38 protein-coding genes and 2 pseudogenes are annotated in these 40,905 nt (G+C 69.2%); 21 read left to right on the top strand and 19 right to left on the bottom strand.

Annotation, left to right across the window (positions count from 1 at the left end; translation table 11 throughout):
• Nucleotides 1-194 precede the first annotated feature (194 nt).
• The 4 genes and pseudogenes from ACWD3C_RS40065 (at nucleotide 195) to ACWD3C_RS40050 (ending at nucleotide 1,982) form a co-directional block, all read left to right on the top strand.
• On the top strand, nucleotides 195-461 hold the full coding sequence (locus tag ACWD3C_RS40065) for a hypothetical protein (protein ID WP_451152188.1): 267 nt from the start codon (nucleotides 195-197) through the stop codon (nucleotides 459-461).
• The gene (locus ACWD3C_RS40060) at nucleotides 452-745 is read left to right on the top strand and encodes a hypothetical protein (protein WP_451152186.1); all 294 of its coding nucleotides are present in this window, start codon (nucleotides 452-454) and stop codon (nucleotides 743-745) included. The genes ACWD3C_RS40065 and ACWD3C_RS40060 overlap by 10 nt, the downstream gene beginning before the upstream one ends.
• A 165-nt stretch (nucleotides 746-910) precedes the next feature.
• Nucleotides 911-1,516, top strand: a pseudogene (locus tag ACWD3C_RS40055) (DUF4190 domain-containing protein); the annotation flags it as partial.
• A 178-nt stretch (nucleotides 1,517-1,694) separates the two neighbouring features.
• The gene (locus ACWD3C_RS40050) at nucleotides 1,695-1,982 is read left to right on the top strand and encodes a hypothetical protein (RefSeq protein ID WP_451152194.1); all 288 of its coding nucleotides are present in this window, start codon (nucleotides 1,695-1,697) and stop codon (nucleotides 1,980-1,982) included.
• A gap of 23 nt (nucleotides 1,983-2,005) precedes the next feature.
• Here the strand turns inward: ACWD3C_RS40050 and ACWD3C_RS40045 are convergent, their stop codons facing one another.
• The 3 genes from ACWD3C_RS40045 to ACWD3C_RS40035 form a co-directional block, all read right to left on the bottom strand.
• On the bottom strand, nucleotides 2,006-2,890 hold the full coding sequence (locus tag ACWD3C_RS40045) for a hypothetical protein (RefSeq protein WP_451152184.1): 885 nt from the start codon (nucleotides 2,888-2,890) through the stop codon (nucleotides 2,006-2,008).
• A gap of 120 nt (nucleotides 2,891-3,010) precedes the next feature.
• Nucleotides 3,011-3,298: a DUF397 domain-containing protein gene (locus tag ACWD3C_RS40040; RefSeq protein WP_451152182.1), complete on the bottom strand. Its 288-nt coding sequence runs from the start codon at nucleotides 3,296-3,298 to the stop codon at nucleotides 3,011-3,013.
• Nucleotides 3,280-4,122 carry a helix-turn-helix domain-containing protein gene (locus ACWD3C_RS40035; RefSeq protein ID WP_451152180.1) on the bottom strand — a complete coding sequence of 281 codons (843 nt, stop codon included), beginning with the start codon at nucleotides 4,120-4,122 and terminating at the stop codon, nucleotides 3,280-3,282. Before ACWD3C_RS40035 ends, ACWD3C_RS40040 begins: the two co-directional genes overlap by 19 nt.
• Before the next feature lie 429 nt (nucleotides 4,123-4,551).
• On the opposite strand from ACWD3C_RS40035, the gene ACWD3C_RS40030 reads away from it, so the two are divergent.
• Nucleotides 4,552-4,983: a hypothetical protein gene (locus tag ACWD3C_RS40030; RefSeq protein WP_451152178.1), complete on the top strand. Its 432-nt coding sequence runs from the start codon at nucleotides 4,552-4,554 to the stop codon at nucleotides 4,981-4,983.
• Nucleotides 4,984-5,103: 120 nt separating this feature from the next.
• Nucleotides 5,104-6,090, top strand: a complete 987-nt coding sequence (locus ACWD3C_RS40025; protein ID WP_451152176.1) for a L,D-transpeptidase family protein — start codon at nucleotides 5,104-5,106, stop codon at nucleotides 6,088-6,090.
• 397 nt (nucleotides 6,091-6,487) lie between these two features.
• Here the strand turns inward: ACWD3C_RS40025 and ACWD3C_RS40020 are convergent.
• Nucleotides 6,488-6,664 (bottom strand): annotated as a pseudogene (locus ACWD3C_RS40020) (L,D-transpeptidase family protein); the annotation flags it as partial.
• A 211-nt stretch (nucleotides 6,665-6,875) separates the two neighbouring features.
• Here ACWD3C_RS40020 and ACWD3C_RS40015 point away from each other — a divergent pair.
• From ACWD3C_RS40015 to ACWD3C_RS40005, 3 genes are all read left to right on the top strand, one after another.
• Nucleotides 6,876-7,739, top strand: a complete 864-nt coding sequence (locus tag ACWD3C_RS40015; protein WP_451152174.1) for a DUF6612 family protein — start codon at nucleotides 6,876-6,878, stop codon at nucleotides 7,737-7,739.
• 474 nt (nucleotides 7,740-8,213) lie between these two features.
• Nucleotides 8,214-8,678, top strand: a complete 465-nt coding sequence (locus tag ACWD3C_RS40010) for an RICIN domain-containing protein (protein WP_451152172.1) — start codon at nucleotides 8,214-8,216, stop codon at nucleotides 8,676-8,678.
• Between the two features lie 297 nt (nucleotides 8,679-8,975).
• Complete coding sequence (locus ACWD3C_RS40005) at nucleotides 8,976-9,413, top strand: RlpA-like double-psi beta-barrel domain-containing protein (protein ID WP_451152170.1); 438 nt, start codon at nucleotides 8,976-8,978, stop codon at nucleotides 9,411-9,413.
• Between the two features lie 63 nt (nucleotides 9,414-9,476).
• Here the strand turns inward: ACWD3C_RS40005 and ACWD3C_RS40000 are convergent, their stop codons facing one another.
• On the bottom strand, nucleotides 9,477-10,355 hold the full coding sequence (locus ACWD3C_RS40000; RefSeq protein ID WP_451152168.1) for a helix-turn-helix domain-containing protein: 879 nt from the start codon (nucleotides 10,353-10,355) through the stop codon (nucleotides 9,477-9,479).
• Nucleotides 10,356-10,550: 195 nt separating this feature from the next.
• Between ACWD3C_RS40000 and ACWD3C_RS39995 the strand changes: the two genes are divergently transcribed.
• Nucleotides 10,551-11,546, top strand: a complete 996-nt coding sequence (locus tag ACWD3C_RS39995; protein ID WP_451152166.1) for a helix-turn-helix domain-containing protein — start codon at nucleotides 10,551-10,553, stop codon at nucleotides 11,544-11,546.
• Between the two features lie 112 nt (nucleotides 11,547-11,658).
• On the opposite strand, the gene ACWD3C_RS39990 is transcribed toward ACWD3C_RS39995, so the two are convergent.
• The gene (locus ACWD3C_RS39990) at nucleotides 11,659-11,793 is read right to left on the bottom strand and encodes a hypothetical protein (RefSeq protein ID WP_451152164.1); all 135 of its coding nucleotides are present in this window, start codon (nucleotides 11,791-11,793) and stop codon (nucleotides 11,659-11,661) included.
• Between the two features lie 226 nt (nucleotides 11,794-12,019).
• Here ACWD3C_RS39990 and ACWD3C_RS39985 point away from each other — a divergent pair, with 226 nt between their 5' ends.
• From ACWD3C_RS39985 to arfA, 3 genes are all read left to right on the top strand, one after another.
• On the top strand, nucleotides 12,020-12,793 hold the full coding sequence (locus ACWD3C_RS39985; RefSeq protein WP_451152162.1) for an IclR family transcriptional regulator: 774 nt from the start codon (nucleotides 12,020-12,022) through the stop codon (nucleotides 12,791-12,793).
• Nucleotides 12,790-13,647, top strand: coding sequence for an SMP-30/gluconolactonase/LRE family protein (locus ACWD3C_RS39980; RefSeq protein ID WP_451152160.1), 858 nt, complete (start codon nucleotides 12,790-12,792; stop codon nucleotides 13,645-13,647). Before ACWD3C_RS39985 ends, ACWD3C_RS39980 begins: the two co-directional genes overlap by 4 nt.
• Before the next feature lie 162 nt (nucleotides 13,648-13,809).
• Nucleotides 13,810-15,327, top strand: a complete 1,518-nt coding sequence (gene arfA / locus ACWD3C_RS39975; RefSeq protein ID WP_451152158.1) for an arabinosylfuranosidase ArfA — start codon at nucleotides 13,810-13,812, stop codon at nucleotides 15,325-15,327.
• A gap of 24 nt (nucleotides 15,328-15,351) precedes the next feature.
• On the opposite strand, the gene ACWD3C_RS39970 is transcribed toward arfA, so the two are convergent.
• The 3 genes from ACWD3C_RS39970 to ACWD3C_RS39960 all read right to left on the bottom strand — a co-directional run bounded on the left by ACWD3C_RS39970 (nucleotide 15,352) and on the right by ACWD3C_RS39960 (nucleotide 17,779).
• Nucleotides 15,352-16,608 carry an MAB_1171c family putative transporter gene (locus ACWD3C_RS39970; RefSeq protein WP_451152156.1) on the bottom strand — a complete coding sequence of 419 codons (1,257 nt, stop codon included), beginning with the start codon at nucleotides 16,606-16,608 and terminating at the stop codon, nucleotides 15,352-15,354.
• 92 nt (nucleotides 16,609-16,700) lie between these two features.
• A complete protein-coding gene (locus ACWD3C_RS39965) occupies nucleotides 16,701-17,399 on the bottom strand; it encodes a toxin-antitoxin system, toxin component family protein (RefSeq protein ID WP_451152192.1) in 699 nt (232 codons plus the stop codon).
• A gap of 101 nt (nucleotides 17,400-17,500) precedes the next feature.
• Nucleotides 17,501-17,779: a hypothetical protein gene (locus ACWD3C_RS39960; protein WP_451152154.1), complete on the bottom strand. Its 279-nt coding sequence runs from the start codon at nucleotides 17,777-17,779 to the stop codon at nucleotides 17,501-17,503.
• A 289-nt stretch (nucleotides 17,780-18,068) separates the two neighbouring features.
• Here ACWD3C_RS39960 and ACWD3C_RS39955 point away from each other — a divergent pair, with 289 nt between their 5' ends.
• Both ACWD3C_RS39955 and ACWD3C_RS39950 read left to right on the top strand, forming a co-directional pair.
• Nucleotides 18,069-18,527 (top strand): RrF2 family transcriptional regulator, encoded by a 459-nt coding sequence (locus ACWD3C_RS39955; protein WP_451152152.1) that lies wholly within the window; start codon nucleotides 18,069-18,071, stop codon nucleotides 18,525-18,527.
• Nucleotides 18,528-19,633: 1,106 nt separating this feature from the next.
• Entirely contained in the window at nucleotides 19,634-20,284 is a 651-nt protein-coding gene (locus ACWD3C_RS39950) for a DUF4360 domain-containing protein (RefSeq protein ID WP_451152150.1), read from the top strand.
• 27 nt (nucleotides 20,285-20,311) lie between these two features.
• Here ACWD3C_RS39950 and ACWD3C_RS39945 read toward each other — a convergent pair whose 3' ends face one another.
• The 10 genes from ACWD3C_RS39945 to ACWD3C_RS39900 form a co-directional block, all read right to left on the bottom strand.
• Nucleotides 20,312-20,752, bottom strand: a complete 441-nt coding sequence (locus tag ACWD3C_RS39945; protein ID WP_451152148.1) for an ATP-binding protein — start codon at nucleotides 20,750-20,752, stop codon at nucleotides 20,312-20,314.
• Between the two features lie 179 nt (nucleotides 20,753-20,931).
• Entirely contained in the window at nucleotides 20,932-22,164 is a 1,233-nt protein-coding gene (locus ACWD3C_RS39940; RefSeq protein ID WP_451152146.1) for an extracellular solute-binding protein, read from the bottom strand.
• A 247-nt stretch (nucleotides 22,165-22,411) separates the two neighbouring features.
• Entirely contained in the window at nucleotides 22,412-24,067 is a 1,656-nt protein-coding gene (locus ACWD3C_RS39935; RefSeq protein ID WP_451152144.1) for a pyridoxal phosphate-dependent aminotransferase, read from the bottom strand.
• A gap of 147 nt (nucleotides 24,068-24,214) precedes the next feature.
• Nucleotides 24,215-25,318, bottom strand: a complete 1,104-nt coding sequence (locus ACWD3C_RS39930) for an aldose epimerase family protein (RefSeq protein WP_451152190.1) — start codon at nucleotides 25,316-25,318, stop codon at nucleotides 24,215-24,217.
• 114 nt (nucleotides 25,319-25,432) lie between these two features.
• Nucleotides 25,433-26,680 carry a multiple monosaccharide ABC transporter permease gene (mmsB, locus tag ACWD3C_RS39925; protein WP_451152142.1) on the bottom strand — a complete coding sequence of 416 codons (1,248 nt, stop codon included), beginning with the start codon at nucleotides 26,678-26,680 and terminating at the stop codon, nucleotides 25,433-25,435.
• On the bottom strand, nucleotides 26,677-28,227 hold the full coding sequence (gene mmsA / locus ACWD3C_RS39920) for a multiple monosaccharide ABC transporter ATP-binding protein (protein ID WP_451152140.1): 1,551 nt from the start codon (nucleotides 28,225-28,227) through the stop codon (nucleotides 26,677-26,679). The genes mmsB and mmsA overlap by 4 nt, the downstream gene beginning before the upstream one ends.
• Nucleotides 28,228-28,259: 32 nt before the next feature.
• A complete protein-coding gene (gene chvE / locus ACWD3C_RS39915) occupies nucleotides 28,260-29,366 on the bottom strand; it encodes a multiple monosaccharide ABC transporter substrate-binding protein (protein ID WP_451152138.1) in 1,107 nt (368 codons plus the stop codon).
• Nucleotides 29,367-29,508: 142 nt separating this feature from the next.
• Nucleotides 29,509-30,477, bottom strand: coding sequence for a hypothetical protein (locus tag ACWD3C_RS39910; protein ID WP_451152136.1), 969 nt, complete (start codon nucleotides 30,475-30,477; stop codon nucleotides 29,509-29,511).
• 122 nt (nucleotides 30,478-30,599) lie between these two features.
• Nucleotides 30,600-31,604, bottom strand: a complete 1,005-nt coding sequence (locus ACWD3C_RS39905) for a zinc-dependent alcohol dehydrogenase (RefSeq protein WP_451152134.1) — start codon at nucleotides 31,602-31,604, stop codon at nucleotides 30,600-30,602.
• Nucleotides 31,601-32,758, bottom strand: a complete 1,158-nt coding sequence (locus tag ACWD3C_RS39900; RefSeq protein WP_451152132.1) for a mandelate racemase/muconate lactonizing enzyme family protein — start codon at nucleotides 32,756-32,758, stop codon at nucleotides 31,601-31,603. The genes ACWD3C_RS39905 and ACWD3C_RS39900 overlap by 4 nt, the downstream gene beginning before the upstream one ends.
• Before the next feature lie 251 nt (nucleotides 32,759-33,009).
• On the opposite strand from ACWD3C_RS39900, the gene ACWD3C_RS39895 reads away from it, so the two are divergent.
• The 6 genes from ACWD3C_RS39895 to yjfF all read left to right on the top strand — a co-directional run bounded on the left by ACWD3C_RS39895 (nucleotide 33,010) and on the right by yjfF (nucleotide 40,775).
• Entirely contained in the window at nucleotides 33,010-33,777 is a 768-nt protein-coding gene (locus tag ACWD3C_RS39895) for an SCO2400 family protein (protein ID WP_451152130.1), read from the top strand.
• An 840-nt stretch (nucleotides 33,778-34,617) separates the two neighbouring features.
• Nucleotides 34,618-35,715, top strand: a complete 1,098-nt coding sequence (locus ACWD3C_RS39890; RefSeq protein ID WP_451152128.1) for a LacI family DNA-binding transcriptional regulator — start codon at nucleotides 34,618-34,620, stop codon at nucleotides 35,713-35,715.
• Between the two features lie 140 nt (nucleotides 35,716-35,855).
• Nucleotides 35,856-36,860, top strand: a complete 1,005-nt coding sequence (locus ACWD3C_RS39885; RefSeq protein WP_451152126.1) for a substrate-binding domain-containing protein — start codon at nucleotides 35,856-35,858, stop codon at nucleotides 36,858-36,860.
• Between the two features lie 245 nt (nucleotides 36,861-37,105).
• A complete protein-coding gene (locus tag ACWD3C_RS39880) occupies nucleotides 37,106-38,644 on the top strand; it encodes a sugar ABC transporter ATP-binding protein (RefSeq protein WP_451152124.1) in 1,539 nt (512 codons plus the stop codon).
• Nucleotides 38,641-39,750 carry an ABC transporter permease gene (locus tag ACWD3C_RS39875; RefSeq protein WP_451152122.1) on the top strand — a complete coding sequence of 370 codons (1,110 nt, stop codon included), beginning with the start codon at nucleotides 38,641-38,643 and terminating at the stop codon, nucleotides 39,748-39,750. The genes ACWD3C_RS39880 and ACWD3C_RS39875 overlap by 4 nt, the downstream gene beginning before the upstream one ends.
• Entirely contained in the window at nucleotides 39,750-40,775 is a 1,026-nt protein-coding gene (gene yjfF, locus ACWD3C_RS39870) for a galactofuranose ABC transporter, permease protein YjfF (protein ID WP_451152120.1), read from the top strand. Before ACWD3C_RS39875 ends, yjfF begins: the two co-directional genes overlap by 1 nt.
• The last annotated feature ends 130 nt before the right edge of the window (nucleotides 40,776-40,905 follow it).

Below are 40,905 nucleotides of genomic sequence, written 5' to 3'. Positions count from 1 at the left end.
GGCGGGAGCGGACGGGCCCCGTCCGCTCCCGCCACGGCTCCGACTTACCCTCCTATGAGCACAAATTCCTGATGGGCGGAAAACATGAGCGACCCCCTGGGCACCAAGGGCACGATGGCGTCTCGCGCCATCCGTACCGTGACCTGATGTGGGGTCCGGCCAACTTTGCCGGACGGCCACCGAGGCGTCTCGTGATGGAAGGGACCCTGCTCGGGCTGTTGGCAGCAGGCCTCATCGTGGGTGCCGCCGTCGCCGGGGTGCTCACGGGACATTCCGCCGTGGGCACCGGCATCGGAGCCGTGTCGGCGCTCGGGGTCGCGGCGTATCTCTTCTTCACCAATGCCGGCCGTGTGCTGCTGGTCGCGGTGGCGTTGCTGGCGGGACGCTGGCCTGGTGGGTGCCGGGTGTCGTGGCCGATGCCGTACTCGCCGAACGCGGCGAGAGCCGGACCGTGGTGGTGACGGAGGTCGACGTTCATCGCTACAAGGGCCGGGACTATGTCAAGAACTCGTGCTCGGTCGAATTGCCGGACGGCACGCCGGTCATGACCGAAGTCTGGCGGAGCTGCGGTCTCTCCACCGAGCCGGGCGACCGGCTCACCATGGTGTTCGATCCTCAAGGAACGATTGCCCCTACGGATCGCCTGCTGCCCGGCTCCGCAGCGGAGGCGGCCGTGCGGCCCGCGGCGGCCGCGCTGCTGCTGGCGGCGCTCTGTTGTATTGCCGTTGTCAGGTCTCAGCCATAGCCGATCTTCGTGGTACGGACCCTCCTCAATCAATCGGGATGCATTGCCCCGCGAAGGCATGGACCAGGAAGGCTGAGATCGCATGTCAGTTCCTCCGCCGCCTCCGTCGTATCCGTATCAGCCGCCCATGCCACCCCCTCCTGGGCCGGGCAGCCGTGGAGTCCGATGCCGCCGCCGGTTCCGTCGGCGCTGAACCCGTTCGCGGTTACCGCACTGGTGACGTCGTTGCTGTGCCTCGCTCCGCTGGGGCTGATATTCGGGATTGTCGCGCTGGTGCAGATTTCCAGGAAGGGGCAGCGGGGGCAGGGTCTTGCGATTGCCGGGGTCTCTGTTTCCGGTGCGGTTCTTCTTCTTGTGGGTATTGCTGTCGCGGTGGTCGACTTCAGGGTCTGGACGCCGCCTGCCCGGAGTGAGAGTGGCGAGGTCGCGGGGCGGGGCTGGACCACGGTCTCCTCGATCGAGGTTGGTGACTGTTTCACCCCGGGTGCGTGGCTGCCGGACGGGGACGCGCCGCCGCTGCTGGGTGATGCGAGCGTGGAAGTGGTCCCGTGCGAGGAGTCGCATCGCGGAGAGGCGTATGCCGTTTTCACCCTCTCCGGGCAGGGAGGATTCCCGGGCCGCGAGGAGGTCACGGCGATCGCGTGGTCGCGGTGCGCGAAGCTCTTCCTCGACTACTCGATGGATCCGGTGGCCTTTGGGCCTCTGCAGACCTACTACTTTCACCCCGGCCAGCAGGACTGGGATGCCGGGCGGCGTAGTGTGCTGTGCTGGGTGGCTCGTCCGGGCGAGGCCGAACTCGACACTTCCGTACGGCAGGACGCATCCAATCTGGACGCCACGCAACTGGCCTTTCTCTCAGCACTGAAGCCGCTGAACACGGCAGGTGTACTCCGCCCGGTGAAAAGCCCCCCAGCAGGACCTCGCCTCCGCCACGGCCTGGGCCGGCCGGATGGCCCAGGCGCAGGCCGAGACCGTCCGGCTGCTCAAGGACACCGAGCCGGCCGGGGCGGAGCGGCCGACCGGGCAGCTCGTGGCGGAGCTCGAAGCGGGACTGCCGTTCTGGCGGCAGGCGGCCGAGGCGTCCGACGCGGACACCTTCTTCGAGCACCTGCGCTCCGTGGACCAGCACAACGGGGACAAGCACGCCCGTGAGATCCGCGGTCTGCTGGGCCTTCCCCTGCCCCCCTCCGCAGCGGGTGGGACGCCCCAGGGCGCGGACGCTCCGGCAGACGTCTGACACGGCAGCCGCAGGTTGTGGATTCACCTGGCGCCCGATGGGAGCGCGATGGTGCCCGTGAACACACCTTGGGTGCGCTCTGTCACGTCCTGGCTGTAGCGCATGCTCTGCCCGCCGTAGGGGATGAGGAACGTGCAGCGGAAGCGGTGGGACTTGATGCGGTACGTGGTGGAGTCGAGGGTGAGTACCTCCTCGACGCGCTCGACGGTGATCTCGCTCTCGGGCGCCGTGACGCCGGCCGCGCGCAACTGCTCAAGCGTCGGGGTGAGTTCGTCCACCGCCTTCTCGACGACACCCCGGTCCTGTACGGCGGGCAGGGCGGCCGAGGCCGTCGTCACCCGCAGTTCGACCTGGCCGGCCGACTTGACGACCGAGACCCCGTCGCCCGGCTCCTCCCGGGCATAGCCCTCGAACGCGGCGAGCGCGGCGACCGGGTCCTCCAGCACGTTCGCGATCTCCGGGTCCGACACAGGGCCGCTCTCCCACCGCGCCCCGGCTCCGCCCTTCCTGACGTGGCCCGTTCCGTCGACGACGTAGACCTCTTCCGGCGTGGCGACGCCCTTGGCGTTGATGGTCCCCGTGGAGTGGAGAGCCATGGGCTCCTGTGTCCGCCGCACCGTGGCCGTGTAGGTGGCGGTGCTCCGGCTGCCCTGTGATGTCAGGCCTTCGCTCCCCTTCACGGCGAACGTCCAGCCCTTCTGCCCGGACATCGCCTCCCTCGCCCGGGCCAGGAACTCCTCGGGCGTCTGTGGTTCGGTGGGCGTCTGTGGCCCGGTGGACTTTCGTGGTTCGGCGGGTGCCGCCGACTCGCTCACGGTGCCGTTGTCCTCCGAACAACCCGCCAGTGAGAGGGAGAGGAGGGCAAAGGCGGGAACCGCCAGCCTGGCCATGGCGGAACGGGGTCTCACGGGCGTACTCCTTCAAGATCGGGAGGCGCCCGGTTGTACCGGAGACGAGACCTTCGATGCCAACGCACGGACAAGCGGGACAAAGGCCGTCGGTCACCGCCTGTCCGCGGCGGCTGGGGCTCAGGCGGGGAGTCCCCCGCCCTTCACCGTGGTGACGAACGACGACCACGCCCCGGCCTCGAAGACGAGCGCGGGGCCGTCGGGGGCCTTGCTGTCACGGACGGGGACGACGGCGGGGAGGTTGTCGGCGACCTCGACGCACTCGCCGCCGTCCGGATTGCTGTACGAACTCTTCCGCCAGGCGGCGCCGGTCAGGAAGTCGTCGGAGATCTCGACGCAGTTGCCGCCGTCCGGATTGCTGTAGCTGCTCTTGCACCACGTCACGTCGGTCAGGTCGATGGTTCGCACGGCACTTCCTCCAACATCCGCAGGATGAGTTTCCGCGACTCGGCCGGGTTCAGCGCCTGGTCGCGCATCGCATCGTACGTATGTTGCAGCCGCTCAACCGAGGCACTTTCTTCGATCAGTTCGCCGCGGTGCGCGTTCTCCGTGTACGCCACCGTAGTGCCGTCCAGCAGCCGCAGGAACATCACCGCAGTGCTCACCAACCCATACAGGCCGGAACTCTGCGGCAGTACCTGAAGTGTGATGTTCGGGCGCTCCGACACCTCCAGCAGGTGCTCCAGCTGTTCCCGCCATGCCCCCGCGTCACGCAGAGGGGTGCGCAGCACGGCCTCGGCCAGGAGGGCGCGGAACGGCGGCGCGTCCTCCCCCTCCAGCAGCTTTCGCCGCCCTGTGCGCGCCTCTACCTGCTGGTCCAGCTCCTTGCCCTTGGCGCCGCCGAGTGCGAGTACTTCGTACGCGTACGCATCCGTCTGGAGCAGGCCCGGCAGGATGCTCACCCCGAAGTGCCACAGGTTCACCGCCTCGCTCTCCAGCAGCATGTACCGCCGGTACTGCTCCTTGAACTGCGTAGGATCTGCCACCGCCAGCTCCCACAACGCCAGCAGCAACCCCGGCGTCCCGTAATGCTGGTCCAGCGCCTCGGCGACCTCGGGGCTGCCCAGCGTCGCCCCGCTCTCCAGCCTCCCGAGCAGCGACGGGTCCCAGCCCACCGCCTTGGCCAGGTCCCGCAGGCTCTCGCCCCTGGTCGTCCGCAGTAACCGAACCTCCTCCGCGTACCGTCGGCGGGGTTCCTGGCTGCGTCCCGTGATCACCCTTCGAGGCGGCATCGAGCTCCTCCGTCGTCCGTGGAAGAAGGCCGTGGCAGGTATGGAAGTAAGCCGTGGGGCAGCGAAGGAAGCTCCTCCCCGGCGTTCCGGCCCCGCTCCCCGGCCGTCTTTGTAGTGCCCGGAACACGCAGAGTAATCCAGGCAGTTCACCCCGCACAGGAAACAGGGGAAACAAGGGCAACGGCGGAAGGAGCGGAAGGAGCGGAGCCCATGACGACGGAGCGCCAGACGGCGGTCGACAGGGTCGGACACGTACCGCGGTCTGGTGCGTCGGCGCGCGCGAGGCGAAAAGGTTGTACATCCGCAGCGAGTTTCCGGTGAGTGAATCGTCACGTTCGGGACCTGTGATGTTCCTGAGAAGACATCCGCTGGGTCAGTGGGAGGGGCGGAAGGAGCCTTCCCGTTGGGCGAGCGAAGGGGTCGGGTCCCATGAGCAGCGCGGACGAACGTGAGCCGCGAGCGGGGGAGATGCGGTCGTGCGCGGCGGCCTTCGTCAGCCGTGTCACCGCCCGCAACCGGCTGCCGCTGGACTACTCCGTGGCCAGTTTGCGCGTGGTCGACTTCCTGATCGAGGGGCTGCGCAAGGGCGGGGTCGAGCGGGAGCGGGTGCGGGAGACGCTGTTCGGACTGGGTGCGTACGTCGGTGAGGTGCTCGTGCGCCGCGCGGGGGCGGTGTGGGCGGACCTCGATGCCGAGCAGCGTGAGTATTTCGGCCGGCCGGTCGGGGTGCGCATGCCGGACGGGCGGGTCTGGAGTCCGCTGGGCAAGGTCGACAACGGGTTCGGCATCGGCGGGCCCGGCGAGTCGCTGCAGACCTTCTGCCTGACGCTGCACGGGCGGGCTCGGCGGGTAGCGGTATGAGAGCCGTCAGCATCCCGTACGGCGGGCAGAACATCCGCTACTGCCGGTCAGCCAGTCAAGTCAGCCAGCCAGTCGTTTCGCAGTAAGCCAGCAAGCAGGCAAGCCAGTCAGGAGCACAGCGTGCACGTTTTCTCCCGCCAGGTTCTGGCCGCCACCGCCGTCGTCGGCGTTCTGGCGGTGACGTCCGCCTGCGGTGGGCAGGACGACGGTCAGGGCTCGGCCTCGGACTCGGTCGACGTGTCGCGGACGGCCGACGCGGAGCCCTCCGACGCCGGTGACTCCGCCTCCCCGAGCCCCTCCGCTTCCAAGTCCGCGAGCCCTTCCGCCTCCGCCTCCAAGTCGGCTTCCGCTTCCGCCTCGACTTCGGCTCCGGTCGCTGCGCAGAGCACGGGCGGGTCGGGCCGGTCGTCGGGCGGCTCGGAGACCGGCTCTGGTTCCGGGACCGGCGCCGGGGCTGGCTCCGGTTCCGGTTCTGGTTCCGGAGGCGAGAACGCCGCCCCGGCGCCCGCCGCCCCCGACTTCCCCGTACCGGTACAGGTCGGCGACGCCACCCAGCTGATCACCGTGGAGTCGAGCGGCTCGTACGCCACCGTGACCGCCTGGGCCAAGGGCTCCTCGGGCTGGAAGGCGCAGTTCAGCACGGGCGCGGGGCGGGTCGGCTCCAACGGGGTGGTGGACGGGGCGACGCGGCGGCAGAGCACGTACACCACGCCCGGTGGCACCTACACCATCACCGAGGGGTTCGGCCACGAGTCCGGCGGCACGTCGATGCCGTACCACGTGGTCACCGATGACGACTGGTGGGTGCAGGACCCCGAATCGAAGTTCTACAACCAGATGCACGGCGAGACGGGCGCGGACTTCCCGCTCACCGAGTCCGGTGACCGCGGCAGCGAGCACCTCATCAACTACCCCACCCAGTACGCCAAGGCGCTCGTCATCGACTTCAACCGCTGGCCCGCCGAACCCGGGCGCGGCGCGGGCATCTTCCTCCACGTCAACGGGAACGGGGCCACGGCGGGCTGCGTCTCCGTGCCCCGGGCGACCATGGACCGGATCATGGGCTGGATCCAGCCGTCCGCCCACCCGAGGATCGCCATCGACTGAGCCGGGCGGGGTGGCCTGATGCGGCCGACGGTATTCGGTCACCCCCGAAGAGGCGCGGGCACGCCTTCTTCGGGGGTGACCGATGATCTTCCGCAAGAGGGCGAGAAACAGGTCGCGGACCTCTTGACCGGACTCTGGGACGGGCTCCGGCGCGCGCCGGAAGTAGGCAGCGCACATGACCGCCGCGCGCGCGAGCCGCAGCTCATCGGCCGGTGCCAGGCTGGACGCGTTCAGGGCTTGGACGATTGCTTCCCGTAGTGGACGGGACGCGGCCGCGTCCACTATGCGGGAGGCGCAGTCATGCTCGGCGGGACTCGGGCGCCATCCGCCTCTGTCCAGCGCCGCAGCACCCCCAAGCCGTCCCAGATCTTCGACCGTGACGTGACCTCTGCCCGGCTCAGCCGATGGCGATCCTCGGGTGGGCGGACGGCTCGATCCAGCCCATGATCCAGCCCATGATCCGGTCCATGGTCGCCCGGGGCACGGAGACGCAGCCCGCCGTGGCCCCGTTCCCGTTGACGTGGAGGAAGATGCCCGCGCCGCGCCCGGGTTCGGCGGGCCAGCAGTTGAAGTCGGCTTCGGGGTACGCGAACCAGCCCCGCGGGGACCGAGCCGACAGACGTACATCAGAGGCACAACTGCCGCCACGAACTCGTCCACCCGGCGAACGGGCCCTCATTCATGAGAGGGAGGGGCACCCTTTGCTCCCACTTGTCCGCACGTTGGCGTCGAAGGTCTCACCTCCGGTACAACCAGGCGCCTCCCGATCTTGAAGGAGTACGCGCGTGAGACCTCGTACGGCCGTTGCCGTGCTGGCGGCCCTCCCCCTCTCACTGGCCGGATGCGCCGAGAACGACGGCGCCGGAAGCGAGCCGACGGCTACCGGAAAGCCGGCGGCATCGCCCTCCAAGGCCGCAGAGCCGCGGACGCCCGAGGAGTTCCTGGCCCGGGCGAGGGAGGCGATGTCCGGGCAGAAGGGCTGGACGTTCGCCGTGAAGGGGAGCGAGGGCCTGACGTCGCAGGGCCAGGAGAGCACCGCCACGTACACGGCCACGGTGGACCGAACGCAGGACCCCATGGCCCTGCACTCCACTGGGACCACCCACGCCAAGGGCGTCGCCACGCCGGAAGAGGTCTACGTCGTCGACGGAACCGGCTACGTCAGGAAGGGCGGAACGGAGGCGCAGTGGAAGAGCGGCCCTCTGACGGACCCGGACATCGCCAACGTCGTGGAGGACCCGGTCACCGCACTCGACACGTTCCAGAACTACGCCCAGGAGAAGCCGGCCGACGGGATCTCGGTACGGAAGTCGACCGGCGAGGTCGCCCTGAAGGTGAGCGTGTCCTCGGCGAAACTCCCCGCGGTACAGGCCGGGGGCGTCATCGAGAAGGCCCTGCGTGAACTGACCCCGACCCTCGACCAGTTGCGCGCGGCGGGAATCACGGCGCCGGAGAACGCTCTCACCGTGGAGCGGGCCGAGGAGGAACTGGTCCTCGACCCCACCACGTACCGCATCGTGTCCCACCGCTTCCGCTGCACCTTCCTCATCCCGTACGGCGGCGAGAGCATGCGCTACAGCCAGGAGGTGACGGAGCGGACTCAAGGAGTGTTCACGGAAGTCATCAAGCTTCCTTCAGGCGTCGGCTGAGCCGCCCGGCTATGGCACGGCAGGCACGGACTCTCCGGTGATCACTGAGCGTAGAGAACTCCATGATCACTCAGGCCCGTGCCTGTCTCGTGTCCAGCCCCACCATTCGCCGGTCGGTCTTACAGCTGCCGTGTCAGCGTGCCCGCTGAAGTCCGTGACCAACTCGCCGCCGTGGTTGGTGCGGGCGTACCTGGCGATCGGGCTGTTGCAGTGTCCCTGGAGGACGTAATCACGGGACACGATACGAATCAGGCCCAGCGTCATGAAGGCACGACAGCCCCCCCGGACACGCTCCCTGCCCCTCTGCCACCGTACTTCAGCCGGGCGACGGCCTGCCGGGGAACCGGACTTCCCCCACCGCAGAAGGCGGAAGCAACATCCCGATAACCGACCGCACTCTTACGGAAGAATGCCCGAGCCCGAATTGCGTAGTCTCGGAAAGCCCCAGTCGACCGAAACGAAAGAGGACATGCAATGAATCGGGGATTCAAGCAGGCGTTCCGGGCTGCCGTCGTGACGGGAATGGCATCGGCCGCCACCGTGGGACTGTTCGCGCCGACCGCGAGCGCCGCCTCCGAGAACACCTGGATCATGGACAGGAGTCGCAATAACCTGTGCATGACCGGCAAGTCCGGAGGCGCCGTGGCGAGGGAGAACTGCCGCTTCGGTGACAGGTCGCAACTGTGGGACCGGACGGGCTCCCGGATCAAGCGAGCCTACTCGAACCAGTGCCTCGACAGCAACGCCGCCGGCCACGTCTACTGGCTGGAATGCAACGGCGGCAACTACCAGAACTGGGACTATCAGAGGGCCGTCGACGGGTGGGTCTTCGTCCAGAACCGGCAGACCCGTAGGTACCTCGTCCTCAACGGGTCCGGGTACATGACCCTTCCCCAACAGCTCCCGAACTCACCCTTCAGGTTCCACGGCGGCGAGTAGTCGTCCCGCAGGGAGCCGGTAGACCCTGAGGGTCGTGGGTTCCGGACCGCTTCAAGCGGTCCGGAACCTTTTTCTTTGCCACTTCGGCGGGCTGCGTCTCCGCAATATCCCGACAGATGTCTGCACTATTTCGACGGAACTCCGTACTGAAACTTCGTATTGTCACTGCCGTACCACGGAAGGCCCGCAATCGGGCTGTTCGCAAACTCACCTTCTCTTCCAGGAGTCGAAGTGCATCGTCTTGCGAAAACTCTCAGTGGAATACGCGGAATACGTGGAACACGAGGAACGAAAGGCATGAAGCGCGGTACCCGTCGCTCTCTGACAGCCGGCGTCCTCTCCGTCGTCGCCTTCACCGCTGCCGTGCTGGGCGCCACACCCGCCGCCGCGTGGGCCCCGGGCACCCAGCACTGGGGCGACGCCACCTGGTACAACCCGAGCGCCGGGATCGGGGCGTGCGGTTGGCGCAACGGCGACAACGAGATGGTGGCGGCGGTCTCCCCGCAGGTGTACGGCAGCTACCCCAACCCGAACAACTCCCCCGTGTGCGGCAGGAAGATGGTGGTCTTCAGCGACGCCGGCGCGAGCTGGTCGAAGCCGGTCATCGTCGTGACGGTCGTGGACAAGTGCGCGGGCTGTGCGCCGAACGACGTGGACCTCAGCCCCGCCGCGTTCCAGAAGCTGCGCGGTCTGGACGTCGGCCGGTTCCGCACCACGTGGATCGAAGCTGAGTGACCCTTCTGATCGGTTCCCTCGACAGGCCCGGCCGGGTGCCCCCGGCCGGGCCTGTCCCGTCGTTCACCGCTGTCCGCGCCGCAGCCGCCGGTACTCCGTGGGCGTGTGGCCGACCTGCTTGCGGAACACCGCGGTGAAGTGACTGGCCGTACTGAACCCGCACAACAGGCCGATCCTGCCCACCGGCTCATCACCCGCTTCCAGTAACCGGCGCGCGGTCTCGATCCGCAGTCCGGTGAGGAACTGATGGGGCGTCTGCCCGGTCGTCGCGGAGAACAGGCGCAGGAAGTGGAACCGGCTCAGCGCGACCTCCCGCGCCAGGTCGGCCAGGCCGATGCGGTCGGCGAGGTGGGCACGCATGTACGCGGTGACCGTGTCCATCTGCCGGGGGCCGAGTGCGCCGGACCGGGCGGGTCTGCTGTGCAGGGGCGCGAGGAGGTGCGCCACCAGGTACTCCGCGGCGGACTCGGCGTAGAGCTGCCCGGCTCCGGCGTCCTGGGCCCGGATCAACGTGGCGGCCATGGAGGTGATCAGCGGGTCCGGTCCGGCCACCCTCTCCAGCGACCCGAGGCCGGCGCCCCGGCCGTCGGGCTCCTCGGCCATATGACGCCCGAAGACCTCCATCGGCAGGAGGATGTGCACCGCTTCCATGGGGCCCGGTCCGAGGAGTCGACCACGCACCACCGCCCGCAGCCCGGGAGGGATCTGGCAGGCATCGCCGGGGGCGCACAGAGCCGAACGCCACGGACCGTCACCGATGTGCGCGTCGAACCGCGCCGCACCCCGCAGATGCGCGACAATCCGGAACCGGTCCGAGGGCGGCTGATTCCGTTCGACCACCTCCGGCGTCACCATCCGGCGTTCGACGCTCAGCGCCCGCCACGGGGCCGGGCTCTCCAACGCCGGCGGGAGCGCCGGGGATTCGTAGCGGGCAGTCGTCATCGCGCGCACCTCCCGGGGATCGTTCAAGGGGCGACACGACGGTATGGGGCATTCCGGATGCCGAGTTGCCCGTCCGCGCCAGAGGACATGCCCCACAAGGACGCCTCATTCGGCTGTGAACCCGTTCGCCCGTGTGCCCGTCTAGCTGTGGCAGAGACCCACCCAAGACATGCACAGCAGGGGAGGAGAACCCTCATGAGCGTCATGCTGTACACCGCGTCGATGCCGGTGACGTCGATGCCGGTCGCGTCGGTGGGCCACAGCGGTATGGGCCCCGACACCATCGGCCACGGACTCATGGACTTCCCGGGTCCCGCCGGCACGCCGCTCAACGGCAGCGTCACGACCCACTGGCTCGGCCCTCTGCGTGTCACCACCACCGAGGCCGGACCCCACTGGGTCCACAGGTCCGCACGCGCGAGCGTCCACCCCACGGACACGGACACGGACGACAGCGTCACGGTGCTGGTGCAGGACAGCGGCTCCGTGACGATCGACCAGAACGGCCGGCAGACACTGCTCCGGCCAGGGAGTCTCGCCTTCACCGACACCACCCGGCCCTACACCCTCACCTCCCTGGACCGCTCCCGCACCCACACCTTCCGATTACCGCCGCGACGGCTGGGGCTGGGCGAAGCCGACCTGCGACGTATCACCGAGGCACCCGTCGAGCCTGATACCGAAGCTGCCGCCCTGGTCGTCCCGTTCCTCTCCCGGCTCGCCGACCAGGTCGGCACCTACGGGCCGCACCTGGGCCCCCTGCTCGCCCGCAACGCCATCGACCTGCTGGCCACGCTCGCCGCCGAGCGCCTGGAACGCGACAGCCCTCGGACCGACACCGCCGCCACCGTGCTGCGGCTGCGCATCAAGGGCTACATCGAGGACCACCTCACCGAACCGGACCTCACGCCCCGGACGATCGCCGCCGCGCACCACGTCTCCGTACGCCATGTACACCGGCTCTTCCAGTACGAGGGCACGACCGTCGGCCGCTGGGTTCAGCACCGCCGACTGGAAGCGTGCCGCCGCACACTCAGCGGCCCCGCGCGCAACGCCCCCGCGCTGACGGCCGTCGCCCACCGCTTCGGCTTCACCAGCTACTCCCACTTCAGCCGCGCCTTCCGCGCCGCGTACGGCATGTCGCCCCGGGAGTGGCGCGCCACGACTGACCGCCACGACACGGGTCACTGACGGCCGACGTAGGGGAGGAGGCCGGTCCAGGCGGCGGGGGGAGGGGACTGAGGGAGGGGCACAGGTCAGTGGTCGCTCGGCGGCTGTATCCCTGTCCCTGCTCTACGTCGCTCTACTTCGCGATTGCCAGCAGATCCCGCTGGTCCTCCGGCAGTTCGACCTTGTCGGCGTACAGCAGCGCGTGCGACGGGTCGAAGACCAGGGCCACCTCGCCCGACAGGCCTCCGTTGCCGCTGAGGACCTGCACGACCTGGTCGCCGAGGCGGAGCGCAGGTCCTGTACGTGTGTCCGTAACTGCTCGATGTCGGCTGCCATGCCCCGGACGGTAGGTGCTGCCCGCCCCCACTCCGCAACCCCACCGTCACCCGACCATTGCCCGGTCAAGCCCATGTGACTAGCCTGTGTTCGTCATGCCGATCGACTGTTGAAATTTCGAACACAGTCACCACAGATATCAAGGGAGGGGGCCGGTCGTGGGACGCCTTGTACCTGCCGTGACCCGGGCTCTCGACATACTGGAGCTCTTCCTGGACGGGGACGGCACGCTGTCGGCCCCCGACATCGTGCGCAAGCTGCAGCTGCCGCGCACGACCGTGCACGAGCTGGTCACCACGCTCGCGGCGCGGTCGTACATCGTCCAGGTGCCGGGACAGCCGGGACGCTACCGGCTCGGCGTACGGCCGTACCAGCTCGGCAGCCGGTACGCCGAGCAGCTGGACCTGGCCGCCGAGGGCCAGCAGGTCGCACGGTCCGTGGCCGAGACGTGCGACGAGACGGTGCACGTGGCGCTCCTGGAGGGCACCGACGTCATCTACATCGCCAAGGTGGACTCCACGCACGCCGTGCGCATGGTGTCGGCCGCCGGCCGCCGCCTCCCGGCCCACTGCACGTCCGTCGGCAAGATGCTCCTCGCCTCCCTCCCCGACGCCGAGCTCACCGCCCGTATCCCGGACAACGCGGCTCTGGTCGCCATGACGCCCAACAGCATCACCGACCCGGCCGCCCTGCGCGAGACCCTCGCCGGAATCCGGCAGCGCGGCATCGCCGTGGAGAACCGTGAGTCCAACCCGGACGTCTCGTGCGTGGCCGCCCCCGTACGCGACCGCACGGGGCAGGTCGTCGCCGCGCTCTCCATCTCCGTTCCGATGATCCGCTGGAGCGAGGAGCGCCGTGCCGAGCTGGAGCAGCTCGCGGCCAAGGGCGCGGCGGAGCTCTCCGAGCGGCTCGGCCACCGGAGTGTGGCATGACGGGCCGGACTCACGCGTACGAGATCGCCGTACGCGAGCACGCGACCCTCGGCGAGGGCCCCACCTGGGACGCCGACGCCCAGCGGCTGATCTGGATCGACATCCTCGGCTCCCGCGTCCACACCTACGACCCCGCCTCCGGCCGCCGCACGGTCATGACCACCGAGCAGCACGTCGGAGCCGTCAAGCCCCGCGCGGGCGGCGGGCTCGTCCTCAACCTGCGTGACGGTGTGGGGCTGCGTGACCCCGACGGCGGTTTCCGGTGGCTGCACCACGACCCCGTCCCCGGCCGCCGCGCCAACGACGCCGCCGTCGCCCCCGACGGTTCCCTCTGGGCGGGCACCATGCGCTACGACGAGGCCCCGGGCGGCGGCACGCTCTCCCGCGTCACCGGCGACGGCACCGTCCGTACGGTCCTCGACGACGTGGCCGTCAGCAACGGCACCGGGTGGAGCCCCGACGGACGGCTCATGTATTACATCGACTCGCCGACCCGCCGTATCGACGTCTTCGACCGCGACGGCGAACAGGTCTCCGGCCGACGGCAGTTCGCCGTGATCGAGGACGGCGCCGGCTTCCCCGACGGCCTCACCGTGGACGCCGACGGCTGTGTCTGGGTCGCCCTCTGGGACGGCGGCGCCGTCCGCCGCTACACCCCGAACGGCACCCTGGACCGGGTGATCCCCCTCCCCGTCCCCCGCCCCACCGCCTGCGCCTTCGGCGGCCCCGACCTGACCGACCTCTACATCACCACCGCCCGCACGGGCCTCGACGCCCCGCCCCCGCTCTCCGGGTCACTCCTCGTCGTACCGGGTGCAGGGAAGGGGCTGCCCCAGCCCGCGTTCGCGGGGTAACTCGCGGGACAAGCGCCCGACAGAGGGTGTGGGCCCAGCTCGTGGCGGGTGTGGCCCACACGGGCATCGCCGGACACTGACTGCCGAAAGGCCGAACACTGACTGCGGAAAGGCCGGACGCTGACTGCGGATAGGCCGGACACTGACTGCGGAAAGGAAAACATGCGCACCGCCCGCTTCACCCTCGACCCCGCCTTCACCGTCGGCCAGGTCGACCCCCGGCTCTTCGGCTCCTTCGTCGAGCACCTCGGCCGCTGCGTCTACACCGGCGTCTTCGAGCCCGGCCACCCCTCGGCCGACGAGGCGGGCCTGCGCACCGATGTGCTGGACCTCGTCAGGGAGCTGGGCGTCACCGCCGTCCGCTATCCCGGCGGCAACTTCGTCTCCGGCTACAAGTGGGAGGACTCGGTCGGCCCGGCCGAGGACCGCCCCCGCCGCCTCGACCTCGCCTGGCGCTCGACGGAGACGAACCGCTTCGGGCTCAGCGAGTACATCGCCTTCCTCCGCAAGATCGGCCCGCAGGCCGAGCCCATGATGGCGATCAACCTCGGCACGCGGGGAGTCGCCGAGGCCCTGGAACTCCAGGAGTACGCCAACCACCCCTCGGGGACCGCGCTGTCCGAGCAGCGCATCGCCCACGGCGACAAGGACCCCTTCGGCATCAGGCTCTGGTGCCTCGGCAACGAGCTGGACGGCCCCTGGCAGACCGGTCACAAGACGGCCGAGGAGTACGGGCGCCTCGCCGCCGAGACCGCCCGCGCGATGCGCCAGATCGACCCGTCCGTGGAACTGGTCGCCTGCGGCTCGTCGAGCCAGTCGATGCCCACCTTCGCCGAATGGGAGGCGACGGTGCTGGCGGAGACGTACGACCTGGTCGACTACATCTCCCTGCACGCCTACTACGAGCCGCACGACGGCGACGTCGACTCCTTCCTCGCCTCCGCCGTCGACATGGAGTCCTTCATCGAGAACGTCGTCGCCACCTGCGACCACGTGGGCGCGCGGCTCAAGTCGAAGAAGAAGATCAACCTCTCCTTCGACGAGTGGAACGTCTGGTACCTGTCCCGGTGGGAGGAGCACGCCAGGAACGCCGACCCGATGGAATGGCCCGAGGCGCCACGCCTGCTGGAGGACAACTACAGCGTGCTCGACGCGGTCGTCTTCGGCTCGCTCCTGATCGCGCTGCTGCGCCACGCCGACCGCGTGACCGTCGCGTGTCTCGCCCAGCTCGTCAACGTCATCGCGCCGATCATGACCGAGCCCGGCGGCCCGGCCTGGCGGCAGACGACGTTCTTCCCCTTCGCACAGGCGTCCCGGTACGGGCGAGGGCAGGTCCTCGACGTACGGGTCGACTCACCGACGTACGCGACGCGGAAGTACGGCGAGGCCGACCTGCTGCACGCCACGGCCGTCCGTGCGGACGACGGCTCTGTCACGGTGTTCGCGGTCAACCGCAGCCGCGCGGAGTCGCTGCCGCTCGAAGTCGCCCTGAACGGCCTGAACTTGACGTCCGTCGTCGACCACAGCGCCCTCTCCGACCCCGACCCGGACGCCCGCAACACCCTCACCGACGCCGACCGGGTCGCCCCGCACGCGGTCGAGGGCACCACCCTCCAGGACGGCACCCTCAGCGCCGTCCTGGAACCCCTCTCCTGGAACATGATCCGCCTCACGATCTGAAGTGGAAGGCTCTCGGCTCTCGCCTCACTCGTGGGCGGCCACGCTCTGCGATGCCACGCTCTGCGATGCCGCGGTCGCGTGTACGCGTACCGCCTCGATGTCGGCGGGGCGGCGCAGGGTGAGGGAGAGGGGCTCGATGTTCTGGAGGAGGTCGGCGGGGTGGGAGGCGGGGTGGGAGGAAGGGGCGCGGTCGGAGGCGGGGGACCGCCGCCGGGAGGCGATGGCGGCCTGGACGGTCACGGCTGTGGCCAGCGCGTGGGCCCGGTCGGGCTGGTGGCCGAGGGCGAGGGCGGCGTCGTACGAGCGTCGCCGCAGGTCCTCGTCGAAGTGGCGGGACAACTGGAGCAGGACGTCGCGGATGAAGGTCTCGCGGCGCGTGAGGCGGAGCTCCGGCGTGGCCCGCAGCGCGAAGGGGATGGCGGCGGTGTCGGTGACCGTACGGAGCAGCGCGTACAGCGGCCGCAGGCGCCAGTGCACGAGCCGGACGCGCCAGCCGCCGCGCAGATACTGACCGGCGTGCGGAAGGACGAAGCCCACCGCGATCAGGATCGCGGAGACGGCGGCGACCGGCGGCGCGAGGTCCGTGCTCAGCCAGTCGAGGTCGCGGCCCGTCCACCGCGCCACGACCGCCGTGGCCTTCGCGGCGTCGTACACCAGGTTCAACGCGTAGCCCGCCCCCAGGGACTTCAGCCCCCAGCGCAGCAACGGGTCGAGCCCGCCGGCGCGGACCCAGTTCCGGATCAGCCAGTACGTGATCAGACACGCCCCGGTGTGGGCGAGGAGGTAGAGGACGATCGCCTCGCGCATGAAGGGGGTGGTGGCGTAGTACGTGTCCAGGTCCCGGGGCCGTTCGACCGGAGTGTCCGCCAGCGCGAACAGCACCCACAGGGCGACGATCACGCAGCTGTAGACGGACACCACACATCTCACGGCACGACGGGTCGACTCCGAACGGTCCGATGGGCCGTTGCGCCAGGCGGCGATCAGCAGCAGACAGGACGCGCAGAACGCGGTGATCAGCGAGTACACCAGCGGCGCCGCGACATTCGGTGCGCCGGTGACCCGGTTCAGCCACGCGATCGCCGTCGGGGTCGCCGAGGCGAACACGGCCCAGGCGAGCAGCAGCAGTCCGCCGACCGCCCGCAGCAGGGGCTCCCGCCAGAGCTTGACGATGCTGGGCAGCTTGATGACCAGGGCCGCGGTCAGGACGGCCGTCGGGATCCAGAACGAGATGTAGAGGTCGTCGAGGACGTCGGCGGGGTTCAGTGTCGCCAAGTTCATCCGCTGGCTCACCCCGTGGCTCACTCCCTGGCTCACCCCGTGGCTCACTCCCTGGCTCGCCCCCTGGCTCACTCCCTGGTGCGCTGCTCGGCTCATCTCCGGGGGCCGCTCCTGGGACCGCTCTGAGGGCCGCTTTGAGTGCCGCATTGAGGGGCGGCGCTGTGGGGGCCGCGCTGGGGATGCCGGTAGCCGAGGGAGACCTGGATGGCCCGGCCGACCGGGTCCGTGGAGGCCCGCGTGTCCGAACCGTCCAGCCACGTACGGAAGTTGGCGGCGAGTCGGTGCCCGAAGTCCTCGGCCTGACGCTCCTCGGCCTCGTGGGAGCCGTTACGGGCGGCCACGGTCAGCGCGAGCTCCCGCCAGCCGGGCTGGTCGGCCAGCGCACGGGCGGCCGCGGCGGCGCCGGTCATGTGGCGGTGGCAGTGCCCGGCGTGCAGATGCCACAACTCATGGCCCAGTATGACGAGTTGCTGCACCGCCTCGGCGCGCTCCTCGACGATCACCAGGTCGAAGTCCTGGAACTCCAGCCAGAGTCCTGTCACTTCGATCTCGTCCGGAAACCGCTCGAAGCGCAGGTCGATACGGCGTCCACCGCGCCGCGCGCTCATCTCCTCGCACAGCATCCGGCACAACTCTCGTGCGTCGACCGGTTCGTCGCCGTCGCCGTCGCCCACCCGCGCTCGCAGGGCGGCGGTGAGAGCCGCTGCCAGATCGCGTAGCTCGGAGCCGCTTCGGGAGCGGGCGGCGCGGGAACGGGAGATGGACAGGTGGGGGATGGACAGGTGAGGGATGGGCAGGCGGGAGGCGGACAGGGCGGCGACGAATGTGGCCACCGCCCGTCGAACGCTGTTCGATACGCCGGTCGGGCCAGACTTGCGCCGGTGCGTGATCCTCACCGTTCCGCCGCCTCCTCGTCGCTCCCTTCGGCGCCCTGGAGGACAGGGTGGAGTTCCCGGTTCAGGGCGGTGGGAGCGGGATCGGTGAAGCAGAGGATTCCCTCCTCGATGCCGAAGAACTCCGTGAGCCCGGTGAGATCCGCCACGTTGGGCACGTTCCGGCCGAGAGCCGTTCTTCTCGACGGGGCCTGTACGTCGAGGAGTTCACACCGGACGAGCCCGGCTTCGGTGATACGCGCGTCCCGGCGCGCGACTGTCTCGGGGAGAGCAAGCACGGGCCCGACAGTACGTCTTCGGGGCTGCCCGTACCACGAGTGTCCAACGCTCGTTCGCCGTTCACCGAACGATCGTTGGCTGGATCTCATCGGGAGGGGGCGGTCGGGCTCGGCCGGCCTCGCCTGACCAGAGCACGACACGCCGACCCGTCGACGGGCGTCGAACGCGCCGGAGGTACGTCGGAGGTGCGTCGGAGGTGCATCGGTTCAACGCCAACGGGGGCTCCCCGGGGTGGTCTCTGGTGCGGGTGCGGTCATTGCGCGCGGCGGGACGGCCGACAATGGTCATATGAGGATCTCGGCGCGGGCGGATTACGCGGTACGGGCGGCACTGGAGCTCGCCGTACGACAGGAGGAGGGATCGGTGAAGGCCGAGGTCATCGCCATGACGCAGGACATCCCGCACAAGTTTCTGGAGGGCATCCTGGGTGACCTCCGGCGCGGCGGGCTCGTCACCAGCCGACGCGGCGGCAGCGGCGGCTACCGGCTCGCCCGGCCCGCGGACACGATCACCGTCGCCGACATCATCCGTACGGTAGACGGCCCCATCGTCTCCGTCCGCGGCGAACGCCCCACCGGCCTGACCTACACCGGCTCCGCCGAACCCCTCCTCCCCCTGTGGATCGCCCTGCGCGCCAACGTCCGCAAGATCCTGGAGGGCGTCACCCTCGCCGACATCGCCGCGGACGCCCTGCCCGTACCCGTACGGGAGCTGGCGGCGGAGCCCACGGCCTGGGAGAACCCGTGAGCCGCCGCCCCTGTTTTCGGCGGGGTTGACCGTGACGTGACCGTTGGATCCGCCCGCTTCTTGGCCAGTGTCGTGCTTCCGCGAGCCGAGTAAAGGGCGCTCCACTCCGCTCCACTCCGCTGCGCTGCGTTCCGCGTCGGCTGCGCCGATCGGCCTCCGGCCGACCCTTGACTCGGCTCGCTCCAGCACGGGTTGGAAGCGAGCGGGCGGCCGGGGGAGGGGTGGGCGGCTCGGGTCGGTTTGCGGTGGGGGGTGGGGTGCGTGGTGGGCCGGGGGTGGCGGGCGCAGTTGCCTCTCGCCTGCACGCCGGGATGGTTTGGCGGCTTGCGGGTGGTGGGGTGGTGGGGGTGGCGCGGTTGCGTCTCGCCTGCACGCCGGGATGGTTTGGCGGCTTGCGGGTGGTGGGGTGGTGGGGGTGGCGCGGTTGCGTCTCGCCTGCACGCCGGGTCGGTTCAGCGGCTACCGGCCGGTGGGGGCGAGGAGCGCGGGGCTAGGGGCTAGGGGCGAGGGGCGCGGCAGCCGGGCCGGGCACGTCGGGACGGCTCGGCGCCGCAGGGACGAGCCTCACCCGTCACACCAGCCTCACTGATCGCCCCTCGGGGGGTAATTGGCAGGTTTGAGTTACGCCCTTGACTCCTGGCCTGTGTTTTTCTGGCGCAGGGTGAGCCGAACCTTCCAATTGCTGCCGCGCGGCCCTTGCCTGCGGGGTTCATGGCTCCGCAGGTCGGTCAGGTCGGCCCGGGTGCTGAGCGGAGCCGTGTGGTGCGCATGGCTGTGCCACCCGGCGGGACGCCATCGCTGGGGCGGCTCGGTGGCTGTGAGGGGAGTGGGTGGTGGGGCGTGCCGCCTCTGTTCGGGCTCGGGTGGGGAGGTATTGGCTGGGGATTGCCCTGGCCGGTTGGGGCGAGGGCGCCTACGATGCGAGCGCACCCGGCCTTCACAGGTGTTTCACAGTTCCACCATGGGCTGGTGCATGTGTACGCATGGGCTTGGCATGAGCATGGCAGGATGCTTGTGGCGTGTTCATGGTGATCACCCCCCACTGTCACGGCGGTACGCATCCGCATCCGTACCGTCGCGGCACCGATGCGATGGAAGGGAGAACCATGGCTGGTGGGCTGCTTCTGGGCAGCGCGATCGCCGCGCTGTTCGCCACCGCGGTACCCGCGCAGGGCCCGGGCTCGGGGTTCGACGACCCGCCCCCGGACAAGATCGTCATCAGAGTCGCCACAGTGAACGGCTCGGGCTGCCCGCAGGGCACGGCGGCGGTGGCCGTCTCGCCGGACAACACCGCCTTCACGGTCACCTACAGCGACTACCTCGCCCAGGCCGGCGGCAACGCCGACCCCACGGCGTTCCGCAAGAACTGTCAGCTCAACCTGGTCGTCCACGTCCCGCAGGGCTTCACGTACGCCATCGCCAGCGCCGACTACCGGGGCTACGCCATGCTCCAGCCCGGCGCGAGCGCCATCCAGAGAGCCTCGTACTACTTCCAGGGCTCTTCGAGCACGGAGTTCAGAACCCACCCCTTCAACGGCCCGTACAACGACAACTGGCAGGCCACCGACAGCACCGAATGGGCCCAACTGGTGTGGGCGCCCTGTGGAGTTCAGCGCAACTTCAACATCAACACGGAGCTGCGGGTGAACGCGGGCACATCGGCGCCCGGGAGCACCAGCTTCATGACGATGGACTCGACCGACGGTGACATCAGCACGATCTATCACATGGCGTGGAAGGAGTGCCCGGCCTCCTGACCCGTGATCCCGTCGGCCCCGGCCCGCTCAGTGCACCCGCATCGCCAGAGTGACCGCCGACCCCGTCGTGTTCGCCGCGATGGCGAGGCGGTCGGTGACCAGGCGGGCCAGCCAGAGACCGCGGCCGGGGCGGGCGGTGTCGAGGCCGGGGAGGACGGGGATGGCGGGGGTGAAGCCGGGGCCGTTGTCGGTGATCCGGCACTCCAGTTCGTCGGCGAGGCGGCGCAGCTCCAAGTGGCCCTGGCCACCGGCGTGTTCGACCGCGTTGGCGGCGACCTCGCTGACGGCGAGGATGAACTCGCCCAGCCGCACTCCGGTCAGCCCTTCCGCCGCCGCCGTGTCCTCGACCAGGGGCCGGAGCCGGACGAGGCTCGCGCCGGTGAAGTGCCGCTTCAGCAGCACCCTTCGGGGGGTACCCGGTTCATGGGAGGCGTCGGCGAAGAAGCCGCCGCCGGGAACCTTCAGCATCCTTCAGCTCACCTCGATGAGGCCACGCAGCCGCATGCGCTCACGCTAACCAGGTTCGGCGTATCCACACTCGGGCGACCGGATGGGCGTACTTCCTGACCTGACTTGTACGCAGACGATCGTGGAGTGACTCATTCCGGGCGACAATCATCGATTGATCGCCGATGGTGATCCGGCGCTCACTTCGCCGCCTCCGCGATCGAGGCGAGCACCGCCTCGGGATCTCCCTTCGGGGTGACCGCCTCGCCGATCCGCGCGCGGACGGCCGCCGCGACCTTGGACCAGTTGGTCTCGGAGAGCGGGTACAGCTGGAGGTTCCGCAGGGTGTCCAGGCCGTCCCACAGGGCACGCTGCTTCTTGTCGGCGCGCATCGCGTCGGCGGCCGACACGGTCACCGGCAGCAGCTGGTACAGGGACGCCTGCTCGGTCACGTACTTGTCGTCGTACAGGAAGTCGAGGAACTCCCCGATCTCCTCGCGGTGGCCGCCCTGTTTGAAGGCGATGACCCAGTCGGCGGTGCCCATGGCCGGTACCTTCCTGCCGGTGCGGCTGGGCAGCGGCACGGTGCCGTACGGCACGGCGAGGGACGAATCGCCGATCTGCCGGATCAGGGAGAGCGGGGCGTTGACCATGCCCGCCTCGCCCTCGACGAAGGCCTGGAGCGCGGCACTCCGGTTCAGCTTGCCCGGCGCGACCGGACCGGTGAGGCCCTCGCCGACGAGGTTCGACTTCAGCCATTTCAGGGTCGCGGTGTTGGCGTTGGACTCGATGTCGTAGTTGTTCGATATGCCGGTGTAGCCGCCCTCTCCGGACAGCAGCCACATCAGCGTCTCGGCCTCGGCCTCCTCGGGGCCGAGCGGCACGGCGATCGGGTACGTCACGCCCTGCGCCTTCAACACCCTTGCCGCGGCGACGAGTTCGTTCAAGGTGGTCGGGGGTTCCAGTTCCGCCTGAGTGAAGAGGTCCTTGTTGTAGAACAGCAGCCGGGTGCTCGCGGTGAACGGCAGCCCGTACTGGTCCGCCCCCACCCGCCCCGCCTGGGCGAGGCTCGGCACGAACGAGGCCTGGACCGGGATCGACAGCAGTTCGTCCGCGCTGTAGAGCAGGTCGTCCGCCGCGTATTCGGCGAAGCTGTCGGTCTGCACGATGTCCGGCGCCCTGCCCTGCTTCACCAGCTCGGCGACCTTCTGCTGGACAGTGCCCGCCGAGTACACCTCGACGTTCACGTCGATGTCCGGGTACTCGGTGCGGAAGGCGAGGGAGACGCGGTCCCAGTAGCCCTGGGAGTTCTTGTGCTTGCTGTCGCCGTAGTTGGTCGCGACGACGGTGAGGGCGGTCCTCCCCGCCCCCGTCCCCTCACCGCAGCCGGACAGGCCGACCGTGAGTCCCAGCGCGGCCGCGGCCGCCACCATGATCCGGGTCCCGTGCCGCAGGGTCCTCACCCACTTTCAGCCGGCCATGACACGCGTAGACGAAGCGTCGCCTTGATCGTAGGCATCGTAGGCGTGGGGCGGGTGGGGCCACAGCGCCTCGTGGGTTGCCATTGCGTTCCAGATGTGTGACGGGAGTGTCCTGAAGTGACGTGGAGGTGACAGGAGTTGGGGGGCGGGACGTTGGGAGTTCTCCGGCTGCACCGTCCGTGTGGGCCGGGGGCTGGGGTTACACCGCCCCCGCCGTCGGCCAGCCCACCGGCTCCGGCTGGTCCACCGGCTGCGTGCGGCCCCGGACCTGGGCTGCGGTCAGGCCCTGGGCGGCGCCCATCGCGCGGCGGTTCGCGGCGGCCGCGAGGCCGGGCATGCCGGTCTGGGCCGCGGGCTGCAGTCCGGCCGCAGCCGGGGAGGCTCCGGGCATGGGCGCGGGCGAGGGCATGGGGGTGGGGGCGGGGACAGGGGCGGGCGCCGGCGGCATGGGAGCCGGGGCCGGCATGGCGGCAGCGGGCGCCGGCATGGGGGTGGGTGCCGGGAACGGGGCCGGGGTCGGGAACGGGGCCGGGGTCGGTACCGCCGCCGGGAACGGGGCGGGGGTCGGTGTGGGCGCGGGTGCCGGGGCCAGGCCCGGCATCCCCCGCCCCTGTGACTGCATGGCCTGGGCGGCCAGGCCATGCATACCCGCTCCGTTGGTCTCGCTCACCAGCCGGTCCACGGCCGCCGTACCCGAGCTGTAGCTGGTCCCTGTGCCCAGCTCCGGTACGGCGGCTCCCCTCCTGGACCCGTAGAGCACCGACTCCAGGCCTGACACCAGGCGACGCACGTCGACCTCGGGCCGGACCACGAGTCGCAGGAAGCGACTGGACGAGCCGATCTTGTTGCCGCACTCGCGGACGAGGATGCGGTGCTCGGTGAGCAGCCGGTCCCGGACCACGGTTCCCTCGGCGCCCACGGGGAGGCGCACGAAGAGGAAGTTGCCCTGCGACGGATAGACCGTCAGGCCGGGCAGGTTGGAGAGCTGGCGGGCCATGTCCAGCCGGTCGCGGCGGACCAGGTGCAGGCTCTCCATGTACTCGGCGCCGTGCTCCTTGAGCATGAACACCACGTGCTCCGCGAAGGAGTTGAGGTTCCACTTCGGGAGCATGGACCTGACCTTGCCTGCGAGCGCCGGGTTGGCCACCAGGTAGCCGAAGCGGATGCCGTGCAGGCCGAAGTTCTTGCCGAGGCTGCGCAGCACGATGACGTTGGGCCGCATCACCGCGTCCTCGACGACGCTCGGCTCGGACTCGGCGTCGGCGAACTCCAGGAACGACTCGTCGATGACGACCAGGTCCAGGTCGGCCATCGCGTCCATGAACTGCACGAGCGCGTGCCGGTGCAGAAAGCCGCCGTCGGGGTTGTTCGGGTTGCAGATGACGGCGACCCTGGTGCCCCGGGCACGGATGAACTCGGCGTACTGCGCGAGGTCCAGGGCGAAGCCGCTCGACTCCTGGAGCGGGAACATGTCGACCCGCTTGCCGGTCTCCATCGGCTGGTCGGTCCAGCGGCCGAAGGTGGGGACGGGGACGGCGAGGGACTCACGGACCAGCAAGTGGTCGATCCAGGTGATGAGTTCGGTCGAGCCATTGCCCATCGCCACGCACTGCGGCGGCAGTTGGAGCAGATTGCACAGCTCGGACGTGATCGTGTCGGCGCTGCTCGGGTAGTACGTGATGATGTCGCGCAACCGGCCGGCCATCTGCTCGAACATGGCCGGCGTGGGGAAGTACGGGTTGCACGGGATACAGAAGTCGACCGGCCCCACACCATCGCTCTCACGTGTCAGCGCAGCCATCGAGGGGCTGTGCGCCGCCGTGCTGCGGAACAGCGAGGTGACGTTGTCGGCCATGGAACCTCCGTATGGGGCGGGCCCCGTTGGGGAAGATGGGCCCAGTCTTTGGGTGGCCCGCGCGGGGGAGCGCGGGCCGCCCTTACATACGGAGGCGGGGGGAACCCCGTTCAGTAGATGTGACAGAAGTATGAATTCATGTCATGGTCACGCGCTGAACGAGTGCACCGTCGTCGACCGGTACGTCTGCCCTGGTCGCAGCACCGTCGACGGGAGCGACGGCTGGTTCGGCGAGTCCGGGAAGCGCTGTGTCTCCAGACACAGTGCGTCGCCCTGCCGGTAGACCCTTCCGCTCGGGCCGACGAGGGTGCCGTCCAGGAAGTTGCCGGAGTAGAACTGCAGGCCCGGCTCGGTGGTGGCCATCCTCAGCGTACGGCCGGAGGAGGGGTCCTTGAGCGTCGCGATCCACTCGGGTCCGGCGCTGATCCCTTTGTCGAGCACCCAGTTGTGGTCGAAGCCCTTGGCGTACAGCAGCTGCTGGTCGGTCTCGCGGATGCCCTCGCCGACAGTCTTCGTCCGGCGGAAGTCGAAGGGCGTGCCCGCGACCTCGGTCGGCCCGCCGGTGGGGATCAGGCCCGGGTCGACGGGGGTGTAGCGGGAGGCGGCGATCTTCAGCTCGTGGTTCTCGATCGTGCCGCTGCCCTCGCCGGCCAGGTTCCAGTAGACGTGGCTGGTGAGGTTGACGACCGTGGCCCTGTCGGTGGTGGCCTCGTAGTCGATGCGCCAGTCGCCGTGCTCGGTGAGCGTGTACGTGACCTTCGTCTTCAGCGTGCCGGGGTAGCCCATCTCGCCGTCGACGCTCGTGTTGTACAGGTACAGGCCGACGTCGGAGCCCTTGGTGAACGGCTCGATGTCCCACACGGCCTTGTCGAAGCCCTTGGTCCCGCCGTGCAGGCTGTTCTCGCCGTCGTTGACGGACAGTTGGTACGTCGTGCCGTCGAGCGTGAAGCGGCCGTTGCCGATGCGGTTGCCGTACCGGCCGATCAGGGCGCCGAAGTACGGGCTGGAGGAGACGTAGTCCTCGATGTTGTCGAAGCCCAGGGAGACGTTCGTGTGCCGGCCCCTGCGGTCCGGGACCTCCAGCGACTGCACGATCCCGCCGTACGACAGCACCTTCATCCGCGTGCCGCCGTTCACCAGCGACCAGCTGTGAATCTCGGTGCCGTCGGCAAGCTTGCCAAAGAGCGACTTCACCGGCCTCCCCTTTTTTTTGTGGCTCGGTTCGCCTCCGGGGCGCCGCCGTATCGATATGCGCCTACCGGCGCGTGGCGGTGTCGAGCGCCCGACCGTGCTCGACACCGGCGCGCCCCTTCGGCTCACTCGCCATTGGAGCGGGCCCCACCGGGGGCGGGGCCCGAAACTGACTTACGACCCCGACTTGCGCTTGTTCCACACGTCGAAGCCGACCGCCGCCAGCAGGGCCATGCCCTTGATGACCTGCTGCCAGTCGGAGCCGACGCTGAGGAGGTTCATGCCGTTGTTCAGCACGCCGAGGACGAGACCGCCGATGATCGCGCCGAGGACGGTGCCGACACCGCCGCTCATGGACGCGCCGCCGATGAACGCCGAGGCGATGGCCTCCAGTTCGTAGTTCAGGCCCGCCTTCGGAGAGGCCGCGTTGAGGCGGGCGGCGATCGCCAGACCCGCCAGGGCCGCGAGCGCGCCCATGTTCACGAAGACCAGGAAGGTGACCTTCTTGTCCTTCACACCCGACAGCTTGGCCGCCGGCAGGTTGCCACCGATCGCGTAGATGTGGCGGCCGAAGACGGCGTTGCGCATGAGGTAGCCGTAGCCGACCACCAGCACGCCCAGGATCAGCAGGACGATCGGCGCGCCCTTGTAACTGGCGAGCATCAGCGTGACGACGAGGATCGCGGAGACGATGGCGACGAGCTTGAGCAGGAAGATGTTCCTCGGCAGCACGTCGAGGGAGAACTCCTGCTGGCGCTTGCGGTCGCGGACCTCCTGGATGACCACGAAGGCGATCAGGACGAAGCCCAGTAGCAGGGTGAGGTTGTGGTAGTTGGTCTCCGGGCCGGTCTCCGGCAGGAAGCCGTTGCCGATCTTCTGCAGCCCGCCCGGGAACGGACCGAGGGTCTGGCCCTCCAGCAGGATCTCCGTCAGACCGCGGAAGATCAGCATTCCGGCGAGGGTGACGATGAACGAGGGTATGCCGCCGTACGCGATGAAGAACCCTTGTACCGATCCCGCCACCGCGCCCACCAGCAGACACAGCACCACGGCGACCGGCCATGGCAGATCGTTCCGCACGGTCAGCACGGCGGCGAACGCGCCCACGAACGCCGTCAGTGAGCCGACCGACAGGTCGATATGGCCCGCGATGATCACCAGCATCATGCCGATCGCGAGGATCAGGATGTAGCTGTTCTGCAGCACCAGGTTGGAGACGTTGCGCGGCAGCAGCAGGTCGCCGTCGGTCCACACGGCGAACAGCGCCACGATCAGACCGAGGGCGATCAGCATGCCGTACTGCCGCATATTGCGGCGCATACCGTCCAGCATCAGCTGGAGCAGGCCGCTGCCCGTGCCCGAACCTCCGCTCTTCCCGGGCGGAGCCGCGGCCGGGCTCGTGTCGGTCACATTGGTGCTCATCGCGTTACCTCTTTGTCCTTCGTCATCTGACGCATCAGCACTTCCTGCGTGGCCTCGGCCCGCGGGACCTCTCCCGTGAGCCGCCCGGCGGCCATGGTGTAGATGCGGTCGCACATGCCGAGCAGCTCCGGCAGCTCGGAGGAGATGAAGACGACCGCCTTGCCCTCGGCGGCCAACTTGTCGATGACCGTGTAGATCTCGTACTTGGCGCCCACGTCGATGCCGCGCGTGGGCTCGTCCAGGATCAGCACATCGGGACCCGCGAAGATCCACTTGCTGAGGACGACCTTCTGCTGGTTGCCGCCGGACAGCTTGCCCACCGGTTCGAAGACGGTCGGCGCCTTGATGTTCATCGACTTGCGGTAGCCCTCGGAGACCTGCCGCTCCTCGTGCTCGTCGACGATCCCGCGCTTCGCGACCTTGCCGAGGGCGCTGAGTGAGATGTTGCGGTTGATGGTGTCGATGAGGTTGAGGCCGTAGTGCTTGCGGTCCTCGGTGACGTACGCGATCCCGTGCCCGACCGCCTCGGCGACGGTCTTCGTCCGGATCTCCTTGCCGTCCTTGAGGACCGTGCCCTCGGCGTGCCGGCCGTACGTCCGCCCGAAGACGCTCATCGCGAGCTCGGTGCGGCCGGCGCCCATCAGGCCCGCGATGCCGACGATCTCGCCGCGCCGCACATGGATCGACACGTTGTCGACCACCTTGCGCTGCTGGTCGATCGGGTGGTGCACGGTCCAGTCGCGGATCTCCAGGGCCGGTGCCGCGCCCTCCTCCGCCTCGTGCGGGGTGCGCTCGGGGAAGCGGTGGTCGAGGTCGCGGCCGACCATCCCGCTGATGATCCGGTCCTCGGTGGTCTCGGCGGCCTTCACGTCGAGGGTCTCGATGGACTGCCCGTCGCGCAGGATCGTCACCGAGTCGGCGACCTTGCGGATCTCGTTGAGCTTGTGGGAGATGATGATCGAGGTGATGCCCTGCTTCTTCAACTCCAGGATGAGATCGAGGAGTTTGCCGCTGTCCTCGTCGTTGAGCGCCGCGGTCGGCTCGTCGAGGATGAGCAGTTTCACCTTCTTCGACAGCGCCTTGGCGATCTCCACGAGCTGCTGCTTGCCCACGCCGATGTCGGCGACACGGGTCTCCGGGTGGTCGTCGAGACCGACCCGGCGCAGCAGTTCGGTGGCGTGCTTGAGCGTGTCGTTCCAGTTGATGAGCCCGCGCGTGGCGTGCTCGTTGCCGAGGAAGATGTTCTCCGCGAGGGAGAGGAACGGCACCAGCGCCAGCTCCTGGTGGATGATGACGATGCCGTGCTGCTCGCTCGCCCGGATGTCCTTGAACCGGCAGAGCTCGCCCTCGAAGAGGATCTCTCCCTCGTAACTTCCGTGCGGATGGACGCCGGAGAGCACCTTCATCAAGGTGGACTTCCCGGCGCCGTTCTCGCCGCAGATGGCATGAACCTCGCCCTGACGGACCGTCAGAGTGACGTCCGAAAGCGCCTTGACGCCGGGAAAGGTCTTGACGATCGAGCGCATTTCCAGGACGGGTCCCGCCATGGTCGTGCCTTCCAATCAGAGTGAGCGGGCGGTTACTTGAGGTCGCTCTCGTTGATGTAGCCGGAGTCGACCACGACCTCCTGGTAGTTGGACTTGTCGACGTTGACCGGCTCCAGCAGGTAGGCCGGCACGACCTTCACGCCGTTGTCGTACGTCTTGGTGTCGTTGACCTCGGGCTCCTTGTCGTTGAGGAGCGCGTCGACCATGTTCACCGCGACCTTGGCGAGTTCGCGGGTGTCCTTGTAGACGGTCTGCGTCTGCTCGTCCGCGATGATCGACTTCACCGAGGCGACCTCGGCGTCCTGCCCGGTGATGACCGGCAGCGGCTTGTCCTTGGAGCCGTAGCCGTCGGACTTCAGCGCCGAGAGGATGCCGATGGAGATGCCGTCGTACGGCGAGAGCACCGCGTCGACGGCGTCGCTCTTGTACGACCTCGTGAGGATGTCGTCCATGCGGTCCTGCGCGGTGGCACCGTCCCAGCGCAGGGTGGTGACCTGGGTCAGCTCGGTCTGGCCGGACTTGACGACGAGCTTGCCCTCGTCGATGTACGGCTGCAGGACGCTCATCGCACCCTGGAAGAAGTACCGCGTGTTGTTGTCGTCGTTCGAGCCCGCGAACAGCTCCAGGTTGAACGGCCCTTCCTCGCCGTCCTCCAGCCCGAGCTTCTCGACGATGTAGCCGCCCTGGAGCTGGCCGACCTTCTCGTTGTCGAACGACGCGTAGTAGTCCACGTTCTCGGTGCCGAGGATGAGGCGGTCGTACGAGATGACGGGGATGTTCTCGTCCTTGGCCTGCTGCAGGACGTTGTTCAGCGACTTGTTGTCGATCGCGGCGACGATCAGGGCGTCCACACCCTGCGTGATCATGTTCTCGATCTGAGCGACCTGCTGGTCGGGCTCGTCCTCACCGAAGACCAGCTTGGTCTTGAAGCCCTTGGACTCCAGGTTCTGGACGACATTGTCGCCGTCGGCTATCCAGCGCTCGGAGGACTTGGTGGGCATCGAGATACCGACGGTGGGGTCCTCGGCGCTGCCCGTGTCCTCGCTGCCGCCCTCACTGCTCTGCCCGCAGGCGGAAAGGGTCAGGGCGAGGGAGGCGGCTGCGGCGATGGAGGTGAGGGCTGCTCTGCGGTTACGCATGATCATCATCCTTGATGTGGGTGCGAGGTTCGGTCTGGGGGTGCGAAGACGCTCCGGAACGCGGCGCGGGAAGAGACCGAGGTCAGGCTGTCGGATTGTGTGTGGCCGCGTCGCCTTTTGTGAAGAGGGTTTTTCCGGAACGTTATGCGGGGGTGTCAAACCGCTTCAGCCGGCCCGGAAGCCGCGAACCGAGCGGCGCCATGTCGCCGTCCGCTCCGTGCCGCGCGAGCAGGTCCAGGGCGAGTCGGCCGCGCCGCACCCGCTCCCGGGCGGTGGACAGGGTCAGGTCCCGCATATGGGTGCCGTACGGGTAGATCCCGGGGGCCTTGGACAGACCGAACTTCAGGTAGAGCGGTGCGCCGCGCCGGATCAGCTCGGCGACCTCGTACATCCGGACGTACCCGCCGAGGTCGTCGGGGGCCTCGATGTACATGTCCATGGGGGCGGCGGAGACCCGCCGGATCTCGGTGAGATGAGCGAGCGGCAGATCGCTCGGCACATTGATCGAGTCGCCGCCGAGCATCTCGTACACGGCGTACGCGGCCGGGTTGACCGGGCCGATCAGCGCGGACACCTTCAGGGTCGTGTCGGCCGGGAGGATCCCGGCGGCGCGCGCCCGGTGCAGGGTCCACAGCACGCCCTCGTCGGCGACGAGCAGGCACTTGACGCCCAGTTCGGTGGCGCGGACGGCGTCCTCGACACACCCGGCGACCGCGTCGTGGCCGCGTGCCCTGAGGCCGCCGCCGCGCGAGTCGGTCCGCACCGAGCCGCCGATGTCCCAGGTGCCGCGCGGGCCGGTGAACAGGCAGAGCTCGATGTCGCGTTCGGCGGTGGCCTCGACCATCTCGGTGATCTCGGCGTCGGTCAGCATCCATACACCGCTGCCCTGGCTGATCCGGTGGATCGGCACATCGAGCCGCGAGGACTCCTTGAGAACCACGCCCAGCGCCTCGGGCCCCTCGCACGAGGGGATCTCGGTGCGCCAGCGGCCGCCTCCGGGGAAGGTGTGCGCCGAGGCGTCGGCGGGGGACAGGTCGGGCGCGCCCAGGCCGAGCGCGGCGAGCGCCTGCTCACCGGGTCGACGGGCTGCCGGAGCGGAAGCGTCGGTCACAAGCTGTCCTTCTTCGCGTTCGGTATTTCGGACGTAGTTCGTCGGTGGGTGTACGCCGGTACGGAGTGTCAGGGTCTCCGTACCGGCGTACGTCTCGGGGGCGGCGCGGGCGCCCGGTGGTGCTACGGCCGGATCAGCACCTTGCCGACCTTCGGGTCGCCGGAGCCGACCAGCTCGATGGCGTGCGCGAACTCCTCAAGCCGCAGCTCGTGGGTGACCAGGGGCAGCGGATCCAGCAGACCGGCGCCGAACACGCGCACCGTGTGCGCCCAGGCCTCCGGCGGCGCCCCGAACACGGTGTGCACCTCCAGCTGCCGTACGACGAGATCGGTCGGGTCGAGTCCCTCGGCGCCCGGAGCCGGAATCCCGGTCAGGACCAGGCGCCCGCCGCGCCGGAGCAGTGAGGCGGCGGTGCCCGCGGCGGACGCGGACCCGGCGGTCTCGATGACGACGTCGAAGTCGTCGGGGAGCTCCTGGTCGCGGGTGCGGAAGTCGGTGGCGCCGAAATCCTTCGAAAGCTTTTCGCGGTCGGGGCGCGTGCCCACGACGAGCAGCTCCGACGGCGAGCCCGCCTTCAGGAACTGAACGGCGAACATCCCGAGCGTCCCGGTGCCCACGACGGCCACCCGCTCGCCGGGCCGGGCGTTCGCCTTGAGCGCGGCGGCCGCGATGCAGGCGGCTGGCTCCAGCAGGGCGGCGGCGGTCAGATCGGCGCCGTCCGGGAGTACGTGCAGGAGGCGGGCCGGCAGGGTGAGCGTCGCGGCCATCGCGCCGGGCTGGGTGAACCCGGTCTCCTCGTACCCGTCCGTGCACAGCGTGGTCTCGCCCGCGTGGCAGCGGTCGCACACCTGGCAGTTCCGGAAGCCCTCACCGACGACCTTGCGGCCTACAAGAGTCGAAGGCGCTCCTGTCCCCACCGCGGCCACGGTCCCGGACCACTCGTGGCCGGGTGTGAGCGGATAACGGACGTATCCCTCGGGCCGGTTGCCCTGGTAGACCTCGCGGTCGCTGCCGCAGATCCCGGAGGCGTGCACCCGCACCAGCGCCTCGCCCGCCTCCGGCTGCCGGGGCTCGTGCCGGACCAGCCGGTGCTCGCCCGGCGCCTCGATGACGACCGCGGTGCTCACTGCGCTCCCTTCGGCTTGCGCTGCTCCCAGCCGTCCGCCCACAGGTCGAAGCGGGCCTGCTGCTGCGGGAACTCCGCCGCCGCGTCCGTGTCCAGCTCGACGCCGAGGCCGGGCGCGTCGGAGAGGTGGAAGTACCCGTCCACCACCTGGGGCGCGCCCTTGACCACCTTCTTGATCTCCGCGTCCGCGAAGTCGTTGAAGTGCTCAAGGATCTTGAAGTTCGGCGAGGTGAAACCGACCTGGAGCGAGGCGGCGGTGAGGACCGGTCCGCCGACGTTGTGCGGCGCGACGAGCATGTAGTGCGTCTCGGCGGTCGCGGCCAGCTTCCTGGTCTCCCAGATCCCCCCGATGTGACCGACGTCGGGCTGGATGATGTCCACCGCCTGGCTCTCGAACAGCTCGCGGAACTCGATGCGGTCGTGGATGCGCTCACCGGTCGCGACCGGCATGTCGACCTTCGCGGCCACCTTCTCCAGGGCCTTGAGGTTCTCTGGCGGGACCGGCTCCTCCAGCCACGCGGGCTTGAAGGGGGCCAGCTCATGGGCGAGGCGGACGGCCGTCGAGGGCGAGAACCGGCCGTGCATCTCCAGCATCAGCTCGGCGTCGGGCCCGATGGCGTCCCGTACGGCCTCGATCAGGGAGACGGAGTAGAGCGTCTCGTCGTGGTCGAGCTCGAAGTGACCGGTGCCGAAGGGGTCGATCTTGAGGGCCTTGTAGCCGCGCGCGACGACCTCCTGCGCGGCTTTGTGGTAGGCCTCGGGGGTGCGCTCCGTGGTGTACCAGCCGTTGGCGTACGCCTTGACCTTGTCGGTGACCTTGCCGCCGAGCAGCTGCCAGACGGGGACGCCGAGGGCCTTGCCCTTGATGTCCCAGCAGGCCATCTCGATCACGGCGATGCCGGACATCACGATCTCGCCGGCCCGCCCGTAGTCGCCGTACTTCATGCGGCGGACCAGGTCCTCGACAGCGAACGGGTCCGACCCGAGAATGTGGTTGGCCTCGGCCTCGTGCAGATAGCCGAGCAGTGCGTCGGTGTGTCCCAGCATGCGGGTCTCGCCGACGCCGGTGAGCCCCTCGTCGGTGTGCACCTGGACGTAGGTCAGGTTGCGCCACGGCGTCCCTACCACGTGCGTGCTGATTCCCGTGATGCGCACGGTAGCTACTCCCTGTGCTCTGTGGCGTGTTCGAAATATCGTCACACGTTCGAAATGCTGGCGTGACAGTAAGGACGACGCGGTCGGAGTGTCAATGGGTTGAACCCACAACGGTTTCGACTCGATGGCCGGGATGGCGGTGAATAGTCCTGGGCTGTCCGCGCTCCGAAACCTCGGAACGCGGGATTCTACGCAACTTTCACAGCCACGCCCGGGAACGTCCTCCGTGCGGAACTTACCCTTCCGGCGTCATGGACTACTGCCACGCGTGCCAACGGCACCTCAATGGCGCCCTCGCCTGCCCGGGGTGCGGCACCCCGGCCGAAGCGTGCCGGGCGTATGCGGACTGGCTCTCCGACCGGGGCGCTACGGCCGTGGAAGAACGCGATGAACGCGACGCAGGGTGTGAGGGCGAGGAGCCCGAGGCCGGTGAGCGTCGAGTGCGGTCCTGGGGCGGTGGACGTGGCGTGCGGGCGAGCCGACCGGACCGGCGGGATCGGCGGGACCGACAGGCGGCGCTGCACCGGCGTCGTCGCCGGCGGGCCCTGGTGATCGGGACGGGGTTGCTGTTCGCCGCGGGCGGACTGACACTCGCGGGGCTCGGCGCGGAGTCTCCGTCGGCGGAGCCGAACGCGGCGTCCGCGGACGACCCCTCCGAGGGCTTACCGACGGCGTCTGCGGAGGGTGTCTCGGAGCCCGGCGGCGGGCCGGTGGGACCGGCCGACGCGGAGGGGAACTCGACGGGCGAGTCGGCGTCTCCCTCGGCCTCGGAGTCGACGAAGCCCGAGGTGAAGGACCGGAACGGGCCCAAGGAGCCCTCGGACTCGAACACGACGGCGAGCCCCACGTCCTCGGCCCCCGGCCCGGCGCCCCTGCCCCCGCCCTCCAGCGCCCCGACCCCCGGAACGACCCCGGACTCCCCGACTCCGGACCCGACCCCCGACCCCACCCCGGGCTCCCCGACCCCGGACCCGAGCCCTTCGGAGACGTGCACGCGCTTCTTGTGGTGGTGCACGTAAGAGCCTGTGTCCTATCCCCGGTCGGATCAGCGCACGTCGTCATGGGGTTTCCCGCGCGAGCGCAGCCGAGAGTGGGGGAGCGTGCGATCGCAAGGCGCCGGAAGGTCCTCGATGGGGGTGCCCCCGCGCGAGCCGAGCGAAGCCGGTTCGAGCGTGGTGGAGGAGCTACCAGGGCCTTTCGGCAACGCGGCTGGGGGTCCCCCCACGCCCTTAAGGCAATGGGGGAGTGCGTGCCGGGCGGCGGGCGCCCGGCCGGGGACATGACACAGGCTCTCAGGGTTCCGGCCGCGCGGACCGGTCTTCGTACGAGCCGGTGACCGTCCGTCGCGTGAGCGGTTGCGCGGGCGGCGGGCGGCGGGCGGCGGGCGGCGGGCGGCGGGCGGCGGGCGGCGGGCGGCCCGGCTGCCGGTCCTGTCCAGGACGGCGAACACGGCGCCGTACCGGGCGGGTCGGCGCTTCCTCCGCATCGATCCACGGCTACGAGAAACCGCACGTCAGCACCCTTGGCCCGGGGCCTGTTCCGCGGGCCGGACGTGCCGCCGTGACGGGCCGCCGCCTCAGCCCCCGCCGCCGGCCACGTTATTCAACCGTGACGACCTTCCCATTGCAGCCCTCTTGACCGCCATGAATTGTTAGCGCTCACAATGACCACCGCGTTCATCAGTCGGCGTCCAACGGCATCCAAGGAGGTATGAGCGTCGTGCCAGCGGTGTCCCAACTCGCCTGCCCGGCCGGTGCCGGGGGGCTTTCCGGAAGCCCGGCGTGAAGCCGGAGGCGCGGAATCATCCGCTCACACCACAGGTCTTATCGGCAGACGACCGCCAAGAAGGAGGTGCGGCCGTGGCACACTCACAGCTTCGGCCGCCCACCATGGCCGACGTGGCACGCCTGGCGGGCGTGTCGCACCAGACCGTGTCCCGCGTGCTGGGGGAGCACCCCAATGTGCGGGACGAGACACGGGCCAGGGTGCTGCGCGCGATCGAGGAGATGGGCTACCGCCGCAACTCCTCGGCACGGGCTCTGGTCACCCGCCGCACCCGGACTCTGGGTGTGGTCGCCTCCGACACCACCCTCTACGGACCGGCCAGCACGCTGTTCGCCCTTGAGGAGGCGGCACGCGCCGAGGGGTACCTCGTCTCGACGGTCAGTCTGCGCAAACTGACCGTGGAGAAGCTGTCCGAGGCCCTGGACCATCTCAGCGAGGGCGGGGTGGAGGGAGTGGTCGCCATCGCCCCGCAGCGGTCGGCGGTCGAGGCCCTCGCCGAACTCCGCCACCCGTTCCCGGTGGTGACCGTGGGCAGCGGGCCCGGAGTGGGGATCCCCAGCGTCAACGTGGATCAGCACCTGGGCGCGCGGCTGGCCACCGGTCATCTGCTGGCCGCCGGCCACCGCAAGGTCTGGCATCTCGCCGGACCCGAGGACTGGCAGGAGGCGGTGGACCGGGCCGACGGCTGGCGGGCGACCCTCGAAGAGGCAGGCGTCGAGCAGCCCATGCTGCTGCGCGGCGACTGGAGTCCGCTGTCGGGCTACCGTGCGGGCCAGGAACTGGCCGGCTGGGTGGGCCGGGGGCTGACCGCGGTCTTCGTCGCCAACGACCAGATGGCACTGGGGGTGTTGCGGGCCCTGCGGGAAGCGGGGGTGAGAACTCCCCAGGACGTCGCGGTGGTCGGCTTCGACGACATCCCGGAGTCGGAGTTCTTCGCCCCGCCGCTCACCACCATCCGGCAGGACTTCTCGACGGTGGGCCGACGGAGCATCGCCCTGCTGCTGGATCTCATCGAGGGCCGGGCCCCCTCCGGGACGCCCCGGATCGCCATCGAACCTCAACTCGTCGTCCGCGCCAGCACTTTTCCGTACGCTCCTCAAAACGCACCTCAAAACGTCCCTCAACACGCCACCCAACACGCCGCTCAACCAGGGGGCGACGCTCCCGGCTGACGCGGCACCGACCGGTCGCCGTCCATCCACCCGCGCGACCGATATCTCGAACGATGATCGACAGGCTGGACGTAGTACCGCCGGTCCCCACGAGTACCAGCGGGTCCATCCCCGGACCGGCTCTTCAAAGGAGAAGAAGCATGCTCAACAGAAGAAACTTCCTCACCGCGGCAGTCGGCGTGGTCGCCGCGAGCGGCCTGGCGGCCTGCGCCAAGGAGGACGACAGCTCCTCCTCCAACTCCTCCGGCGGCGGCGGGAAGATCACCCTCGGCTTCTCCCAGGTCGGCTCGGAGAGCGGCTGGCGCAGCGCCAACACCGACTCGGTGAAGGCGTCGGCCAAGGAGGCGGGCTACAACCTCAAGTTCTCCGACGCCCAGCAGAAGCAGGAGAACCAGATCTCCGCGATCCGCAGCTACATCGCGCAGAAGGTGGACGTCATAGCCTTCTCGCCGGTGGTCGTCACCGGCTGGGACGCGGTGCTCAAGGAGGCCAAGGCCGCGGACATCCCGGTCGTCCTCACCGACCGCTCGGTGGAGACCTCCGACGAGTCCCTGTACGTCACCCTGGTCGGCTCCGACTTCACGGACGAGGGCCGCCGTGCCGCCCGGATCCTGGAGAGGGTCCTGGAGGAGGCCGGTCACAAGGGCGCGGTGAAGATCGCGCAGCTGGAGGGCACCACCGGTGCCGCCCCGGCCATCGAGCGCGCCAAGGGCTTCAAGGAGGTCATGGACGCGGAGCACAAGGACGACTGGGAGATCGTCGTCAGCCAGACCGGTGACTTCACCCGCGCCGGCGGCAAGCAGGTCATGGCGGCCTTCCTGCAGTCCAACCCGGACATCAACGTGCTCTACGCGCACAACGACGACATGGGCATCGGCGCCATCCAGGCCATCGAGGCGGCCGGCAAGAAGCCCGGCAAGGACATCCTGATCGTCACGGTCGACGGGGTGAAGGACGGCTTCGTCGCCATGTCCGAGGGCAAGATCAACGCCATCGTCGAGTGCAACCCGCTGCTCGGCCCCCAGCTGATGGAGGTCGTGCAGAAGGTCCACGACGGCGAAGAGGTCGAGCGGTGGATCAAGACCGAGGAGAGCGACTTCATGCAGTCCGAGGCCGCGGCCGCGCTCCCGGACCGCAAGTACTGACCGACCGCACCCACCGGCAGGGAGCCTTCGGCCGACCGGACCATCGGTCGGCCGGGCTCCCTGCGGGCCCGCAGCGATTCCACGAGGAGCGCTGCCGTGACTCCGCCCCACATGAGGGGGCTTCCAACCCAAAGGTTGCGGTCCAGCCCGAACCGACCCCTTTTGGGGCGGAGAAAACCTACCACAGGCCAGGAAAGTGAATTCCCCCACCGGCTGCAGCCGGTGGTTCCCTCGCTAGGAGACTTATGGCAGAGCCGCGGCCCGTCCTGGAGATGACGGGCATAGTCAAAGAGTTTCCGGGGGTACGGGCTCTGTCGGGTGTCGACTTCCGGCTCTTCCCCGGCGAGATCCACGCCCTGCTCGGCGAGAACGGCGCAGGGAAGTCCACCCTCATCAAGGTGCTGACCGGCGTTCACCCGCTGGACGGCGGCAGCATCACCCTGGACGGACAGTCCGTGCGGTTCGACAGCCCGCTGCAGGCGCAGCACGCGGGCATCAGCACGGTCTACCAGGAGGTCAACCTCTGCCCCAACCTGTCGGTGGCGGAGAACATCTTCATCGGACGCGAACCGACCCGCATGGGCCGCATCCAGTGGAAGCGGCTGCGCCGGGAGGCGGCGGAGCTGGTCGACCGGCTCGGCCTCGACATCGACGTCACCGCGCCCCTGTCCTCGTACCCGCTGGCCGTGCAGCAACTGGTGGCGATCGTACGGTCCGTGGGCACCGGTGACAGCGACGGCGAGGGATCGGGCACCAAGGTGCTGATCCTGGACGAGCCGACATCCAGCCTCGACCGCGACGAGGTCCTCGAACTGTTCGCCCTGATGCGGCGGTTGAAGGACCAGGGCGTCGCGATCCTGTTCGTCTCGCACTTCCTCGACCAGATCTACGAGGTCTGCGACCGGATGACCGTACTGCGCAACGGCACGCTCGTCGGCGAGCACATGGTCCGCGACCTCGACCAGGTCGGACTGGTGGAGCTCATGATCGGCAAGGCCCTGGACCAGTTGGAGGAACTCCACGACCACCAGCTGCACTCCGATGTCGGCGAGACGCTGCTGAAGGCGGACGGCCTCGGCAGGACCGGCGGTATCGCCCCCTTCGACCTGGAGATCAAGAAGGGCGAGGTGATCGGACTCGCCGGACTGCTCGGCTCGGGCCGTACCGAACTCGCCCGGCTGCTCTTCGGCGCCGACCAGCCCGACAGCGGCAAGGTCTCCATCGGCGGCAAGCAGGTCTCGATGAGCGCACCCAACGACGCGATCGGCGCCGGTGTCGCGTTCTGCTCGGAGAACCGCAAGACCGAGGGCCTGGTACCCGATCTGACGGTGCGGGAGAACATCATCCTCGCCCTCCAGGCGGCACGCGGCTGGACCCGGCCCATCCCCGCCGCCCAGCGCGACGAACTCGTCGCCAAGTACATCAAGGCCCTCGACATCCGGCCCGCCAACCCGGAGGCCCGCGTCGGCCAGCTCAGCGGCGGCAACCAGCAGAAGGTGCTGCTGGCCCGCTGGCTGATCACCCAGCCCAAGCTGCTGATCCTGGACGAGCCGACGCGCGGCATCGACATCGGCGCGAAGGCGGAGATCCAGAAGCTGGTGGTCTCGCTCTCCGAGGAAGGCATGTCCGTGCTGTACATCGCGGCCGAGCTGGAGGAGGTCCTCCGGCTCAGCCACACCATCGGAGTGCTGCGTGACCGCAAACTCGTCGCGCAGCTCGCCAACGGGCCCGAGATCACCCCCACCCGGATCCTGGAGACCATCGCGAGCGGAGAGCACCAGTGACCACCACTTCCCGCTGGCGAGCGCTGACGCACCATCACCTGTTCTGGCCGGTCGCCGTGCTGGTCGCCCTGCTGCTCGTCAACGTTCCCTTCACCCCCGACTTCTTCTCGATCCGGATGACGGACGGCCACCTCTACGGCAGCCTCGTCTCGATCGTGCTGTTCGGCTCGCCCCTGATCCTGGTGGCGGTCGGCATGACCCTGGTCATCGCCACCGGCGGCATCGACCTCTCCGTCGGCGCGGTGGTCGCCATCACCGGAGCGCTGGCCTGCTCGTACATCAGCGACCAGGCCGACCAGAACGCCCTGGCCGGAGTACTGCTCGCCATGGGCCTCGGCCTGCTGGCCGCGGTCGTCTGCGGCCTGTGGAACGGCTTCCTGGTCGCCAGGATGGGCATCCAGCCGATCATCGCCACCTTGATGATCATGGTCGCCGGGCGCGGTGTCGCCCAGCTGATCACCGACGGGCAGATCATCACCATCAACAGCGAGCCGTACGAGCTGATCGGCGGCGGCTACTGGCTGACGCTGCCCTTCTCCATCTTCGTGGTGGCCGTGGTCGTGGCCGTCACCGTGGCACTGACCCGCCGTACGGCGCTCGGACTGCTCGTCGAGTCGGTCGGCGGCAACGCCGAGGCCAGCCGCCTGGTCGGCATCAGGTCCCGGCGCATCAAGATCATGGTGTACGTGTTCTGCGCGCTGTGCGCGGGCATCGCGGGCCTGATGATCAGCTCCAACACCTCGGCCGCGGACGGCAACAACGCCGGCCTGTGGATCGAACTCGACGCGATCCTCGCCGTGGTGATCGGCGGCACCGCGCTCACGGGCGGCCGGTTCTCCATCGGCGGCACGGTGGTCGGCGCCCTCGTCATCCAGACCCTGACCACCACGATCTACACCATCGGCGTGCCGACCCAGACCAACCTGGTCTTCAAGGCCGCCGTCGTCATCGTCGTCTGCCTGCTGCAGTCCCCGAAGTTCCGGGCCAAGGTCTTCGGCACCAGGTCCGGCGCCAAGCCCGGCGCGAAGGGAAGCGCCGGGCCGGCCGCGGCCCCGGCGGAGACCGCCGCGGCGACCGAGGCCGCTCCCAAGATGGAGGTGTCGTGATGAGCACGGCCACCCAGAGTCCCCCCACGGCCCCGGACAGCCGTACGCCGTCCAAGGCCGCGAGCCTGCTCGCCGACCGGCGCCTGCCCGTCCTGGTGACGGCCCTGCTCTTCCTCGCGATGTACGTCGGGGGCCTGAGCCGGTATCAGAACTACGGGTTCGCCGAACCGCAGGTCTTCCTCAACCTGTTCATCGACAACAGCTATCTGCTGGTCGCCGCCGTCGGTGTCACCTTCGTCATCCTGTCCGGCGGCATCGACCTGTCCGTGGGCTCGATGATCGGTTTCACCACCATGTTCACGGCATGGCTGGTGGAGCGCCAGGGACTGCCGATCATGGTCGTGGTGCCGATGGCGCTGGCCGTGGGCGCCCTCGGCGGTTTCCTGATGGGCTATGTGATCCACAACTTCGAGATCCAGCCCTTCATCGTGACCCTCGCCGGCCTCTTCCTCTTCCGTGGCCTGTGCCTGGTCATCAGCAAGGAGTCGATCGCCATCAGTGACTCCTCGGTGAGCAGCATGGCCCAGGCACAGGCCTCGCTGGGGGTGGGCTTCCTGTCGGTCGGCGCGATCATCGCGCTGGTCGTCCTCGCCGTGGCGATCTACGTCCTGCACTACACCCGCTTCGGACGCCGGGTGTACGCCATCGGCGGCAACGAGCAGTCGGCCCTGCTGATGGGTCTTCCGCAGGGCGGCACGAAGATCGCCGTGTACACGGTCAGCGGCTTCTGCTCGGCGCTCGCCGGGCTGCTCTTCACCCTCTACATCCAGTCCGGTGACCCGCTGCACGCGACCGGCATGGAACTCGACGCGATCGCCGCGGTCGTCATCGGCGGCACGCTGCTGACGGGCGGCTCCGGCTATGTGCTGGGCACGCTGTTCGGTGTGCTGGTGCTGGGCCTGATCAAGAGCATCATCCAGTTCGAGGGCACGCTCAGCTCCTGGTGGACGAAGATCGCCACCGGTGTGCTGCTCTGCGCGTTCATCCTGATCCAGCGCGCCATGACGACCCGTAAGAAAACCTGAACCGGTGAGGGCGACCGAGCCGCCGCCGGCCAGGAGGGGCGCCTCCTGGGCGGGGGGGGGGGGGCCCGGCGTGCGCGGGGTGGGGGGGGGGGGGCGGGCGCGCCCCCCACACCCGAGGCCCCAAACCGGA

Source organism: Streptomyces sp. NPDC002845 (assembly GCF_053591955.1).
This window is presented reverse-complemented; position numbering and strand designations above follow the sequence as displayed.

Bases quoted from the DNA above. Each gene is read 5' to 3' on its own strand.
- chvE (WP_451152138.1), bottom strand. From the start codon at position 29,366: ATGCGTAACCGCAGAGCAGCCCTCACCTCCATCGCCGCAGCCGCCTCC.
- ACWD3C_RS40035 (WP_451152180.1), bottom strand. From the start codon at position 4,122: ATGCCGCCTCGAAGGGTGATCACGGGACGCAGCCAGGAACCCCGCCGA.
- ACWD3C_RS39885 (WP_451152126.1), top strand. From the start codon at position 35,856: ATGCTCAACAGAAGAAACTTCCTCACCGCGGCAGTCGGCGTGGTCGCC.
- ACWD3C_RS39955 (WP_451152152.1), top strand. From the start codon at position 18,069: ATGAGGATCTCGGCGCGGGCGGATTACGCGGTACGGGCGGCACTGGAG.
- ACWD3C_RS40065 (WP_451152188.1), top strand. From the start codon at position 195: ATGGAAGGGACCCTGCTCGGGCTGTTGGCAGCAGGCCTCATCGTGGGT.
- ACWD3C_RS40030 (WP_451152178.1), top strand. From the start codon at position 4,552: ATGAGCAGCGCGGACGAACGTGAGCCGCGAGCGGGGGAGATGCGGTCG.
- yjfF (WP_451152120.1), top strand. From the start codon at position 39,750: ATGAGCACGGCCACCCAGAGTCCCCCCACGGCCCCGGACAGCCGTACG.
- ACWD3C_RS40050 (WP_451152194.1), top strand. From the start codon at position 1,695: ATGGCCCAGGCGCAGGCCGAGACCGTCCGGCTGCTCAAGGACACCGAG.
- ACWD3C_RS39950 (WP_451152150.1), top strand. From the start codon at position 19,634: ATGGCTGGTGGGCTGCTTCTGGGCAGCGCGATCGCCGCGCTGTTCGCC.
- ACWD3C_RS39970 (WP_451152156.1), bottom strand. From the start codon at position 16,608: ATGAACTTGGCGACACTGAACCCCGCCGACGTCCTCGACGACCTCTAC.
- ACWD3C_RS39995 (WP_451152166.1), top strand. From the start codon at position 10,551: ATGAGCGTCATGCTGTACACCGCGTCGATGCCGGTGACGTCGATGCCG.
- ACWD3C_RS39940 (WP_451152146.1), bottom strand. From the start codon at position 22,164: ATGGTGGCGGCCGCGGCCGCGCTGGGACTCACGGTCGGCCTGTCCGGC.
- ACWD3C_RS39980 (WP_451152160.1), top strand. From the start codon at position 12,790: ATGACGGGCCGGACTCACGCGTACGAGATCGCCGTACGCGAGCACGCG.
- ACWD3C_RS39895 (WP_451152130.1), top strand. From the start codon at position 33,010: ATGGACTACTGCCACGCGTGCCAACGGCACCTCAATGGCGCCCTCGCC.
- ACWD3C_RS40010 (WP_451152172.1), top strand. From the start codon at position 8,214: ATGAATCGGGGATTCAAGCAGGCGTTCCGGGCTGCCGTCGTGACGGGA.
- ACWD3C_RS40000 (WP_451152168.1), bottom strand. From the start codon at position 10,355: ATGACGACTGCCCGCTACGAATCCCCGGCGCTCCCGCCGGCGTTGGAG.
- mmsA (WP_451152140.1), bottom strand. From the start codon at position 28,227: ATGGCGGGACCCGTCCTGGAAATGCGCTCGATCGTCAAGACCTTTCCC.
- ACWD3C_RS39880 (WP_451152124.1), top strand. From the start codon at position 37,106: ATGGCAGAGCCGCGGCCCGTCCTGGAGATGACGGGCATAGTCAAAGAG.
- ACWD3C_RS39945 (WP_451152148.1), bottom strand. From the start codon at position 20,752: ATGCTGAAGGTTCCCGGCGGCGGCTTCTTCGCCGACGCCTCCCATGAA.
- arfA (WP_451152158.1), top strand. From the start codon at position 13,810: ATGCGCACCGCCCGCTTCACCCTCGACCCCGCCTTCACCGTCGGCCAG.
- ACWD3C_RS39935 (WP_451152144.1), bottom strand. From the start codon at position 24,067: ATGGCCGACAACGTCACCTCGCTGTTCCGCAGCACGGCGGCGCACAGC.
- mmsB (WP_451152142.1), bottom strand. From the start codon at position 26,680: ATGAGCACCAATGTGACCGACACGAGCCCGGCCGCGGCTCCGCCCGGG.
- ACWD3C_RS40005 (WP_451152170.1), top strand. From the start codon at position 8,976: ATGAAGCGCGGTACCCGTCGCTCTCTGACAGCCGGCGTCCTCTCCGTC.